Source organism: Pseudomonas sp. FG43, assembly GCF_057809175.1.
In genome coordinates, this window is sequence record NZ_JBMDJL010000002.1 from 114,143 (window position 1) to 171,813 (window position 57,671).

At 56.4% G+C, this 57,671-nt stretch carries 50 protein-coding genes (2 of these 50 running past the window's edge); 33 read left to right on the plus strand and 17 right to left on the minus strand.

Annotated elements, in window-relative coordinates:
- On the minus strand, positions 1-210 hold the 5' portion of the coding sequence (locus ACODS3_RS03340; protein ID WP_489033276.1) for a DUF6124 family protein. Its footprint begins 3 nt before the window's first position; 210 of the gene's 213 nt are visible here — the first part of the coding sequence; it begins with the start codon at positions 208-210; its stop codon lies off the left edge, out of view.
- Positions 211-676: 466 nt separating this feature from the next.
- On the opposite strand from ACODS3_RS03340, the gene ACODS3_RS03345 reads away from it, so the two are divergent.
- The 8 genes from ACODS3_RS03345 to ACODS3_RS03380 all read left to right on the plus strand — a co-directional run bounded on the left by ACODS3_RS03345 (position 677) and on the right by ACODS3_RS03380 (position 11,590).
- Positions 677-2,794 (plus strand): TonB-dependent siderophore receptor, encoded by a 2,118-nt coding sequence (locus ACODS3_RS03345; protein ID WP_201017782.1) that lies wholly within the window; start codon positions 677-679, stop codon positions 2,792-2,794.
- Between the two features lie 533 nt (positions 2,795-3,327).
- Positions 3,328-4,074: a tRNA-dependent cyclodipeptide synthase gene (locus tag ACODS3_RS03350; RefSeq protein WP_304573833.1), complete on the plus strand. Its 747-nt coding sequence runs from the start codon at positions 3,328-3,330 to the stop codon at positions 4,072-4,074.
- Positions 4,075-4,078: 4 nt separating this feature from the next.
- Complete coding sequence (locus ACODS3_RS03355; protein WP_489033277.1) at positions 4,079-5,044, plus strand: 2OG-Fe(II) oxygenase family protein; 966 nt, start codon at positions 4,079-4,081, stop codon at positions 5,042-5,044.
- Positions 5,041-7,434: a cytochrome P450 gene (locus ACODS3_RS03360; RefSeq protein WP_304573835.1), complete on the plus strand. Its 2,394-nt coding sequence runs from the start codon at positions 5,041-5,043 to the stop codon at positions 7,432-7,434. The genes ACODS3_RS03355 and ACODS3_RS03360 overlap by 4 nt, the downstream gene beginning before the upstream one ends.
- Positions 7,431-8,318, plus strand: coding sequence for a 2OG-Fe(II) oxygenase family protein (locus tag ACODS3_RS03365; protein WP_489033278.1), 888 nt, complete (start codon positions 7,431-7,433; stop codon positions 8,316-8,318). Before ACODS3_RS03360 ends, ACODS3_RS03365 begins: the two co-directional genes overlap by 4 nt.
- Positions 8,319-8,346: 28 nt before the next feature.
- The gene (locus ACODS3_RS03370; RefSeq protein WP_304573837.1) at positions 8,347-9,294 is read left to right on the plus strand and encodes a 2OG-Fe(II) oxygenase family protein; all 948 of its coding nucleotides are present in this window, start codon (positions 8,347-8,349) and stop codon (positions 9,292-9,294) included.
- Positions 9,295-9,344: 50 nt separating this feature from the next.
- Positions 9,345-10,235, plus strand: coding sequence for a 2OG-Fe(II) oxygenase family protein (locus tag ACODS3_RS03375; protein WP_489033279.1), 891 nt, complete (start codon positions 9,345-9,347; stop codon positions 10,233-10,235).
- 134 nt (positions 10,236-10,369) lie between these two features.
- On the plus strand, positions 10,370-11,590 hold the full coding sequence (locus tag ACODS3_RS03380) for an MFS transporter (protein WP_304573839.1): 1,221 nt from the start codon (positions 10,370-10,372) through the stop codon (positions 11,588-11,590).
- Positions 11,591-11,879: 289 nt separating this feature from the next.
- On the opposite strand, the gene ACODS3_RS03385 is transcribed toward ACODS3_RS03380, so the two are convergent.
- Entirely contained in the window at positions 11,880-12,506 is a 627-nt protein-coding gene (locus tag ACODS3_RS03385) for a TetR/AcrR family transcriptional regulator (RefSeq protein WP_489033280.1), read from the minus strand.
- Between the two features lie 111 nt (positions 12,507-12,617).
- Here ACODS3_RS03385 and ACODS3_RS03390 point away from each other — a divergent pair, with 111 nt between their 5' ends.
- On the plus strand, positions 12,618-13,823 hold the full coding sequence (locus tag ACODS3_RS03390) for an MFS transporter (protein WP_489033281.1): 1,206 nt from the start codon (positions 12,618-12,620) through the stop codon (positions 13,821-13,823).
- 252 nt (positions 13,824-14,075) lie between these two features.
- Positions 14,076-15,698: a methyl-accepting chemotaxis protein gene (locus ACODS3_RS03395; RefSeq protein ID WP_489033538.1), complete on the plus strand. Its 1,623-nt coding sequence runs from the start codon at positions 14,076-14,078 to the stop codon at positions 15,696-15,698.
- A gap of 279 nt (positions 15,699-15,977) precedes the next feature.
- Here the strand turns inward: ACODS3_RS03395 and solA are convergent, their stop codons facing one another.
- The 4 genes from solA to ACODS3_RS03415 form a co-directional block, all read right to left on the minus strand.
- The gene (gene solA / locus ACODS3_RS03400) at positions 15,978-17,153 is read right to left on the minus strand and encodes an N-methyl-L-tryptophan oxidase (RefSeq protein WP_489033282.1); all 1,176 of its coding nucleotides are present in this window, start codon (positions 17,151-17,153) and stop codon (positions 15,978-15,980) included.
- Positions 17,154-17,532: 379 nt separating this feature from the next.
- Positions 17,533-18,219: an amino acid ABC transporter permease gene (locus tag ACODS3_RS03405; protein ID WP_201017777.1), complete on the minus strand. Its 687-nt coding sequence runs from the start codon at positions 18,217-18,219 to the stop codon at positions 17,533-17,535.
- Positions 18,220-18,221: 2 nt separating this feature from the next.
- On the minus strand, positions 18,222-18,950 hold the full coding sequence (locus ACODS3_RS03410) for an amino acid ABC transporter permease (protein WP_201017776.1): 729 nt from the start codon (positions 18,948-18,950) through the stop codon (positions 18,222-18,224).
- Positions 18,951-19,030: 80 nt separating this feature from the next.
- A complete protein-coding gene (locus ACODS3_RS03415; RefSeq protein WP_201017775.1) occupies positions 19,031-19,837 on the minus strand; it encodes an ABC transporter substrate-binding protein in 807 nt (268 codons plus the stop codon).
- Positions 19,838-20,392: 555 nt separating this feature from the next.
- Between ACODS3_RS03415 and ACODS3_RS03420 the strand changes: the two genes are divergently transcribed.
- From ACODS3_RS03420 to ACODS3_RS03485, 14 genes are all read left to right on the plus strand, one after another.
- Positions 20,393-21,316 (plus strand): sigma 54-interacting transcriptional regulator, encoded by a 924-nt coding sequence (locus tag ACODS3_RS03420; RefSeq protein WP_201003248.1) that lies wholly within the window; start codon positions 20,393-20,395, stop codon positions 21,314-21,316.
- Between the two features lie 117 nt (positions 21,317-21,433).
- Positions 21,434-21,640, plus strand: coding sequence for a type III secretion system major pilin HrpA (locus ACODS3_RS03425; RefSeq protein ID WP_025259526.1), 207 nt, complete (start codon positions 21,434-21,436; stop codon positions 21,638-21,640).
- Between the two features lie 69 nt (positions 21,641-21,709).
- The gene (locus ACODS3_RS03430; protein WP_236250166.1) at positions 21,710-22,687 is read left to right on the plus strand and encodes a harpin HrpZ family protein; all 978 of its coding nucleotides are present in this window, start codon (positions 21,710-21,712) and stop codon (positions 22,685-22,687) included.
- A gap of 35 nt (positions 22,688-22,722) precedes the next feature.
- Positions 22,723-23,091: an EscI/YscI/HrpB family type III secretion system inner rod protein gene (locus ACODS3_RS03435; protein ID WP_201003242.1), complete on the plus strand. Its 369-nt coding sequence runs from the start codon at positions 22,723-22,725 to the stop codon at positions 23,089-23,091.
- A gap of 10 nt (positions 23,092-23,101) precedes the next feature.
- The gene (gene sctJ / locus ACODS3_RS03440) at positions 23,102-23,887 is read left to right on the plus strand and encodes a type III secretion system inner membrane ring lipoprotein SctJ (protein ID WP_489033283.1); all 786 of its coding nucleotides are present in this window, start codon (positions 23,102-23,104) and stop codon (positions 23,885-23,887) included.
- Positions 23,884-24,507: a hypothetical protein gene (locus ACODS3_RS03445; RefSeq protein WP_201003238.1), complete on the plus strand. Its 624-nt coding sequence runs from the start codon at positions 23,884-23,886 to the stop codon at positions 24,505-24,507. The genes sctJ and ACODS3_RS03445 overlap by 4 nt, the downstream gene beginning before the upstream one ends.
- Positions 24,473-25,051 carry a type III secretion system stator protein SctL gene (sctL, locus tag ACODS3_RS03450; protein WP_201003236.1) on the plus strand — a complete coding sequence of 193 codons (579 nt, stop codon included), beginning with the start codon at positions 24,473-24,475 and terminating at the stop codon, positions 25,049-25,051. Before ACODS3_RS03445 ends, sctL begins: the two co-directional genes overlap by 35 nt.
- 70 nt (positions 25,052-25,121) lie before the next feature.
- Complete coding sequence (locus tag ACODS3_RS03455; protein WP_201003234.1) at positions 25,122-25,343, plus strand: serine kinase; 222 nt, start codon at positions 25,122-25,124, stop codon at positions 25,341-25,343.
- On the plus strand, positions 25,330-25,743 hold the full coding sequence (locus ACODS3_RS03460) for a type III secretion system chaperone (RefSeq protein ID WP_201017773.1): 414 nt from the start codon (positions 25,330-25,332) through the stop codon (positions 25,741-25,743). The genes ACODS3_RS03455 and ACODS3_RS03460 overlap by 14 nt, the downstream gene beginning before the upstream one ends.
- Before the next feature lie 58 nt (positions 25,744-25,801).
- A complete protein-coding gene (gene sctC / locus ACODS3_RS03465) occupies positions 25,802-27,754 on the plus strand; it encodes a type III secretion system outer membrane ring subunit SctC (RefSeq protein WP_236250165.1) in 1,953 nt (650 codons plus the stop codon).
- A 311-nt stretch (positions 27,755-28,065) separates the two neighbouring features.
- The gene (locus ACODS3_RS03470) at positions 28,066-28,419 is read left to right on the plus strand and encodes a negative regulator of hrp expression HrpV (RefSeq protein ID WP_201003230.1); all 354 of its coding nucleotides are present in this window, start codon (positions 28,066-28,068) and stop codon (positions 28,417-28,419) included.
- A gap of 101 nt (positions 28,420-28,520) precedes the next feature.
- Positions 28,521-28,919 (plus strand): type III secretion system chaperone, encoded by a 399-nt coding sequence (locus ACODS3_RS03475; RefSeq protein ID WP_201017816.1) that lies wholly within the window; start codon positions 28,521-28,523, stop codon positions 28,917-28,919.
- 146 nt (positions 28,920-29,065) lie between these two features.
- Complete coding sequence (locus ACODS3_RS03480; RefSeq protein WP_489033284.1) at positions 29,066-30,751, plus strand: pectate lyase; 1,686 nt, start codon at positions 29,066-29,068, stop codon at positions 30,749-30,751.
- 1 nt (position 30,752) lies between these two features.
- Positions 30,753-31,082: an HrpW-specific chaperone gene (locus ACODS3_RS03485; protein ID WP_200985992.1), complete on the plus strand. Its 330-nt coding sequence runs from the start codon at positions 30,753-30,755 to the stop codon at positions 31,080-31,082.
- A gap of 331 nt (positions 31,083-31,413) precedes the next feature.
- On the opposite strand, the gene ACODS3_RS03490 is transcribed toward ACODS3_RS03485, so the two are convergent.
- Both ACODS3_RS03490 and ACODS3_RS03495 read right to left on the minus strand, forming a co-directional pair.
- Positions 31,414-32,022, minus strand: coding sequence for an aspartyl/asparaginyl beta-hydroxylase domain-containing protein (locus tag ACODS3_RS03490; protein WP_025259539.1), 609 nt, complete (start codon positions 32,020-32,022; stop codon positions 31,414-31,416).
- Between the two features lie 110 nt (positions 32,023-32,132).
- Positions 32,133-37,589 carry an AvrE-family type 3 secretion system effector gene (locus ACODS3_RS03495; RefSeq protein WP_025259540.1) on the minus strand — a complete coding sequence of 1,819 codons (5,457 nt, stop codon included), beginning with the start codon at positions 37,587-37,589 and terminating at the stop codon, positions 32,133-32,135.
- Between the two features lie 407 nt (positions 37,590-37,996).
- On the opposite strand from ACODS3_RS03495, the gene ACODS3_RS03500 reads away from it, so the two are divergent.
- The 9 genes from ACODS3_RS03500 (at position 37,997) to ACODS3_RS03540 (ending at position 49,161) form a co-directional block, all read left to right on the plus strand.
- The gene (locus tag ACODS3_RS03500) at positions 37,997-38,743 is read left to right on the plus strand and encodes a YkgJ family cysteine cluster protein (protein ID WP_201017770.1); all 747 of its coding nucleotides are present in this window, start codon (positions 37,997-37,999) and stop codon (positions 38,741-38,743) included.
- A gap of 128 nt (positions 38,744-38,871) precedes the next feature.
- Positions 38,872-39,774, plus strand: a complete 903-nt coding sequence (locus ACODS3_RS03505) for a pirin family protein (protein WP_201017769.1) — start codon at positions 38,872-38,874, stop codon at positions 39,772-39,774.
- Positions 39,775-39,829: 55 nt separating this feature from the next.
- On the plus strand, positions 39,830-40,441 hold the full coding sequence (locus ACODS3_RS03510; protein WP_489033285.1) for an FMN-dependent NADH-azoreductase: 612 nt from the start codon (positions 39,830-39,832) through the stop codon (positions 40,439-40,441).
- A gap of 269 nt (positions 40,442-40,710) precedes the next feature.
- Entirely contained in the window at positions 40,711-41,916 is a 1,206-nt protein-coding gene (locus tag ACODS3_RS03515; RefSeq protein WP_201017768.1) for an efflux RND transporter periplasmic adaptor subunit, read from the plus strand.
- Entirely contained in the window at positions 41,913-44,996 is a 3,084-nt protein-coding gene (locus ACODS3_RS03520; protein WP_489033286.1) for an efflux RND transporter permease subunit, read from the plus strand. Before ACODS3_RS03515 ends, ACODS3_RS03520 begins: the two co-directional genes overlap by 4 nt.
- 200 nt (positions 44,997-45,196) lie before the next feature.
- The gene (locus ACODS3_RS03525; RefSeq protein WP_489033287.1) at positions 45,197-45,982 is read left to right on the plus strand and encodes a MipA/OmpV family protein; all 786 of its coding nucleotides are present in this window, start codon (positions 45,197-45,199) and stop codon (positions 45,980-45,982) included.
- A 55-nt stretch (positions 45,983-46,037) separates the two neighbouring features.
- The gene (locus ACODS3_RS03530) at positions 46,038-46,997 is read left to right on the plus strand and encodes an aspartyl/asparaginyl beta-hydroxylase domain-containing protein (RefSeq protein WP_489033288.1); all 960 of its coding nucleotides are present in this window, start codon (positions 46,038-46,040) and stop codon (positions 46,995-46,997) included.
- Between the two features lie 68 nt (positions 46,998-47,065).
- Entirely contained in the window at positions 47,066-47,779 is a 714-nt protein-coding gene (locus tag ACODS3_RS03535) for a response regulator transcription factor (RefSeq protein ID WP_489033289.1), read from the plus strand.
- A complete protein-coding gene (locus ACODS3_RS03540; protein ID WP_489033290.1) occupies positions 47,776-49,161 on the plus strand; it encodes a sensor histidine kinase in 1,386 nt (461 codons plus the stop codon). Before ACODS3_RS03535 ends, ACODS3_RS03540 begins: the two co-directional genes overlap by 4 nt.
- Positions 49,162-49,172: 11 nt before the next feature.
- Here ACODS3_RS03540 and ACODS3_RS03545 read toward each other — a convergent pair whose 3' ends face one another.
- The 9 genes in view from ACODS3_RS03545 to ACODS3_RS03585 are tightly spaced (at most 8 nt apart) and all read right to left on the minus strand, a layout consistent with a single transcriptional unit that may run on beyond the window.
- The gene (locus ACODS3_RS03545) at positions 49,173-49,829 is read right to left on the minus strand and encodes an HAD family hydrolase (RefSeq protein ID WP_201017763.1); all 657 of its coding nucleotides are present in this window, start codon (positions 49,827-49,829) and stop codon (positions 49,173-49,175) included.
- A gap of 6 nt (positions 49,830-49,835) precedes the next feature.
- A complete protein-coding gene (locus ACODS3_RS03550; protein WP_489033291.1) occupies positions 49,836-51,023 on the minus strand; it encodes an MFS transporter in 1,188 nt (395 codons plus the stop codon).
- Positions 51,020-51,934: an ABC transporter substrate-binding protein gene (locus ACODS3_RS03555; protein ID WP_489033292.1), complete on the minus strand. Its 915-nt coding sequence runs from the start codon at positions 51,932-51,934 to the stop codon at positions 51,020-51,022. Before ACODS3_RS03555 ends, ACODS3_RS03550 begins: the two co-directional genes overlap by 4 nt.
- 8 nt (positions 51,935-51,942) lie before the next feature.
- On the minus strand, positions 51,943-52,539 hold the full coding sequence (gene nudK / locus ACODS3_RS03560; RefSeq protein ID WP_304573858.1) for a GDP-mannose pyrophosphatase NudK: 597 nt from the start codon (positions 52,537-52,539) through the stop codon (positions 51,943-51,945).
- The gene (gene mtnP, locus ACODS3_RS03565) at positions 52,536-53,444 is read right to left on the minus strand and encodes an S-methyl-5'-thioadenosine phosphorylase (protein ID WP_489033293.1); all 909 of its coding nucleotides are present in this window, start codon (positions 53,442-53,444) and stop codon (positions 52,536-52,538) included. The genes nudK and mtnP overlap by 4 nt, the downstream gene beginning before the upstream one ends.
- Complete coding sequence (locus ACODS3_RS03570) at positions 53,441-54,553, minus strand: fatty acid desaturase family protein (protein WP_201017759.1); 1,113 nt, start codon at positions 54,551-54,553, stop codon at positions 53,441-53,443. Before ACODS3_RS03570 ends, mtnP begins: the two co-directional genes overlap by 4 nt.
- Before the next feature lie 2 nt (positions 54,554-54,555).
- The gene (locus ACODS3_RS03575) at positions 54,556-55,254 is read right to left on the minus strand and encodes an HAD family hydrolase (RefSeq protein WP_201017758.1); all 699 of its coding nucleotides are present in this window, start codon (positions 55,252-55,254) and stop codon (positions 54,556-54,558) included.
- Positions 55,251-56,621, minus strand: coding sequence for an FAD-dependent oxidoreductase (locus tag ACODS3_RS03580; RefSeq protein ID WP_489033294.1), 1,371 nt, complete (start codon positions 56,619-56,621; stop codon positions 55,251-55,253). The genes ACODS3_RS03575 and ACODS3_RS03580 overlap by 4 nt, the downstream gene beginning before the upstream one ends.
- Positions 56,602-57,671, minus strand: partial view of a DegT/DnrJ/EryC1/StrS family aminotransferase gene (locus ACODS3_RS03585; RefSeq protein WP_489033295.1) — the 3' portion only. Its footprint extends 19 nt past the window's final position; only the last 1,070 of its 1,089 coding nucleotides appear in the window; its start codon lies beyond the right edge, outside the window; the stop codon is at positions 56,602-56,604. The genes ACODS3_RS03580 and ACODS3_RS03585 overlap by 20 nt, the downstream gene beginning before the upstream one ends.

Here is a 57,671-nt window from a genome sequence, read left to right on the forward strand (position 1 = left end):
ACGCACTTCCACCTGAGCCAGCGACCGCTCCAGCTCAGCCTTGGCCATGCCAATCAAATGCACCACCGAAAACGCCAGGTCGCGTTTCGGGCCGTTGAGGCTGTCTCCGGTTTCGTAGGCTGTGGCTGCTGCGCAACGCAGCAGGGCGCTGACGTGCAGAAGGGATTCTTCGAGGTTTTTATGCGGTGGATCGGGGGTTACTTTGGTCATCGGGACGATCTCCATCGGGCCTCCCAATGCTCGCTGCTAAACGGACAAAGGTGGCAGCTTTGATACGGGTTAGCAGACCGGTGACCATCCCAAAACCGGCGCACTCGAAAGTGCCCCGCACAAAGCCGCCATAGACGGAGCTTGCGCTGGGATTGGACAAACAGGCTGCTAAACCCGATCACTGATATTCAGCGACGACCGCAGCCTAGAGCCCGAAATCACCCCGCGCAAGGGCTCGGGATTTTCTCGGAAACTTCATGCAGATGAAAGGGAAAAGGGTGTCGGAATGGGTTGTAGGAGGCGGTTTTTTGGTTAGCGGACGTAAAATTCGCGAGGGAAAAAGTCCAGCCCGTCACTCATGCAGCACGGCCCTGAAAAATATTTTCAAAAAAATGTGAGGTAACCACGCCTGCCATCCGTGTAAGTAAATGGGAATTATTCCTTTTACTATGCCGGAGTCATTTACGTGGCCAATACGCTTTCTCGCCTGAACGCTTCTGTTCTTCTCTGTTGTGCGCTGCCTTGTCTTGCGGTGGCTGCCGAGCCTGCCACTGAGCTGCCTGCCAGTGTCATTCAGTCTACCTCCGACGCTGACAGTTACACCCGTACTGAAACATCCACGGCGAGCAAGGGGTCCACGCAGATTCGGGACGAGGCGCAAACAGTCAATACGGTTGCTGCGCAGACCCTCGATGACTATCAGGTCAAGGACCTGAACGATGCGATGCGTTTTGTCAGCGGCGTCACCCAGACCAACACCTTGGGTGGCACCAAGGATGCGTTGATCAAGCGCGGGTTTGGTAGCAACGATGACAACTCGATTTTGCGAGACGGGATTCGCTCGGCAATTGGCCGTAACCTGGGCGCAACTACCGATCATGTGGAAGTGCTCAAAGGGCCGGCGTCGTTGATGTACGGCGCACTGGAGCCCGGTGGGCTTATCAATGTCATCAGCAAGCAGCCGCAGTTCAGCCGCAGCACTACTCTGACTGGCTCCGGTTTCAGCGAGGGCGGTGGTTCGTTCGGCATCGACACCACCGGCCCGCTGGGAGATACCGGTCTGGCTTACCGCTTGATCGCTGAGCGCAGCCACGAGGATTACTGGCGTAACTATGGCGTTGACGAGCACACGCTCATCGCGCCGTCGATTGCCTGGGTCGGCGAGCGGGCGAGTTTCTCGCTGGCGTATACCTACAATGATTATTCCAGCCCGTTCGATCGCGGCACGGTATTCGTCAATGGTCGTCCCGCCGACATCAGTTATCGCGATCGTCTGGATGAGCGCTGGGCGAAGACAGTTGGCATCAGCGAGAGCACTACCGCGAAATTCGAGTACCAGCTCAATGACGCATGGCGTAGCCGCCTGACTTATGGCTGGACCGAGGATCGCTACAGTCTGGCGATAGCCCAGCCAAATGCTCTGACCGGCAATAACCTGCGCCGGATCGCCAACGGCGGGCACTATGATTACGAGAGCCGTTACACCGCTCTGGATCTGATGGGTGACCAGCAGTTGTTCGGTCAGCGACACGAGATCACGGTCGGCGTGGACAACGAATCGCTGGATAAATACCGTGGCAAAACCTACCGCAATGCCAACACCGCTGCGGGCAATCTCAACATCCAGAACCCGGTATACGGCAATCTGGCGGAGCCTGCGACCATCAGTCAGACGCAGAGCAACGCAGAAAACAACCTCGTCACCACTTCGGTGTATTTCAAGGATAACTGGCACCTCAATGACCGCTGGATTCTGGTCTTCGGTGGTCGTCAGGAACACTGGGATCAATACAGCGACCAGGGCCTGGGCAGTTCCTATGCGCCTGGAGCCGATTCAAATGGCGGTAAATTCATTCCTTTTGGCGGGATCGTCTATCAGCCGACCGAGACGGTCGCACTCTACGCCAACTACAGCCGCTCGTTTGTGCCCAACGATGCTGACGATGCCGGGAACAGCTTCAAGCCCACTGAAGGTCGCAGCTACGAAGTGGGGATCAAATACACCCCTGTCCAGGCACTCAACGTGAATCTGGCGGTGTACGACATCGTCAAGAAGAACCTGGTCAACAGCGTCTTGCAGAGCAACGGTGACAGCCTCGACGAGGCCGTGGGCAAAGCGCGCTCGCGCGGCGTCGAGCTGGATATTACCGGTGAGTTGTCCGAGAACTGGAGCATGATCGGTACTTATGCCTACAACCGTACCGAGGTACTGAAGAACGAGGAGTCGCCAGAGCAAGAGGGTAATCGCCTGCCGAATGCGCCTATGCACACCGCCAGCCTGTACCTCACCCATCATCTCGCGCTACCGGCTGAAACCGGCAAATGGCATGTCGGTGCAGGTGCCCGATATGTAGGGGAGCGTCCGGGTGATGATGCCAATAGCTTCTGGATGGACAGCTACACCGTGGCCGATGCATTTGTGCGTTGGGATCTGCCGACCCATGACTATAAAACCAGCTTGCAGTTGAACATCGACAACCTGTTCAACAAGGAATACTACCCGTCCACAACCGGCAGCAGCGCGCTGCAGGTGGAGGAGGGGGCGCTACGTACAGCGCGGGTGACTGCCAGCGTCACGTTCTGATGGCGCAGGTCGGCGCCTGATATCCATCAGGCGCCTTCACAGTTTTTTTACATCGGTGCAGGTAATGTCATAACTGCTCCTGAAAGAACCTTTAAGCCCGCTCCCCCCCATCGCGGGCTTTTCTTTGCCTGAAATCTGGCGTGCTACACCGTCTGTATGCAGCAGGGCAGCGGTTTTTCGTTCATTCGGTCGGTGCGACAGTCTGTTGCAGGGACACGAAAGACTCCTGAAGGGGGAAGTTTATGAATGCTATATAATTAGTATTAATTCCCCTTCGCGTAAATGGCTGAATCTATTGGTGTGTAATATAAGAGTCCGAGTTGGAATGACGATTTCTTTTATTAAAAATTTGACACGTAAAGGAGCGGCGCTAAGCTCGTAAGTCCCAGCTATTAATGAAGGAAAGAATGATTTCATTGTGATATCTAAGTCTCTTACGGTTCGGGTGATGCCTTGGTCGGACTCGGCGGTCATTACGAATTTATCGAAGAAAATAATTTTCATGTGAAAATTTCAATTTCCGGGATTGGCGTATGAACTTGCAAGTGGATTTATTATCGGAAGATATCGGCTCACTAAAATTTCTATCGGGCGAACGTTACAAAGCCAAGATTGCTTTTGTTTCACCACACGCCAGGCGCAATAGTTTCGAGCAAGAATCGCAGTGTTTTATCGGGGTAAGTCTGGAAAATAGAAACTTCACGCCGACCCGTTTTCAATCCATGGTGGAGTGGGCGGCACGACGATTTGAAAAATGCGGAATCTTAATAGGAGATCATATCCACCGTCTCACTCTTCAGTCCACCCGAAACATGTCCGCAGAGACGGCTCGCTCCGAGGCCTTGAAGTTAGGTAGTGAGTTTATGGAGGAAAGCCAGATCATTCTCGATGCTTATCGTCACTGTACAGACTTCCACTATTTGACCTGTTCCGACATTCAAGGCAGCACTGAGTATGAAAATTTTTATTCGCTTTTGAAGGCGTTTTTTCTGGAGCATCCCGGCTTTCGGGAGTCGGTCGAAACATTTGGAAGAAATTATCATCGACACCAGTGGAGTCAGTTAAGCGAGGAACAACAACGAGAGTGTCTGGAGTTTTCCTCGCAGTATTTTCTGGAAGAGTTTTCGGTATTTGCGTGCTTGGTCAGGAAGGGCTTTAGAGTCATGGCTTATCCTGGAGCATTTAGTACGCTGGCGGAAATAGCTGCCGGTGACTTTCCAGGAGTGCTTGATGAGCTAAAAGAGTTAACGGTGGTTTCTCTTCAATTGAAAAGGAGATAACGGAATGTCTTCCTCTTCCCTTCCGTCTCCCTGGCAGTTGGACCGCGGTTCGATATACCAGGACGTCTATGATAAAAGGATCGACGCACGGCCCGTTGATACTGAGGCTCAATTGCAGAAAGCGGTTTTGGTGGGCGATCAACTCGTCTTTACCTCCGTGCAAGCACGTGTATCAGCTTTGCGAGATGGGGTTTTCCTGCTCCGTATACCGGATGACTTCGCTGTTGAGACGTGCGACCTTTTCGCCAGCAATTTCTTCAAGGGAGCTGAGACTGAGCCTTACGGGGCCTTTCGTGATCTTAAAGCCGAAACATTCAATGATCCATTGTTAGGGTTTCACGAACGAATCAATCAGATCGAGCAGTTCCTCTTGGAGAGACGCTTCTGGCATAGCCACTATCCAGTTGAAATCTTCCAGGCGGGCGAGGTACTTACCCGTTACAGTCGACAGATCCTTCGTAGTGTTTTGGCACTGACCGACATAGACCCGCAACTCTGGAGTTTAGCTAGTGGCGGTGCTTCTGATGCACAGGGCTCTTACCACTTGACCTTCAATCATTACAGGCCCCTGCTTGAAGGTATCGGATTGGCCTCGCACAAGGATGATGGATTCCTTACGCTTTTGCGAACTACGGAGCCAGGCCTGGAAGTAAACCGAAACGACCGCTGGGAAGCTCTTGAGCCTGCCCCTGAACACTTCGTGGTTAACTTTGGGCTTTCTATGGAAGTGTTGACTCGCGAATCGTCGACTCCTGTCAGAGCGATCATGCATCGTGTCAGGCATCAGACTCATAATCGCTGCAGTTTTGCTCATTTCACTTCCAGTCATTGCGCGCCTGGCGCCGAGTCCGGGATTTACAGCTATTCATCGGAAGGGGGCCTCAGGAGAGTCTGCAGTTCGCGAGACATCATCGATGCGAACGACGAGGAGATCTACCAGGGCACTACAGTAAAGGAGCCGAGAGCATGAGCGTGCTTCCTTTGTTTCACCCTTGTAGGGCTTATCTCGATGGCACGAATGGTCTTGTGTTTCTCCAGCAAGATGGATTGGAACGCGCATTGCGCGATGGCTTCTTCGCCTTGCAGATTCCCCCTGATTTCGACCTTGCTCCCGGAATAAAGCTTGCTCAAGAGTTCTACCGGGAGCCTATTGAAGACCAGGCGCAGGTGGACTCGAGATACCGTGGTTTCAGGAAACATCCGGATATTTACTTTGATCGGGAAAGCTTCCAGACAGAACATATTCTGGCCGATGCTCGTCAGCGGCAGGCAGCATTTCCAGCCGACGTTGTACACATGTGTGAGCAAATGCATGAGATCGCAGGAAGCATTCTGCGCAGCATACTCGGGAGTATCGGTGTTTCTCCGCAGTTGTGGCCTGAAGTCACCGGGAATACAAGTGAAGGAGGTGGCATCCAGTGGTTCGCATTAAGCCACTATCGATCTGAGCGCAGGATGCTGGGGGCGCCTGCGCACAAAGACACTGGTTTCGTGACAGTTCTCTACTGCGACCAACCAGGCTTACAGGCGAAATTGCAAGACGGCTGGGTCGAGGTCGAGCCTGTCAAAGGGTGTTTTCTCATCAATTTCGGTGGCTCTCTTGAGCTTCTTACTTCAAGGCTGCCCAGTCCCACCGCTGCTGTTCTCCATCAAGTGCGGGAGTGTTCGGCCAATGCCGACAAAGGTGATCGTTACTCCTTCGCTGCCTTTCTGAATCCTCCTGCATCAGGATCACTCTACAGCATAAGCGCAGATGGTCAGCGTGCGGAGCCGGTCATCCCGGTGGAAACCTTCCTGCGCGAGTTCAATGAGCAGACATGGAAGGATGATTACAATGACTTCGGTATTCCTGAGGAAAAAAATAATCACGGGAAGTGCGCCATCTTACAGGTCGACGGTAAAAGCCTGTCGTCAACTCCAGTGAGCAAGACTCCTTTCCCTGGAGTCATTGCTCACCATCCGGGTACACACTCCGCTGCCGACCATTTTGAAGCATTTCACCATGCTACGATTTGCAAGGGGCTGGATGCTTCAGCCTATTTTGCCCAATCCGGCATCGCCGACCTGGCCGAGAAGAACGGAGGACTCTGCTCTTTCTGGCTCGGCGATGATCTGGCGCTTTACCAGACGACTAACGTGCCATTGGTTGAAGACTCGGATCTCACTCCTTCGATCAATTCAAATGCTGGCCTATTCGGCTCTTTCCTCGGCGCACTGCCTTTGAGTGATGAACGACGCCAAGCTAAACGCGCAGTAGTTGAGCGCGTACTCGGCAGCAACAGGTTCGTTACCGGGCTTGATCAGCATGTGCGCGAAATGGCTCGGGAGTATTTGGCCAAGGTGAGTAGCGAGCGCCTCTCTCTACAGGATTTTTGTTTACATATCGTCGCTCATATCGATAGTGGTTTGCCGGGTGTGCTGGACTTCCATCAGAAGCCTCTGACCGACTATCTGCAAAGTTCTAAATACGGCTCCATTGCCAAAGACTTTTTCGAGATCGCGTCGGACGTCATAAGCAAGATGAACCCCGAGTCGATTAAAAACGCAGACATGATCGTCGACATGACGCGCGACATGCTTGAGTCAAACTACGAATCGATCGTTAACGCGCCACCAACAAACATGGTGCTTGCTCAATTTGCCGTGTTCTCCCGACCTTTCACTCTCGAATCAATACGTTCTCTAGATGCCGATTCGTTAAAGGAGTTGGGCACGGTGATTGTGGCTACCTATGATACGACCGCCTTGAGCTTGCTTTGGACGCTCACTTACCTGGAGGACACTCCAACCGAGAAAGAACGCCTGCTACATGCCATTGACAGTGGCGAAAACGCTCTGGATGTAGCTTATCTGCAGGTGTTGGAGGCGATACGGCTCGGAGGCAGCAACCCTACGGCGCTTTGGCGTAGGACAAACCGTCCGGTAAGCATTCTGCATCGCGAAGTCGAGGTTACGATTCCCGGCAATACGATGCTATGGCTTGATCGTCGGCGCGCCAATCGCGATGCCAGGTTATTTCCCTCTCCTGAGCGATTCGACTCCAACAACATCTGCCAAGCCATGCGCGGCGAAAAAGGCCACGCTGTGTCTTTGCTGGCCCGCAACCGATACGAAATAAATTCGTTCAACATGGTCAACACCCATCGAAGTCCTCGTAAATGCCCAGGACGGCTGTTTTCTGTCAGGCAACAGGCACTGATCTTGACTGAGCTGTATTGCCTGTATCAGGTCAGCGTAACCGAGTCCGACGCTACGCTAGCACCTCACAGAGCCATGCCGCGTCCCAGCCGCTCGGGCACCATCATCATCACAGCCAGGGACACCGCCCATAAATCCGTATCTCATGGAGAAAGCTTGTGAGCAATATTCTTCCCTCTGCCCGGATGCTCGACGGCACGCTGCATTTCAATGAAAAAAATGGTTTCGACCTCGCGCGAAAACTGGGCGCTTTCCATTTGGAACATCCCAGAGGCCTGGATTTTTCCGCCGGCATCGCTTTGGCCCAAAACTATTACTTCGACCTTGATAGTGATAGTAGAGGTGACAACGAATATAGAGGTTTTCGCCAAAGAGATCTTGGAAAGTCTTTATTGGGTTATTCTCATACTGGAAATGATCAGGACGAATTGTTGCAAATAGAGTGCGGTTTATGGCGGGAGTACTTTCCAGACGCGGTCGCTGATTTGTTGTGGGCAATGAACGACCTGAATCGAATGGCTTTGGCACAGCTTTTTAAACAGGTGGGCATTGAGGAGAAATACTTCGATCAAATAACGGGTGGCATGTCGTCCAACGACGCACTCCAGTACTGCATCTTTAACCATTTTCGCTCCAATGCCGTTCACCCTCTCGGTCTCACCGCCCATAAAGACAGTGGCTTCACGACTTTGCTCTACACCACGGAGCCTGGATTGGAGTCGCTGGAGAACGGCTCCTGGATTCCTTTTGATCCATTAGCAGGCCATTTCACCATGGTACTGGGGCATTCCTTTGAATTGCTGATGGAGAAATCTTCTACACCTGTCCAGGCCAGTTATCACCGTGTTCGTAAGATAGAAACGCATGCACTGAAAGCAGACAGGTTCACGTTCGGCTCTTATATTGGGCCGCGCTGGGATCAAGATCTATATCAGTTCAGTGAAGGGAGAGTGAGGCCCGTACAGTCTTTCATCGAGTTTCAGAAGCAGAAAGCTGCGGAGATGGGTTATGAGTTCCACCCTAAAGTGGACTCGGTCCATCGCTGAATTCGGGAACTACAGTCAGGAGGCACCAGTGAATATTAAATCTCAACGCTGTTTATCACCGACATTACGCACACCTGTCGATTTGCCTAACATGCCACTGGAAAGTCAGGTACAGAACTACTCTGCGATAACAATGGCTCGTTCGCAGCTAGTGAATGGTCGGCTTGTCTTCGACAATCCCGCTGGACTTGAACAAGCACTTAGGCAAGGCTTTTTTCTGGTGAAGACTCCAACAGAAATGGACCTTGCTCCAGGTGATTTATTCGTCCGTCATTGCTTTATGCCGCAAAAAGAAGGTGACCTTTCCGACTATTCAGGCTTCAAGAACCGCGAGGTACCGGGAGCTTATCAAGGCTATTTTGATAGAGAGCACGATCAATGGGAGAACTTTTACATCGAGAGGGGCAACTGGAACCTGTTGCCTGAAAGTGTAATCGCGCTCGGCGCGCAGATGGCGAAACTGGGAATTGAAGTCTTGCACTCTATTCTTGCTGAACTGGACATTCCACGTGACGAATGGGCGCGTGTCACCAGTGGCCTTTCAGAGGGTGGGGGGCACCAAATGCTGGGGTTCAATCATTTTCGTACAAACAAACCTGTCAGAGGTTCCAAGTTCCATCGCGACTCTGGCTGGATCACCGTGCTGCGCTCGACCGAACCAGGCCTGATCGCTTATATCGATGGTCGTCTTTGCTCGATTAATCCAGAGCCCGGCCACTTTATCATCAATTTCGGTAGTTCTATGGAGGTGCTCGCGGAGCACCTGCCACAGAAGGTTCATGCCAATGTCCATGGCGTAGCTCGCACAGAACGCAAAAACCAGAATGAACGCTATTCCTATGTTGTGTTCCTCGACAGTGATCTTGCAGGGGATATTTATCGTTATGGGCCCGCCGGTGCCCAGAAGGTGCAGACAGTACTTGAGTTCGCAGAGCAGGAAGTCAGTCGGACCTATAACGATGAAATCCTGCTCTAGTTCGAGCCCGCAGAGTAATCAGCACTTAACTCCTGGGGAAGCCAAGAAAAATGAACGAAAACGATATCTACACTTTAGCATCGGCCGAATTAATCAACAAAAAACTGATCTTCGATACCGCCGATGGTTTTTCACGGGCGATTTCCGATGGTTTCTTCTTCGTCAAGTCGCCGGGGATTGAATTAATGGCTGGCGATTTGTTCGCCCGCAATTTTTACCTGCCCGTAGGCGCCGGGACTTCTGCACCTTACCAGGGGTTTTCGCATTGGACAGAAGATCGCCTGGCATGCAGGGAAGGTTACTTCTCCCGCGATGTTGACCAAGTTGAACAGTTTTTCCTGGAGAGCCGGTTCTGGAAAACGGTTTTTCCCAAACCTCTGCTACAGCAAGCCGGAGAGATGCAGGATTTCGCTTTGGCGTTGCTGAAAGCCGTTCTCGCGGAGCTGGACCTGCCTGTCGAACTGTGGGATGAGTCCACAGGACGCTGTCTTTCTATGCAAGGCACTTATCACCTGACGTTCAATCATTTTCGCAACCATGTGCGGGCCAGGGGGCTGAATATTCATAAGGACTCGGGTTGGGTAACCATTCTGCGATCTCTGGAGCCTGGTCTCGAGGTATTTCGAGATGGAGAATGGTTGCCCGTTTCCCCTCGCCCTGGCGAGTTCATTGTCAATTTCGGATGTGCGATGGAAATACTGACTCGTCATTCGGCGACTCCGGTTGCAGCTGTAGCTCATCGGGTCAAGGAGCAACTGCCAAACCAACCTGATCGTTTCTCTTACGCACTGTTTGTGGATAGTAGTCTGGATCCCCGGCTCTGCCCCGGATTGTTTCGGTATGTTCCCGGACATGGCCTGGTATTGGAGGCGAACTTCGAGGTGTTTCTCAACGAAATTCTGCAAAACACTTATCAAGAGAAAACTCAGGGGCTTTATTAACCGCTTGTACGCTTTGGATCAGCCGTCGGACTGGCGGCTTTCCACACTGGTAAAGTCATCTGCTTCGATGTCGGTCCGACGAACGTGTATCGGCCTGGAGTTCGTTCACTATTTTCCCTCACATGGGGCAATTCATGCGCCAAAAAACGCCCTCACCGCCGCAGTCCATCAAAATCGATAGGCTGTTCCTGCTGGCTCTGTCGATGGCCGTCTTCTTTGTCGGTGTGACAGAGTTCATGCTGTCTTCCATGCTGGGGCCGCTTGCTCAAGCCTTTCATACCTCGACCAGTGGTGCCGCGTGGCTGATTTCCAGCTATGCGCTGTCCTTTGCAATTGCAGCGCCTTTGTTGGGGTATTTCTCTGACCGAATGCAACGCAGGAAACTGCTGTTGTTCGCCCTTATCCTATTCGCTGTCGACACCATGGCAATCGTTGTTGCCCCCACTCTGGAGATTGCGATTGTATTGCGGGTGATCGGTGGCATTGCGTCGGCCATCATCATTCCTACGACCTTTGCCATAGTTGCTGACGCGATCTCTCCAGAGAAACAGTCCGGTGCCATGGGCAAGGTCATGCTCGGCATGACCCTGGGTATAGCCGTAGGACCAGCGCTCGCGGGTGTTCTCGCGGACTTTCTCGGTTGGGCTGCGCCGTTCGTCATGGTGTCATGCGGTTGTATCTTGGTTTTCCTGATAGCACGACAGCGCTTACCTATGCAGCCAGTAATACCCCGTGTCGAAGGGCACGCTCTGGGCTGGTGCAAGCGATGGTACATTCTCCGACCACTGATCGCCAAAGGTGCCTGGAACGGGACCGGTGTCGCCGGGTTGCTTCTCTCGGGTGAAGTACTGCGCCAGCGCTATGGCTTCAGTTCTGCCCAGATCGGCATCAGTATTGCGGCATTTGGGGTGGGGCTGGCCGTTGGTAATATTGCGGCAGGGCTTCTGCGTAGCTATATGAGACGCGACGAAGACATGCTTCTGCTGGTTTTGGTGATTCTGGTTCTATCCATGTCTACCTTCATGCTCCTACCCTTACCGTTGCCTGTGGCCTTGTTTTGTTTAGGTGCCTGGGGCGCCGCTTTAGGGCTGGGAGCGCCTGCGGGTACAGTGGTGCTTGCTTCGCGCTCTGGACCGGACAAGGGGGTGGTTCTGTCCTTCGCTGAAACGTTTAACAACATTGCCATTCTTGCGAGTGTTCCCTTGGCTGCGCGGTTACTAGAGGTCAATGGCCCGGCTGCGACGATGTGGGTCTTGGGAGTAGGCTTGAGTATAGGCGCATGGCTGATCGTCCTGGATTGGTTCGCGACTCGCAAGGCTGGGCTCGGAGATCAATGGAGCAGCGAATCCACTTAAGTTTTCAGGGACGCCCGCATCAAGACAATTCTTCAATGAGTATTTCTTGTCTTATGAGCATTGTCTTGATGCTTCTTGGTATTAGACACAAGGGTGCGGTTACGGGAGCGGTTCGTGCTCGAGGCTCTACTGGTGGCGGGACCGCACGTAACTGGTAGTGGGCACATTCACACCTGTTGTGTCAGTGGTCATGAATTGAAGCTGGCCACCAGACGCTGAATGTTCAGTTGAATGCGACGCTGTCCGTCATCATTACCTTGTGAAAAATCTTGCAGTTTGGACTTCAGGCTCATTGGTCATCGGCACCAGGACGCAGGCTATCCCACACCCCCATCACCTGAGTCACCGCAGCATCCAGCGTCTCATGCGGCACACCATCCCGAGCCAGTGTCGACAAGCCCAGAAGAAAGCTATCAAACACAGCAGCAAGTGTCTCCGGCACCACGGTCTCAGGCAGTTCGCCTGCGGCAATGGCGCGTTCGATGCAAGCAGCCATCCCCGCACGGTTCAGGCTCCTCGCCCGAGCAAGAGGCTCGGAGATGGCCTTACTCTCGTCCGAGCAAGCACTCATCAGGCCTAAAGACACCAGGCACCCTTTGGGATGATCGGGCTCACATTGCATTTTCGCTGAGCGGCGAAGGGCGAGTTCAATCGCTTCTCTGGGCGGCAGGGTCGTATCAAAAAGGCTGTCGGTGACCCGACCGTGGGTGGTGAGGTAACGCTCCATCACCTCATTGAACAGCGCCTGCTTCGAGCCAAAAGCGGCGTAAAAGCTGGGCGCGGTGATGCCTCCACCAATGCTGGCTTTAAGCTGGCTGAGGGAGGTCGCATCGTATCCATGCTCCCAAAACAGATGCAGTGCCTGAGTGATTGCCACGTCGCGGTCAAACGTGCGCGGACGTCCCATCTGTGCCATGTCGGTTCTCCTCCAGAATCACTTAGATACTAATCGATACATAAGTCATTGACCAGTCGGCTGCTCGCGCCCTATATTTATACCGATCAGTATATTAGTGAGAAAAATCGAATGACTACAGATGAGAAACAGCGCGACAAGCTTCCGTTCGGGGCATTACTGGCACTGGCGATGACGGGCTTCATTTGCATTGTGACCGAGACGCTACCTGCGGGTTTGCTGCCTGAAATCGGCACTGGCCTGGGCGTTTCGGCATCATTTGCCGGGCAGATGGTGACTGTTTACGCGCTGGGGTCGCTGCTGGCAGCCATTCCGCTGACCATCGCCACGCAAAGCTGGCGTCGCAGAACCGTCCTGCTGCTGACGATTGTCGGCTTTCTGATTTTCAACTCCGTCACGGCGTTGTCTTCCAATTACTGGCTGACCTTGATAGCGAGGTTTTTCGCGGGCGTCTCTGCGGGCTTGGCCTGGAGCCTTATCGCGGGCTATGCACGACGCATGGTTGTCCCGCAATTGCAGGGGCGCGCACTGGCAGTTGCGATGGTCGGAACGCCCATCGCATTGTCGCTGGGGGTGCCTTTGGGAACCTGGCTGGGTGGGCTCATGGGCTGGCGCATGGCGTTTGGATTGATGTCCGGGATGACCTTGCTGTTGATCGTCTGGGTACTGATCAAGGTGCCGGACTACCCTGGCCAATCCTCCTCACAGCGCATGGCGTTGCGTCAGGTCTTTTTCACACCTGGCGTACGTTCGGTACTGGGCGTCGTCTTCACCTGGATGCTGGCTCACAACATTCTATATACCTACGTCGCTCCTTTTGTTTCCACGGCAGGGTTGGCGAGTGACGTTGATCTGGTATTGCTGGCATTTGGTGTCGCCGCGCTGGCGGGCATCTGGGTCACGGGACGGCTGGTTGATCGTCACCTGCGCAAGACCGTGTTGGTCAGCCTCGCCACCTTCGCAGCGGTTTCGGTGTTCCTGGGCTTGTTTTCAGATTCTGCCCTGGCCATTTACGCCGGAGTCTTTATCTGGGGTCTGACCTTTGGTGGTGCTGCCACGCTTCTGCAAACCGCGCTCGCCGACTCGGCAGGTGAGGGCGCTGACGTTGCCCTTTCCATGAACGTCGTTGTCTGGAACAGCGCCATCGCAGGCGGTGGGTTGCTGGGCGGCGTTTTGCTCGGCCAATGGGGAGTGAGTGCTTTTCCCTGGGTCTTGCTGATTTTGTTACTGCTCAGTCTGGCCATTGCATCGAGCGCGCGAGTGCATGGTTTTGCAAGCGGTGAGAGGCAGTCCAGCCAAATGGTTGCCGGTCATTGATGTTCAGGCAGCCTTGCGCTGCCTGTCATGGCTTTCAATACACTACAACGACATGCGCTCATTGGTTTTACCTGTCTTCGCTCAAGCGGGAGAGTTTCCCGCTCAATTGAACCCTCTGCTGGTGGACCCTGTCGCCGGCAAGCCGCCTCCCACGGATTGTGACCCCATCATCAAACCGCCCAACGGCATCAAGAAAAAATACCCCACGCCGATCCGGTAAAAACAACCCCTCTGTGGAGTATCCACGCAATGATGCGACGTCTGAGTCTTGCTCCCCGATCTGCCCTGTGCTTTGGCTTCTTCTGCCTGATGCTGTTGCTTCAGGGCGTGTTGTTCATGCGCCAGGCCGACAAGCTCAACGAAGCAGAAAAGCACGTCGAAACCAATGTGTTGCCCAGTGTAAAGCTGCTCGGTTCGATGGACCGTGAGTTCGTCAGTATCCGTGGCAACAATGCACGCTTGCGCAACCCTATGGAGCCGCAGGATCGCAGGACCAAGGCGTCGAGTGATATTCAGCAGTCCCGTCTGTTGATCAGTGAGTATTCCGATGCTCTGGCCAAGCTGCTTGTCACGCCCGAAGGCCGTCAGGCTTTTAATGAACTCAAGCAGGCCATGACGAACTACCACAGTGTTCAGGACCGCTATCTGTCGGAAGTGGCGGCGAGCAATCTGGACGCGGCGGTCACGACGTCCAACACGGACATGAAAGTTGCTGCCGATCTCACGGATGCCGGTCTGAAGAAGCTGATTGGTGTAAACGATATGAAAGCCCAGCGGGCAGGCGACAAAGCTGAGTCTGCCTACAAGAGTACGGTCTTGCTGGTGATTGTGTTTGGTGTATTGGGGGCTGCCAGTACGATATTGCTCGCCTGGTTGTACACCCGCAGCCTTACCTCGCCGATCGGTGAAGCACTGGAGATCGCCCGGCGTATCGCGGCCAATGACCTTACCCAGACCATCAAGCAGGAAGGCACTGACGAGGCCGCCCGGTTGGTGGGTTCGCTGGCCGACATGCAGTCGAACCTGCGCGGGGCACTGGCTACTATCCTGGACTCGGCGTCTCAACTGGCATCGACTTCGGAAGAGATGCATGTGGTGACCGAAGATGCTTCCCGCACGACCCAGCGCCAGAGTAACGAGATTGAAATGGCGGCAACTGCCGTCAACGAAATGAGCGCTGCAGTCGATGAGGTGGCCAGTAACGCTGCGGCGGCTTCGACGTCGGCGGCTCAGTCCAGTAAGGCCGCGCTGGATGGGCGCGCCCAGGTGGATGAAACCGTGGCGGCGATCAACCTGATGGTGGCCAAGGTGGGAAGCACGTCGGCCGAGGTGCGTGGCCTGGCGACCATGGCCACGGATATCAGCAAGGTGCTGGATGTCATTCGTGCCATTGCCGAGCAGACCAACCTGTTGGCACTCAATGCTGCCATCGAAGCGGCGCGAGCAGGTGAAGCCGGTCGTGGTTTTGCCGTGGTGGCCGACGAGGTGCGGGCGCTGGCACATCGTACCCAGCAGTCGACTCGGGAAATCGAGCAGATGGTCAGCTCGATCCAGACCGGTACCCATCAAGCGGTTACGGCCATGGAGCAGACCAGTGTGCAGGCCCATAACACACTGGAGCTGGCTAACGGCGCCGGGCAGGCATTGCTGGCCATTACCGACTCCATCAGCCAGATCAACGAGCGTAACCTGATGATCGCCACCGCAGCCGAAGAACAGGCTCAGGTTGCGCGAGAGGTCGACAGAAGCCTGGTCAGCATCCGTGACCTGTCGGCTCAGACTTCCGAAGGCGCGAACCAGACGACCATCGCCACTGCTGAACTGTCTACGCTGGCGACAAACTTGAGCCGTATTACCAAGCAGTTTCAGGTTTAGTGCAGGTAAAGCCGTCCGGTGATTCGGCCGGACGGCTATCAACACTGTGCTTGCAGTAGCAGAATGGCCGGTAAACAACTTGCTCATTACTTCGTGAGAGCGGACCGGCGTACTTGTTAATTAATAATGAATGAGAAATTTTCCAGATTATTTTATGAAAGACGGCAGGTGAGAAGTTTCTGGTTATTTAAAATCAAGACTGTCTATCTGTTCAGGATGGCGATAAGGATTTTTTGCCTACCGCCATGGTTTTTATAACCGTGATGTCTGTAGGGCTTTTCAAATGTCCGAATTAAATCGCTTTAACGAAAACGCCGATAAATCCACGTCACTCTTCCCGTGAATACAACGCTGGGCCAGTGCCTGCCCAAGCCCGGCGGAATGTTTGAAGCCGTGTCCCGAGCAGGCAGAGACCACGGTGACGTTTTTCAGGCGTGGGTGTTCATCAATTATGAAGTGGTAATCCGGTGTCACTGTATAGGCACATACCGAGGACCTGACGACCCTGGAGGTCAACCCGGCTATCTTGCCGTTGACCTGGGTCTGGAACATTTCCTGTTCTTCCTGCGCAGTAATGGTCCGGTCCAGTGTGTCGGGTTGTGAAACGTGGATGTATTGTTCGGTGGCGATCTTCATGCTGCCTTCGCCTGCAAGTGGCGGGAAGCCGTAGTTGATATCCACTTCGCCCGGTCCGTGAGTCAGGATAAAACTGGGCGACACGGGCGCGAAGTCGGCGTGCTCTTCCAGTTCAAACCAGAACAGCTTTTGCCGACAGACTTTCAGCAATCGATCAAAGGGGGCTCCGAGCAGTTCGGCTGACCACATGCCGGCACTGACGATGACTTTATCGGCCAGGATCGAGCTTTTATCGGTCGTGATACGTACGCCTTCGCCATGATTCTGCAAGCGGGTGACGGTTTCGTCCGTCAAAATCTTTGCCCCATGCTCTCTGGCCAGCTTGAGTTGCACGGCGATGCAGCGCTCGGGCCGTACATAACCGCCGCCGGGCTCAAAGTAGCCGATGGCGCTATCTAGTACCGGAGAGAACTGCGGGAATCGCTGGCGAATGGAGTGAGCCGACAAGACTTCATGTTCTACGCCATAGGCTTGGGCCAGTTCGATGGTCTTGTGGGTGAAGTCTTCCGGGTCCTGAGGGTCGTAAGCTGGGTTGGAGGTCATCACCAGTACGCCGCATTGCTCGAACAGCGACTCGCCGGACAACGCTTCAAGTTCACGCCACAGGACGTGGGAGTTGCGTACCAATGGCAGATATTGCGGGCCTTCACCGACTGAAACGCGAGTGATGCGCGTATCGCCATGGCTGGAGCCCTGAGTATGCGGCGGGCTATGGCGATCTACGCCAATGACGTCGACACCGGCTTTGGCCAGTTGATAAAGGGTTGCCGCGCCCATGGCTCCCAGGCCGAGAACAGCCACTTCACAACGTTGTTCCATCTGCAGGCCGCCCCGAAAAAGCGCTTATTTCAGAGAACGGGTGCAGGTGAGGCAACAGTCAAAAAGGCATAAGCATATGCCTGGATCGTATAGCCTTGCCGGACGGGCTGGTGAAAGGAGGGCGTGCAAAAACTTCGTCCTGTCGATGAATTTTTGACTTGCACTCGCTGGTGTTTTTCAGTTCCGAAATGGTGGAAAAGTTGTCCACGGAAATCGTGGGTATGTCTGTGGGTAACTTTTTGTAAGCCACGTTCTACGTGGCTTGTGGCTGTGTGGTTATTTTATGAACAGCTCCTGATGTACGCCTGTCCGGTGCCCTTCAGAGGGCTGAAAATGGATCCTGAAACAGCGAATAAGCGCACAGAATCCGATTATTTTTTCAGCTTTTTTTCACGCTTCCGGTACCCGCGAGCCGGCTGGCGATCAGGTCCAGTGCCGAGCAGATAATGAAGTACACCAATGCAATGAACAGGAATATTTCGGTGGGGTACACCATGACCCGGTTGCTGACCTGGGTTGCCACGAACGACAGTTCCCCGACACCGATCACGTAGGCCAGCGAGGTATCCTTTATCAGGGAAATCCATTGATTCAGGAAGGAGGGCAGCATGATCGGCAGTGCCTGGGGCAGAATGATCAGGCGCAGCACCTGCCAGGAACTCATGCCCAAAGCCTTGGCTGCCGCCCATTGTCCTGAGGACAGGCTGATGATGCCCGAATGGACGGAGTGCGCCAGATAGGCGCCGCCAATCAGCGAGAGTGCGCAGACCACGGTGAACAAGGCCGGAACATCGATCTTGAACAGGATCGGCAGCAGGAAGTAGGTCCAGAAGATCAGCATCACCACGGGAATGGCGCGAAAGAACCCCAGCACGGCGAGCAACACCCAGCGTGTCCGGCCGCGCACCAGCACCAGAGCCACGCCCAGAATCAGGCCCAACGCAGCGGCCAGAACGCCCGACAGCAGGCTGAGAATCAGCGTCAGTGCTGCACCACCCAGCGGTCCATCCGGATACGCGCCCACCATCAGGTAGGCGAAGTTGTCGCTTATGACTGAAAAATCCATGGTCAGGCCGCTCCCTGGCGATAACGCTTGCTGTGCTGGATCACCTGACCGATTGCTTCGATCAGCGCGATACTGGCGATGTACAGCAAGGTCGCGATGCCGAAGGCCTGGAAGGCTTTGAAGGTTTCGGTTTCAACCTGGCGCGAGGCATAGGACAACTCGGCCAGCCCGATGGCCATGGTCAGCGATGAGTTTTTCAGCACATTCATGCATTGGCCCAGCAGTGGACCCAGTGCAGTTCGTACGGCCTGAGGCAGTACGACATAACGCCAGACCTGCACGGGACGCAGCCCCAGAGCTTGCCCTGCAATGCGTTGTTGGGGGCGCACCGAAGCGACGCCTGCACGAAACTCCTCGGCGATGAACGCACTGCTATAGAGCGTCAGCCCCCAGAAGCCGGCGATGAACTCGAATGATGGCCATTCGATGAGCAACCCGGCCAGGTTCACCTCATGGGGCATGTTCAGCCAACTGACCAGGTCTTCGGGCAGCAGGGCGCTGACCCCGAAATACCAGAAGAACAATTGCACCAGCAGGGGCGTATTGCGAAACAGCGACAGGTAGCCGCGCGCAGGCCAGGACCAGAAGCGCGAAGAGGAAATACGCGCCAGACATATCAGAAAGCCGAGTGCCGTTGCGATCAGGCAGACCAGAATCGAAAGGCGCAGCGTGAGCAGAAATCCATCGAACAACAAATGCAGGTACTGCGGGCCCAGCAGTTCACCGAACATCAGACGCAACATCCATCCAGAATTGAAAGAGCCCGCCGGGTTGTCCGCGCGGGCTGGATAGTGAAGAGGTTCAGCCCGGATCAGCTCTTGTCGCCGATCTTGAACAAGCGAGCCAGTGGCGTCGGGGTGTCTGGACCGAACCAGGTGTCATAAATCTTCTGGGCCTGGCCTTTGGATTCCAGCTCCACCAGCGTCTGGTTGACGAACTCGGTCAGTGCGGTTTCGCCTTTCGGAATTCCGACTCCGATCAGGTCATTGGAAATGGTGAAAGGCGGTACTTCGTATTTGTCCTTGTCCGGTACGTTGGCCAGCAGACCGATCAGTTTCGGGCCGTCCTGAGTGATGGCTTGCACGTTACCGTTGCGCAATGCGGTAAAGGCAAAAGGCGTATCATCGTAGGCAATCACTTTGGCGCCGGGGAATTTCTCGCGCAGCACGCCTTCGTTGACAGTGCCCTTGTCGACACCCACGCGCCATTTGTTCAGGTCATCCTGATTCTTGAGCGTGCCTTTCTTGACGATGAACTGCTGACCCGAGGAGAAATAGGGGATGCTGAAGTTCACTTGCTCTGCCCGCTCAGGGGTGATGGTGAAGTTAGCCAGGACCAGATCGACCTTGTTGGCCACCAGCAGCGGCACACGGTTTGCCGGGTTGGTCGGTTGCAACTGCAGCTTCACGCCCAGCTTGTCAGCGATGGCCTTGGCATAATCGACATCCAGGCCTTCTATTTGCTTGCTTTTTGCATCTACGAAACCGAACGGTGGATTGCTGTCGAAAGCAGCGACCCTCAGGACACCCGATTTTTTGATGTCTTCCAGTCGGTCGGCGTGAGCCAGACCTGAGAGAACGGCAAGGGACAGGGCAGTAATGGCAGTCAATTTTTTCATGAGTTCTCAACACTTTATGGATGATTCTGATGATGAGTGTTGCAGCTCGTTGGTGATCTTAAAAAGAATATAAAGTAATCTTGTAATTCTTTTTTGGAATATGATGTGCCGTGTGCTCCTTTTCATGATGGGAGCGTCACAGGGCGCTTCTGCGTGCAGTTGTTAAAGAGGACAAGACATGTATATGAATCAAGGCGAGATATGTACCAGAAGTATACGACGGTTGTATTGCGCGTTCGGAAAACCGAATAAGAATGCACTTTGCACACCATAAAAGGCCGGGCTCTTAAACGACTTGAAAAGTTGCAAACCTGCATTGAGGCAATGATGCTTTCGTCCTGGTTTTCTTTACATGTTGCTTGTCATCTCGGTGCCTTACCGAAAAATCAATGGTTTTAATAGAAAATCAAAACGAGATAATTGCTGAACGTTAATTTAAAGTACCCGTTTCGCGGTGTCGGTCGTCGGCAGAGTGCTGAGACCCGTCGGCAAGGGTATTCCTGAGATTCAGCGCAAGTGTTTATCATCGCAAGGAGATGGACGGATGAGGGCTCTATGAATAATGACTCTTCGCAGATGGAGCATGAGGTCCTCGATATCTTTGGCACGCTGCAGTCTTTTATCCGCAAGGCGGCTCCACTCAACGTCGACATGGTATTGGAGGGGGAGACGGGCACCGGAAAGGACACCCTGGCACGGCGGATTCATCAATTGTCGGGGCGCGAAGGACCGCTGGTTGCACTCAACTGCGCGGCCGTACCGGAGCAGTTGGCCGAAAGTGAGCTTTTCGGGGTGATGGCGGGGGCGTACACCGGCGCATCCAAATCGCGGGCTGGCTATATCGAGGCTTCCCATAACGGGACGCTGTATCTGGATGAAATCGACAGCATGCCGCTCCTGCTGCAGGCCAAGCTGCTGCGCGTGCTGGAAATGCGCGGAATAGAGCGCTTGGGGTCGACGCGCTTTGTGGCGCTGAACCTGCGTGTCATCGTCGCGACACAAACGCCGCTGGAAAAACTGGTAGAGGAGGGCAAGTTTCGACGCGACCTGTTTTTTCGCCTGAATGTCATCAAGATCCAGTTGCCAACCCTGCGCTCACGTCTGGATCATCTCCCTTCACTGTTCGAGCGTTTCGTCATGGAGACGGCTCACAAGCACCATCAACCGCTTCCCCCGCGAGATCCGACAGTGCTCAACCGCCTGCTCAGCCACCGCTGGCCCGGCAATATTCGCGAGCTCAAGTGTGCTGCGGAGCGTTTCGTGCTGGGCATGTCGCCTTTGGGCACCGACGAAGATCCACATCTGGAACGCAATGTTCATCTCAAGGGTTATCTTCGCCAGTTTGAGAAGGCGCTCATCCAGGACTGTCTGTCACGTCACCCCAAGAGCATCGAGTCCGTGATCAGTGAATTGGGTATTCCGCGACGCACTCTTTATCACCGCATGAAAAGCCTCAGCATCAACTCGCCGGAGCCGTAGTTTTTTATTTACTTCCTCATTCGTGCGTTCGCATGGAACCGCTTCTGAAAATCGACCACTCAATGTTCGAACACCAATTCGGTGTCCAAACCATCTCGATGATCAGGAGTAATAACTATGGCTGGTACCGCTTCCCTCGGCGCTTCGATGTCCGCAATGACCCTGATGGACTCCACTGCTGCTGCAACCACAATGATGAACGCCGAAGCGCAATCGAACAAAATGCAAACAGATACCATCAACGGTATCGCCAGCGCCTACCAGGACTCTGCCACCAAGGCGCAGAACGCTGCTCAGCAAACCGGTAAGGCGATCAACTACTAAGTGGTTGTCGCGCCCTCTTGGTTCACGCCAGGAGGGCTTCAACCTGTTCGGTTTTCAAGGAGTAAGTATATGATTCCTTCTTCTTCAATAGGCGTTCCACAAAGCAGCACTTTCCAGAGTACTTTCGCGAACACGCAAATGACTGCCATGCAGTCCGATTCCAATGGAAGTGCTGGCAAGATCGCTTCATTGCTTGGCGATTCGATGTTTGAAAAGTCCGGCAGCGGAGCCAACATTCGCAACACTGATAATCCATTGCTCGGCATGGTTGCCGATTACATGGACCGCAATCCTGAAGAGTTCGGAAAACCGCACGACGCCAATGGCAAGGTCAATGGCTGGCGCGATGAGCTGTCGGAAGACAAGTACCTGAACAGCAAGGAGAAGGACGCCTTCACCAAAGGGCTGGAAGGTCTGATCAACGAGTTCCTCAGCGGTGGCTCCAAAGGTCAGAACGTCTCGGGCGGTTCGGGTTTCGGCACGGGCAACTCGGGTTTCAATACCGGTAACAACACCGGCAGCACCCATTCTTCGTCGAACTGCGGCGGTTCGCCTGCTGCCAGTGGTGGCGCGGCTTCCGGTGGTGGTCTTCAGGAACTGCTGGCTGCATTGCTGGGCAGCCTGGGCGAGGAAAAGCTCGACAACCTGCTGACGCCCAATACTGCACCGAATGCCAAAAGCGGTCAGATGAGCTTCAACTTTGAGGACAAAGACGTTCTCAAAGAGGTCTCGCGCTTCATGGATATGCATCCGGAAGAGTTCGGAAAACCGGACGGCAAGTCGAAGGACTGGATGGGTGAGCTCTCCGAGGGCGACAACGTCATGTCCAAGGCTGAAGGCGAGCAGTTCCAGAAAGCCATCAACATGATCAAGGGCGAAATCAAGGACAGTGCTCAGGGCAACTCGCTGGGTGGTCTGTTTCCCAATGCGGAGCAGAACTTCCAGAACGGTGGCGCCGGCAACACCTTGAAGACCGATGCCAGCATCGCGGCAGGCAACGTTCTGTCGGTTCTGGTTCAGCAAAGCGTCACCGACTATCGCGGTTGATCTGTAAACCTTCGTCTTGGCAGGAGAAAGCAAACATGGCCGTTACTCGCGTATCAACACATCACACTGGGCTATTCGAGACAGAGGTGACATCGCCACCGCCAGGTCCTACTCCTGCCGAGGCGGACATTGCCTGGTTCAATGCCGCCATGCGTTCTGGAGAACCAAAGACTGCCAGCGATTCACAAATGCTGGTGTCGCCTATCTCCAAGGCATCGACTGCTTACCAGAAAGAGTCCGAGAGGGTTGATCGAGACCTGCAACGAGCAGCCAGATCGAGCGACCCGAAAATGGCTATTGATGCCAACCGTTCTCTGTCTTCTTTTTATCTGGAAAGCCTGCTCAGCGCCAAGCTGGTGAGCAAGGCCGCCCAGAGCGTGGAAAAACTGACCAGTCTGCAATAAGGCCCAACTTATGCACCCCAAGGCAATCAGGCTGGCCATCCTTATGCTTTTGGCGTTATTGATGGCTGGTTGCGGCGACCGTATGGAGCTGCATCGCGATCTGACCGAGCAGGATGCCAACGAAGTGTTGGCAGAGCTTGCGGGTAAAAACATTGACGCGCAAAAGCGCCTGGACAAGGGTGGAGTCGCCGTCCTGGTTTCCACGCAGGATATTTCCCGTGCGGTGAAGGTGCTGGAGGCGGTAGGTCTGCCTCGCCGGTCACGCTCGACGCTTGGGGAAGTCTTCCGCAAGGAAGGCGTCATTTCCTCTCCGATGGAGGAGCGGGCGCGATACATCTATGCCTTGTCTCAGGAGCTGGAGCAGACCCTGTCGCAGATCGATGGTGTAGTGGTTGCCAGGGTGCATGTTGTGTTGCCTGAGCGCATCGCGCCGGGGGAGCCGGTTCAGCCGGCCTCGGCCGCGGTGTTTATCAAATACCGCCCTGACCTTGAACCCGACAGCGTATTGCCACGCATAAGGCGCATGGTTGCCAGCAGTATTCCCGGCATGGCCAATGCGGACGAGAAAAAGCTGGCCGTGGTCTTCGTGCCTTCACAGGGTTATCAGGAGTCTGTGCCGATGGTCAGTGTCGGGCCCTTCACCATGACCCGTGAGCGCATGGAGTTCTGGCAGTGGATGGCAGTGCTCTGCACATTCGGGATCGCTCTGATGCTGGCTGGCCTGTGGGCACTCAACCCACAATGGCGGCAACGCTTCAGGCCGCGGCCTGCTGTAGCAGCGGAACCGCCGAAATGAAAGTGAGTGAGCCGCAGGCGCTGGTCTGGGTATGTTGGTGGACCCGGGGCTGGCGCCAGGCCCATGAAAGTTGGCAATTGCACGATTCGGCAGGCATGAGCGCCTCAACCTTGAGGCTTCTGGGGCAGGTCGATGACGCAATGGTCGACCGCTACCTGGGCATGACTTCGACCCTGCCGCCTGAACCCGATGTCCTGTTGTTGCCCTTGCTGGATCTGACCGATGAGCAATGGGCGCTGGCTCTCGAACTGTGTGTGGGGATCTGTGCCGGCAGTCGCATGCCGCGCCCCGATAGTCTGGACGAACCGGCCTGGCTCTGGTGTCGACGGTTGGGCAGGGCCCTGCAACCCGGGCACTGGCTGCCTGAACACTGGGACGCTCGACAGCCCCGGATTGCGGGCCTTGGCCTCTTGAAAGCGTGGGTCGGTGACCGGCTCTGGCAGCGACTGCGGGTCAAGTTCGCTCGCGATGCCGTGGGGCAGGCCGAATGCCTGTCCTTTGATGACATACCCAAAGCCAGATTGTGTGCCTTGTGGCAGGCCGTGGGTGGGTACGTTTTGAGCAACAGCATTGAGGGAAGTCCGCATGTTGACCAGTCGCAGTCTGACGCTTACCAGTAACCGCTCCACGGTTAACGAGCCGCTTCTGCGCCGGGAAGTTCTTGAGCAGAGCCTGCTGGCAGAGGAACTGCTGGAAGATGCCCGTGCCCGGGCACGGGAAATTCTTGAAACTGCCGAGGCTGAAGCCGAGGCGTTGCGTCGGCGTTGCGAAGAAGAAACCCGTGCCGAGGTCTGGCAGCAGGCCCAGTCACTGCTCGATGATCTGCGCGAGCAACGGGAGCAGACACTGGCAACGATTGTCGAGGCGGCAGAAGACCTGGTGCAGCAGGCATTGCAGCTTGTGCTGGGTGAGTTGCCGGACGGCCAGAAAGTCAGTGCAGTCCTGCGGCAACTGACCTCGGCCAGTCCCAACGAGGAGTCGGCCCTGATCTATTGTCACCCCGACCAGATACCGCTGCTTGCCCAGAGCCTGGAAGAGCAGGGTCAACTGGGCTGGACGTTGCGAGGTGATCCGAATCTTGACCTCGATGCCATCAGCCTGCGCACCGAACATGGGGATTTCAGCCTGAGCTGGAGTGCCCTGCAACGTCATCTTTGGCCTTGACCGGAATATTCTGGAACCAAACTCCTGCGCGTGCCACTCAGTCATGAGTCCCCGAACCTGGAGTATCACCATGCTTTCTTCCGATGCACTCAGACGCCGTCTCGACAGCAACTTCGAAAACACCCAAAAGGATCTGGACTCGGCTGCACTGAGTCTGGACGCCTTCTCCCCGGATGATTGGCACGCCTTCAACTCGGCTATCCGGCAGTCTTCGACTGCCAGCTGGGCTGTGAACCAGGAAATTGTGGTCAAGCACAACCTGGCCAAGGCAATCATCAATGAAATCCGCTGATCTGATCGTTGCTGTCGAGCGTTGGCTCGACAGCAACACCCCTGTGTTGCTGTTGCAAGTCGATCAACTGCCGTTAAGCATAAAACGCAGCAATGAAGGGCTGGTTTATCTCGCCCCCTTGAGCGAGGCATGGCGCGGTGGTGATGCGGGGCTTGAGGCCGCATTGCGTCTTTCCGGGCCAAGTATCAGGCGTTTTCGCGGAGCACTGGCACTCGATCCCGAGACGAGTCACCTGTGCCTTGTGCAATACCAGAAGTTTCAGAGCACGGCATCGGTCATCCATGACATCGAAGACCTGGTTAACCAGCGCGATGTCTGGGAATCGATGCTTGAACCCAGGAAGGTGACCCCGCCAAGGCAATTCATGCGTCCTTTGGCACTGAGAGGCTCTTATGTTTAAGCAATGCTTGAAACGATTGCTCTGTCTTGCGCTGCTTGGCATGCAGGCAGAGGTTGCCATGGCTGCGGTACCGGAAGAGTGGCGCCAGTCTGCTTATGCCTATGAGGCATCTCAGGCACCTCTGACCACTGTGCTGAAAGATTTTGCCAGCTCCTATGGCGTGGGCCTGGAGATGAATGGCGTCAGCGGTGTGGTCGATGCAAAGATTCGCGCGGGCAATGCCCAGGAGTTTCTGGACCGTATGGCCCTGGAGCATCAATTTCAGTGGTTCCTGTACAACGGCAAGTTGTACGTGAGCCCTCAGTCGGGGCAAGTCTCGCAACGGCTGGAAGTGTCATCCGATGCCGCTCCCGACCTTAAGCAGGCGCTGACCGATATCGGTCTGCTGGACAAGCGTTTCGGTTGGGGTGAGCTGCCGGACGAAGGCGTGGTGCTGGTCAGTGGCCCGTCGCGCTATGTTGAGTTGATTCGCGGTTTCAGCAAGGAAAAGGTCAAGCCTGAAGAGAAGCAGCAGGTCATGATGTTCTCGTTGCGTTATGCCGCTGTGGCGGATCGCGATATTCACTATCGGGAGCAGAGCATCACCATTCCCGGTGTTGCGACACTGCTCGATGGCTTGCTCCAGAGCAAGCAGGTCGTACCGCCTTCGCCCCAGGATCCGATGGCCAATATCCAGGCCTTGCAGGGCATGGCGGATATCGGCCGCAACAAGATCATCAATCTGGCCACGGATCGCACCGCCTCGCGTGACAAGCCAAAGCCCGGTAAAACTTCGAGCAACCATAAGGTGGTCGCCGATGTACGCAACAATGCGGTGCTGATCTATGACAATCCGGACAAGCGCGATATGTATCAGCAGTTGATCCAGCAACTGGACCAACCGAGCAATCTGGTGGAGATCGACGCCATCATCCTGGATATCGATCGTACCCAGTTGAGCGCCCTGGAGTCCCGCTGGTCGGCGCGTGCCGGTTCGGTAAACTTTGGCAGCTCGCTACTGACCGGTGGTTCGGCCACGCTTTCCATCAGTGATTTCGATCGCTTCTTTGCCGACATCCAGGCGCTTGAAGGGCAGGGGGTGGCATCGGTGATCGCCAGGCCTTCGGTATTGACCCTGGAAAACCAGCCCGCCGTGATCGATTTCAGCCGCACCGCTTATATCACTGCCACCGGTGAGCGGGTCGCCAACGTGCAATCGGTTACGGCCGGGACCAGCCTGCAAGTGATCCCTCGTACCATTGCCGGTGCGCAGGCCAATCGTTTTCAGTTGATCATCGACATTGAAGATGGCCAGCTCGACCGCTCTCGCGACGGCGAAACTCCGGATGTGAAGCGAGGAACGGTCAGCACACAGGCGGTCATCAGCGAAAACCGTTCACTGGTCATTGGCGGGTTTCATGTCGATGAGACAGGCCAGCATCATGACAAGGTCCCGCTGCTGGGTGACCTGCCTGTTCTGGGGCCGCTGTTCACTTCCAAGCGCCAGGAGGTTTCACGACGCGAGCGCCTGTTCATCCTCACGCCAAGGCTGATTGGTGACCAGATCGATCCTGCGCGTTACATCGCCAGCGAAAACCGCCCGCAACTGGACAAGGCACTGGCTCTCAGTGGTTCTCCCAATAGCCGCGAGCGCAAGAAAATAGCCATCTCCAAGGCGTTTGCCGACCTGGTCAAGGGGCGCATTCCGGCTGATCTCAAAGAGACATCGTCTGGTGTGCGTCTAGGGGATCTGTGTAGAGTGGGGAGTGAGTTTTCGATCGATCCTGCGCGAGGCCAATGGTTTGGCGGGGATGGTTTCGATATTGCTGTCGGGGTCGTGCGTAATACCAGTGCAAAGGCTCAGGATTTCTCACTGGCGTCCTGCTCGGGAACTCGTACACTTGCTGTAACAATGTTGCCTGTTGCACGTCTTCAGCCAGGTCAATCAACTGAAGTCTTTGTGGCAACAAGGCCGGTTGCGACGATTGCGACACCGACCAGCCCAGCCAGAGTATCAATACTGCCGCCTTGAAACAGATGTGATGGAGAAAGGTTTTCAGGCACAGTGACATCTATTGTTTTAATAGCGCCATCGCTCATTAACACAGTACTTTTTCAGGGCCGAATTCAGTACAGTCCGTTTGTAGGGAGAATCCGAAATGAAGTTGGTACATGCCGGTGCCTTGTTTATTGTCACTCTATTGTTGAGTGCTTGTGCGACAATGGAAACATCTTGTTTTGCCAGTGAATGCCAGCAAGTTGGCGCCAATAGTTCTAGCCTTAAAGTTTGGTGGTCACCTGAACTGCGTAACGACGCGACTGAATACACTACGGTACATTTGAATGACTGAAACGATTCTGCGTAGTACCGACCAGCGAGATTTCTTCGTCAGCATCGGCGAGCAGCAGCCGAGTACGTGGGAGTGGGCGCCCGGCATCGATTTCGTGTATCGCAGAGACAGCGTGGGCTGGGGGCTGGCGCTGATGATAGAGCGCCAGGCCCAGCGGCCCAATCTGTTCTCCGATACGCTGAAGCGCCGCTTCGAGAACGTTGAGTCCTATGACGGTTACTATATCTGTCTGGACAATCAGCAGCGGTTCGTCGTCTGGCACGAACTGGATCTTGATTATCGTCGCTCAGAGAGCTTGCAAAGCCTGCTCAGTGAGTTCCTCACATTGACCGGTTTTAAACACTAGATTCAGAATATTTATTCCAGCCGGAACCGCTCGCCATTAATTTTCCACTCAGTTGTCGCTATGGATCCATTTTGAGCAACGACAAACTTGAGGAAAATTCAATGGCGAACTCTCAACGCGACGCGCAACGTTTTATTGCTCGTCTTAGTGAAACACTCGGTACATCTTTAACCCTCCAAAATGGTGTCTGTGCGTTGTATGACAGCCAGAACCGTCAAGCCGCCGTTATCGAAGTGCCCAGGCTCAGTGACAATGTGGTTATTCATTGCAGTCTGGGCCAAGTGCGCAAAAGCCAGGAAAACATGCAGCGTCTGCTCAACATCAATTTTGATGTTGCAAGTCTGCGTGGCTGCTGGCTGGCCCTTGATCAGCAAGAGCTGCGTCTGTGTACCCAGCGTGAATTGGCTCGCCTTGACGAAGTTCAGTTCTGCGACTTGGTCAATGGGTTCATCACGCAAGTCCAGCACACCCGAACCACCGTGCAGCCATTGCTGAATTAAGCATTTGCCAGGGAACCGCCTGTCGGCTGTTGCCACACAACGGTGAGTGCCACTACGAAGCCGGACTTCTCGATGGCACCACTCCCGGTCAAGGCGGCATTGATTGCCGTACTCCGGACACTCTCAACGATGGAGCGAGGTAGAAAATGTCTGATATCGCGGGTATTTCGGGTTTTTCCCAAAACGGTCTTTCCGGTCTTTCGGGCTTATCCGGTGGTCTGGGGGGCGCAGCAGCGGGCGCTGCCACGGGGCAGGGCGGACAATCCCCTCTGGAGCAACTGGCCGGCATGCTGGCTGAAATGTTGCTCGGTTCCGGTTCTGGCTCCGGTGGTGCTGGTGCCGGCGCAGGTTCGGGTTCCGGTGCGGGCCAGGCTGGCAAGTCGGGCCAGAGCGACATCGACTCCTTGCTGCAGTCCCTGCAGGGCGGCGAGCAGAAGGATGGCAGTTCCAAGGGTGCTAACGGCACTGGTGACGAATCGTCCAAAGAGCTGCTGACTCAGGTTCTGATGGCCCTGTTCGAAAAAATTCTTGGCGGCTCCGACTCTTCGTCGGGCACTGGTGAAGGCGGCGGTAATGGGTCGGGTTCCGGCTCCGGTTCGCCAGTAAGCGGTGCAGGCGGCACTGGCGGTGGTGGCACCAAAGGCCTTGAAGGTCTTGGTTCAAACCAGGGTCTGGGCGGTGCTCAAGGCGCAGCGGGTGGTTCCAGCAGTGTTGAAGACCTGGTCAACACCTTGATGAAAAGCCTGGGTGGCGGTTCTCTGGATAACTCCATCCAGCCGACATCCGATGGCGGTGGCCAGGTATCCCAGGACGGCAAGCTCAAAGAGCTGCTGGAAATGATCGCCCAGTTCATGGACAGCCACCCGGAAACCTTCAACCAGCCGTCTGACTCCTCCAGCAAGGGGACCGGTGGTGGCGGCGGTGGCGGCGGTGGTTCTCCTGCTCCGTCTGTTGGCGGTGGCGGTGGCGGTGGTGCTCCGGCTGTTGCTGGCGGCGGTGGCGGTGGTTCTCCAGCTCCGTCTGTTGGTGGCGGTGGCGGTGGTGCTCCAGCTCCATCTGTTGGTGGCGGTGGTGGCGGCGGTACTCCGTCTGTTGGTGGCGGCGGTGGTGGTAGCACTCCATCCATCGGTGGCACGACTCCGACCCCGACTCCTGGCACAGGTAGCCCTGCAGGCACTGGCGCTGCTGGTTCATCGACTCCAGTGTCCTTCCCGACTGCTTCGGGCAGCCCGACCGTAGTCAATGAAACGATCAAGGTAGGTCCGGGCGAAGTGTTCGATGGCCAGGGCAAGACCTTCACTGCCGGCCCTAGCCTGGGTGATGGCGGACAGGGCGAAGGACAGAAGCCAATGTTTGAACTGGCTGAAGGCGCCACCTTGAAAAACGTGACCTTCGGTGACAACGCCGCTGATGGCGTGCATGTTCGTGCCGGCAACGAGAAGGCTGTAAACGTCGATAACGTTCACTGGACCAACGTCGGTGAAGACGCGCTGACCGTGAAGGGTGAGGGCGGTGCCAAAGTCACCAACCTGAACATCACCAACAGCAGTGCCCAAGGCGCCAATGACAAGATCTTCCAGCTCAATGCCGACGCTAACGTGACCGTGGATAACTTCAAGGCCAAGGACTTCGGTACTTTCATGCGCACCAACGGTGGGCAGCAAGGCAACTGGAACCTGGACCTGAAGAACGTCGACGCTGAAAACGGCAAGTTCTCCTTCGTGAAGAGCGACAGTGAAGGCCTGAACCTGACCACCAGCGGCATCAACCTGAAGAACGTAGAGCACCCTTACGACAAGCTGCCGGGCTCTACCAACCACAAGGAGGTCTGATATGACAGCCACGCAACAAAAGCCTGAAGAAGTCTCCTGGTCGTCATTGGTACGCAAGGGCGGTTACCTGACTCCAGATCAGCGTCAGGCGTTTGAAAATGCAATCGCTCTGGTCAACGAGCGTTTGCAGGCGACTCTCGACAAGCCGGGTAACCGGGTCAATGGTCAGTTCAGCCTGAACAATTACATTGACAGCCTGGAGTCGGACTTCAAGCGTGATGCAGGTGCTGACGAGCTACGTGGCGATGCTTCGCTGACAGCCTTCTGGATCGTGCGGTTGTTGGCTGATCGCTTGCTGGAAGCTGCGGGTGCCAAGCCGGTCGTGCACTGACAGTACGTAAGGCGGGAAACAAAACGGGCTCTTGAAGAGCCCGTTTTTTTATGGGCGCTGTTTGCATTTGCTGACTGGCACTACCCTGGTAGGAGCGAATTTATTCGCGAGAGGCCCGTGAAGCTGAAGAAATCTATCGTCCTCAATGACGTCTCGCGAATGAATTCGCTCCTACGGGAGGGGGGAATTCATTCGCGAAGGGCCATCAAATCCAATAAATATACGTCGTTTGAAACCCCACCTTGCGAATTCATTCTGCTCAAAACACAGACACAAAAAATCCCACAGGCGTTACTCACGCTCTGTGGGACGGGTACAGCGTTTACTTCAATCAATGCTTCATGAACTTCTCTTTCTCGAACTCCATGTAGATGATGGTCCGTGGAACCGGAGTGGCGTTGACGGCGAAATGATCCAGCGAGCCATCGAAAATCGCGCCTGTGCCCGGTTTCTGGTGATAGAACTCGCCCGCCACGTTCAGGTAGGAGTAGTTGGCTTCATTGGCGGCGCTGAGGGTGATGTGCATCTGCAACAGGCCTTCATCCGTCAGTTCCGGGTGACGGTGCAAGCTCAGAAAACTGTGAGGCGCCATACGGGCCAGGGCCACGACTTTTATGCCCTTGAGCGGCTTGAACAACTCCAGAGTGCGGGGCATGGTCGCCTGGGCCGGGCCGATAGGCGTGTCTCTGAACAGCAGCGCATATTGCGTCCAGTCACGGTTGCCTCCTTCGGCACCCCAGCCCTTGAGCCAGCCGTAATCGCCACCCTGTTGCAGGTGTTCGCTCAGTTCTTCGTGTACTTGCTGATGCTGCTTGTTGGTACGGTCGATATCGAGCAGAGGTGCATCCAGAGTCGCGAGCTCTTCCTGGATCACCGCGCAGTTGGCGACCAGGTTGGCCAGTTCCGGAAAATCGTCGAGAGCATAAAAAGCGGTAGTCATCTTGAGGTTCCTTTGAGCAGTCAAAACACAGAACAGGTGAGGCTCGCGGCGCAATTCTGTTTGCGCCGCGAGCCTGTTTTTTACGTCAGTGAACAAAGAACGGGAGCGGCTTAGCTCTTGAGTTCCAGTCCGCTTTTCTGCAGGTCTTGCATTACGGTTTTCTGTGTGTCCGATGCTCGGGAAATCTCACCGTTCACGAAGTACGCCTTGGGTTTGTCCTGATCCTCGCCGTAGGTGAAGTTCACCTTGGCCAGGGTCTTGTTCACGGCCATTGAGGCTGAGCTATTGGCACTGACCAATGGCGTGGGAGTGGTGAAACCTTCGGTCTGTGCTGCGCTCTTGAAGATCGAAATAGCCAGGACCCGCATGTTGTCGCGGTTGCTGAGCAGTTCGAACATTTCTTTTTGCGTGAGAGTGCCATCCCGGCTGCCGGCATCGACCCTGTCGAAGACATGGTCCTTGGGCTCCAGGCGAACCCGTGCCAGGGTGCCAGGCTGGCTTTGAAACTCTTTGAGTATCGACTTGAGTGCCGGGTCCTGATCGATCAGCTTGGCGATGTTCTCCGCGTTGCTGGTCTGATGATTGCCGTAAATCACACTCATGATCTTGGAAGTAAGGTTCTGCGAGTCCAGGCGCGCCAGGTTGGTGTAGTTACTTTCAAAGCGACCATTGTCCAGCACGCTGTGCTTGTTGACCGAGGCTTCCTGCTGGGCCGTGGAACGTTTCAGAGAACGCAATGCTGCGTATTGATCATCGTTTTCCGGCGTCTTGCTGGCAAAGAAGTCATTGAGCCCCTTCAGATGAATCTGGATTTTCTCCTTGGCACTGGCGTCCTTGTATTCCGGTTGTTTATGGTCGGCCAGTCGAGTCAGTTCGGCCTTCGAAGCCTTGTCCTTGAACGCATCGCCCAACGACGTTGCGAGTTTGGTCACATTGGCGGTGGTCAGCGGTGCCGCCTCCTTGAACTGGAACTTGATCCGCTTGGTTGTCTTGTCGTCAATGGAGGCGGTTCCAGTGATGCCGTTGGTGCTCGTGATTGCCTGAGAGCCGGGGGCCGAGCTCGGGGTTGGATTGGTATGGCCGCCGACAACCTGAGCGCGGGCGAAAAATCCGGCATTGAAGTTGTTGAGCAGACGAGGCCTGTTCTGGGATTTTTCATCCATGCGACTGGTATCGTTTTCCTGACTCAGTTTTTGCCAGGTGAAGTTGGCAAGATTGACGTTGGCGGTGAAACCGACACCGAAGCGTGCAGAGGCTGTCAATGGCTTGCTGTCATGATCCGAGATGCCCAGTTGTACGCGGAACTCGGTGTTGGCCCCCGCAGTCAAGTCGACATTGACCCGCTTCATTTCGTGGGCCTTGTGGTTTGCGCCTTCCTTGAGAACATCCAGTGCTGTCAGCTTGCCTGTGAAGAGGTTGTCGACGAACTGATCGATCTTTTCATCCGGCACTGTAAATGCCACACCGGTACGTTGGGTGTGGGTACCCGCAAGCGTTATATCGCCTCCTACGCGAAAGGCCAGTGCGCCACGTTTTTCATTGCCCAGATCCAGGGTGGTCAGTTTTGCGTATTCACCGGCGCTCGTAATGTCCGGCAGGACATCCTTGCCGGCTCCCACGGTACCGCTGAGCAGGTTGGCACGTTCACGAAGCAGATAGACTTCCACGCCCTTTTCGCCGCGCTCGGCCGCAAAGGCGTAATTGCGGGTGTTGGTGTACTGCCCGCTGGGGAAGGGGCCTGTCACGTGTTTGGCTATACCAATGAAGGGCGTGCTCAAGGTCATGCCGTAGCTGCGTGAAAGGCTGATTTCGTCGTCCGGAAATTCCAGCTGCTTAAGCGAGTTCTTGAATTTTTCAGCCAGCTCGGCCTGATCCTTGCTGCCGGTGGCGACGCGCATGTTGAGGCTGGTGGCGTGATCCGGCTTGTGGAAACCGTTCAGGAAAGCCTTGATTCCGTCGTAGGACTTTTCCAACTGATAGTGCTCGGTAAAACCCATGTCCGAAACGTGCTTGATCGGATTTTCGCCATAGGTCTTGTCGCGCAGATGGGTCAATTCGTGCTTGATGGCCTTTATCTGGGCATTCTTGTCGGGGCCATCAGGGAGTTTTTCAGCTTTGTCCAGCAGCTGTCCGACCTCATTGAGGGTCTTGATATCCAGAGCCAGGCGTGCCTTGGTCAGGGCATGTTCATCGTGGCCATGGCGACGCTTGCCCGCGGGGGTATCGGCATCCAGATGCTTCATTTTCAGGCCCATGCCCTGCAGGGACTTGAGCAATGCGCCGGTCGGGTTATCCGAGGACGGAGAGACTTTGTCCAGAGCACCCTGAGTCAGTGCCATCAGGTCATTCTTGGGTTCATTACGTTTTGGAGGCGCAGACTCCAGTTTACTCGCGGCTTTTTTCCCTTTTTCCGTGGGCTCTCCATGAAGGTTGAGCAGGCCTGCTTTTTCGCCCAGGGTCATGACCGCCTTGCGGCTGTGGTTTTCCAGCTCTTCGCGGAAAGACTCCAGGCTTTTGGTCAACTCCTTGCCTTCTTCACCGATATCCAGTTTGGCGATGCGAGTTTTCAGGTCGTGGCCGGCTTCCGGGGCCTTGCCTGGTGCCTGGCGGATTTCCTTCAAGTCATGAAACAAGGGGGACTGGGCATTGTAGACGTCTGCCAGACCGACCCGGCCATTGATCTTGTGGTCGAAATAGTTCACTACGTTCTTGGCCGGTCGTATTTCCAGATCGGGCTTGAAAACGTAAGCCTTGGTGAACTCTACCGTGCTGGATTTATTGCTTTGCTCTATACCGCTGCGGCCCAGCAGGTTGGAGGTATAGTTTAATGTGCCGACTCCGGGAATGCTCACCCTTGCCATGCTTTTGTCGAGTCGATTGAATATCGTGTTCAGTTCGTTCTGATCGGCAGGACGATGGTCAATGGTTTGCCATTTCTTGTCCTTGAGCTGATAGGCGCCGTTACCATTGGGGTCGTTTTTCAGCGAAACGCTGAGCGTGTTATCCACTTCTGTACGAATACTGGCTATCTCACTCCCGAAGCTGAGAGGGATTTTTTGCCATTTGGGCTCGCTGTCTGTTTTGGACTCCGATGCCTTGGGGCTTGAAGGTTTGTCCGCTGTTGCAGTGGAGGTTGAAGGTTTGTCCGCTGCTGCGGCGGATGTTGAAGGTTTGTCCTCAGCCGCTGTGGAGGTCGAAGGCTGGGACTGCAATGGCGTATCCGTCGGTTTTTTCTGCCAGTCCTCGTTGAGCATGAAGAACAGATCGCCATTGCTGGTTGCAGCATGCACGCCATTGGCGTCCAGGGTCAGGTAGGCAACAGTGCCTTCCAGGCCATGGCGGGTCATTTCAGTTGGATCGCCTTCCTTGTGGTGGGCGGTCATGCGGCCTTTGTCATCAAGGGCCACGAACTGTTTGTCGTTGTACATGGCAAAGTCTTTGATCACGCGGTCCTCCAGGCCCGCGATGGCATCGCCCAGTTCGACCTTGGTAGAGCGTGGCGTATCTTTCAGGTTGTGGGTGTCGTTGAAGGTGCTCTTGCCGTAGTCGGGAGTCACTTTCAGCTCGTGAACCTTGCCGTCCTTGAGCACATAGGCATTGCCGTCGATGCCGCGTTTCAGCGCATCGATATCTTTGACGCCGGTGTCTTTCCAGGCCTGAGTGGTCGTATCCCATGCCTGGATACTGCCATCCACCAGGCCTACGCGACCGTTCCTGTGCAGGTCGTAGATGTTTTCCGAAGTCGGCTCGCTCTTTACAGGCAGGCCCTGGGTATTTTCCAGAACCTTCACGTCCGAGAGGTTCCAGCCGCTCTGGAGGCTGGAGGTCTTTTCATCCAGGGTATGGGAGTGGACCTGGCCGGCACCGTCCTTGACCAAGGCATGCATCTGCCCGTCATCACCACTCATGAAACCGGTGACCTGATGACGCGCTCCCAGCTTGCCATCTTCTGGCTGGTAGTTTTTCTCCGGCATGAGTTTCAGGACGCCATCATCGCTTTTAAGCTCGTTGCGCGAGGCGCTGTACAGCTTGCCTTCGGTATCGGCGACGAACAGGCGATCCTTGGTCAGGCCGATGCTGCTGGCTTCGGACTTGCCATCGTTGAGGTTGAGGGTGATATGCAGCTCTGGCACTTCCCCCATCTTGCCCAACTGCAGGGTCTGGGTGTCCTTGCCCGCCAGCATGGCCACGGTTCCGTCGGAGGCAACCGAATGTGCCGCCAGATCCTTGAGTTGGATTTCGGGTTTTTTATCGCTGGACAGATTGATCAGCGAGTCGCCGCTACGGGCATAGAGCTTGCCGTCACCTTCCGTTGAAAGGCTGCTGAATTTTTTGTCGCCTGTATCGGGAAGGGGGGACCACTTGGAAGTGTCCGACTTGAACTGATAAAGCTTTTCATCATGAAGGCGCAGCGTCTGGCCGCTGCTGTCCTGATGGGCTCCGCTCAAGTGGGCAATGTGCGCTTTGTCCGGCAGGGCTTGTGTGACCGTCGATTTCAGGCCTTCGAGGTTCATCGAGTTGCCCTGGCGTTGGAGCGTGACGCTGCCAGGTTTGCTACCTGACGGTACATCCAGCGATTTACTGCTGCGCAACAGGGTGAAGCCTGTTTCACTCTGCTGCATCTTGAGCAGGTGGCCCTTGGGTTCCAGCAGGACCTGATCGTTGCCTTTCCCCGTGTAATGATGGGCCAGGTAGGTTTTATCCTTTTTGCCAACGGTATCTTGAAGCAAGGTGTTCAGCGCCGGTGGGCTGAAGTTCTCGAAACTGGCCTTGCCTTTCTTGTCCAGAGTGACCGCGTTGCTATCGGGTCTGGGGAGGGACTCGCGGCCTTCGTTGAGGGCCCGGCCCAGGCCATCGCTGCCACTGAGTCTGGTATTCGATCTGCTTCTGGCCTGAGCTGCGTTCTGAAGCGCCTGCTCATCACGGGAAAGCTTCGGTGATCCGGTTTCGGTAATCTCCTGCTTAGATGATGTACCGGCCTCTTTCTGGATTGGCGTTTCTTTGGCTGACTCGCCTGCGCTGCTCTTGCCTTCGGCTTTATTCGATTTCGAGGATTCGGCTTTAGGTTTGCCCATCAAGGAGTTTTTCAGTGCGCTGTTGCGCAGTGGCCAACCCATCTCCTCTGTTTTCAGCACAACCGGGTCATTTTGTGCCAGAGGCATGGCTTCTGACTTGACGCTGCTTTCTGCGTTGCTTTCGGATTTCTTCGATTTCGAGGATTCTGCCCGGCTTTCTCCGCCCCCAGAGCGCCCCAATTTATCCGAACCGCGCAGGCTTGAGCCCGCCCCGCGCATACGCTGTGCTGTGGCTTGAGCGGCCTGATCGCTGGCGTCCTGATTCTGTATCTCGGACTGTCCGCTGCTCTGCACGCCGATCTTTGGCGTGGCCTGCAGGTCCTGAGTCACCGGGCCGGTTTTTGTGGTTGAGTGCTGACCCAGTTTGTCCAGTGAAGTGGCTGTGCGCTGTGTCGGTGGCTGGTTTTGCTGGTTGAGGCCTTGCGGGTTGTGGCCCGAGGACGTCGCGCCATGTATCTGGCTCGTGCCGGGTGTGTTGTTAAGCGGAATCATGAGCATTCTCCGTGTCATGGACTGACCGGAACAACCTCGCGATGGCTGTCCGGCCGTAAAGGAAGGTTTCCTTTGCCCTGAGTGGAAATGCCCTGTGACTTGGTTCCAGCATGGCGATGCCGTTTGCGGCTTTGCCTGGCTTATGGGACGAGAATGCTTCTCTTTGAAATACCCGGCTACAACTGTGTCGATATTGATACGTTCGGAAACTGTTATTTTCCCGCCATGACTGCACCAGCGCCATCCTATTGATGCTTGTGTATCGCAACTCAATACATTTGTTTACCCCTCACCCTGGCTGATCAGCAGCAGGTGAATGTCCGTGACCCTGTTTTTCAATCATTCGACCAGATTATGGGCGCCGAACCCGTTCGCCCCTGAAAAGACCTGTAGCTCCAGGATGGAATATGCAAAACACTGTAATTCGCTATAACTGCGTGGGCTGCGGGATCTGCTGCAAAGGCCGGCTCATACCCCTGACGCTGATCGAAGCCGAGCAATGGCTGGCCCGAGGTCATGATGTAGCGGTGGTGCTGGAAGCTTTCAACGAGCTGACCTGGCCAGCCGACTCAAGACAATATGCCCACGGCGCAGGCCGGTCGGTCGCGGTCAATAGTGATGACAGCAGCATCCGCGTTATCGCGGTGTTCGTTGCCAATGCACTCGACCAGTGCCCGAATCTGCGTGCGGATAACCTGTGCGGCATCTATGAAGAGCGCCCGCTGGTCTGTCGGATCTACCCTATGGAAATCAATCCGTTCATTGAGATGAGCAGTGACAACAAGATCTGTCCGCCTGAATCATGGGGCAGTGGTGACATCCTGTGTACAGACGGTGTCGCCAACCCCGAGCTTCAGGCGCTGGTCAATCAGTCCAGACAAGCCGATATCGTTGACGCGGCAACCAAGATAGCCGTGTGCGCGCAACTGGGCATCAAGGTCGCGAGCTGGAAGGAGAATGCCTTCGCTGTCTATTTCCCGGAGCGCTTGACGTTGATCGAGGCGATACGCCGCAGCAAGGAGGTTGTCGTGGATGACTGGGCTGAAGGATGGACAGTTCGGGTCGATGATCCGCAACTGCGTGGACACTTGATCGCACACAATGTCCCACTGGCCAGCAGTGACGCTGCCGATTATATCTTTCACAGGCTTTAACATTAATTACGTCAATAAATGGATTAATTCAATCCGACAACCCCATCTTATCAAGTAAATGAGTCAACCCTATCCTAGTGACAACAGGGCACATGCCCTCTGCTTTACACACAAGGCATCGCTGACTCATGACCACTTCATCCTTGCTTAACGGCACTCGCCACACCCTTCACGATCACCAGCAAAGTCATGCAAGGGTGGGCACTAACGAGCAGGCGCGTGCCATCGTCCATCGCACCCATGGCCGAGTGCATGGGCCTGTCACTCGCCTCGTGAGCCCGAGCGACCTTGGCCAGATCCTGAAGCCTTTCGTGTTTCTCGACATCTTCAGCACTCTGCCAAACGCCAGACCGCAAGGCTTCGGCATGCATCCTCATTCCGGCATTGCAACGCTGACCTTCATGGAGGCCGGTGAAGTGATCTACGAAGACACGACTGGCAAGAAGGGCGTTCTGCCCGCTGGCGGTGTCGAGTGGATGAGTGCCGGCAATGGCATCTGGCATTCGGGTACGCCGTTCAGTGAAAAGGCGATGCGTGGCTTCCAGTTGTGGGTCGCGTTGCCCGCCGCAGAAGAAAATGCGCCCCCTGAAAGTCATTACCTTGCCCCCGCGCAGATTCCCCGGGAAGGCCCGGCGCGAGTTCTGCTCGGTCGCTATGGCAATGCAGAAAGTACCATCCCGGCTCCTTCGGACATGACTTATCTCGCCGTGACGCTTAAAGACGGTGAGCGGTGGCGCTTCACTCCGCCATCGGGTCATACCGTGACGTGGCTGGCGGTCAGTGAAGGGCTGCTTGAGGCCGGTAGCGCTGTGGATACCGGCGAGCTGGCGGTGTTTGAGGAGTCAAACCAGGCCATCGATCTGGTCGCGCAGGGCACAACCTCTTTTGTACTGGGCTCAGCCGTGAAACATCCCCACGAGCTAGTGATGGGTTACTACTCGGTTCACACCAGCAGGGAAGCCCTTGCACGAGGTGAAGCCGAGATACAGCGCATCGGTGCTGCTCTGCGGCGCGACGGGCGACTGGGCTAACACCCTTCTGCATCATTTCAGAACGAATATTTCAGCCAAAGTAAGGAAGTTACCCATGAACATTCTTCACCTCGATTCGAGCATCCTGGGCGCCCACTCGGTCAGCCGCACCTTGTCTGCACAGATTGTCGCGAAACTGCAGGGTGAAACGCCGAATGCCGTCGTGACCTATCGCGACCTGGCAGCAACGCCGGTACCACAACTGTCCGCCGCTTATCTCACGGCTCTACAGACCACAGGTGTTGATCACTCGCCGGAGATACAACGCGACCTTGAAATTGGTGCGGCCACCTTGCAGGAGTTTCTGGCTGCCGACACCCTTGTGATCGGTGTCGCGCTCTACAACTTCACTGTGCCTACACAACTCAAGGCCTGGATCGACCGGGTTCTTGTGGCAGGCCAGACCTTCCGCTACACGGAGCAAGGGCCTGAAGGATTGGCGGGTGGAAAACGTGTCATCCTGGCGGTCGCACGTGGCGGCATCTATGGGCCAGACTCGCCGATTGCCAACATGGAACATGGCGAAACCTACCTGCGCACCGCGCTCAACTTCATCGGCATCACCAACCCCGAGGTCATCCTGGCCGAGGGTGTTGCCTTCGGTCCCGATCAACGCGCTGCTGCGATTAGCGCCGCCGAGCAGCGGATTGCCGAGCTTTCGGTCTGATTCCGTAATACCGCCCTGTCGCGGTCGTTGGAGGGCCGCCCAGACCAGTTTCCTCTCGCTTTACTTCCCTTCCAGAGACAATCCAGGCTGGCTGCAATAGCCGCCTGGACACGGCGCATCCGTCCAGCTTGACAACATTGCTACGACACGCCAGCGATACGATCTGACTCCTCAAAAAACCGCAGGTAGCCCAGGGATGATTTCAGCCTTGAGCACCACTGGCGGTACTTCTTCTTCCCGATACTCCCCCAACTTAGAACACACCCTCTATGACAGTAAGAAACTGTGCGCCCAATACCGGTAAATCAATAGACGAACGCCAGCGTAACTGGGCAATTGCGGCGCTCAGCCTGTTTGCCTTACTGGTTGTCGGGGCTATTTCCTGGCAGGTGCTGTATCTGCGCGAACCTCCACCTTCAGAGCCGACCACTGATGCCTTGGTCGCAATGACGGTGACCGATGCATCCGTGCGGCTGGTTGAATGGCCGGTCCATTTGAATGCCTCCGGTGCGATTGAGCCGTGGCAGGAGGCGGTTATCGGAGGACAGGTCAGTGGGGTTCGACTCACTGAGTTGCTTGTTGGCCCGGGGGATGTGGTGCGTCGAGGCCAGGTGTTGGCTCGATTTGAAACCGAGGCCTTGCGCGCCGATGTTGCGCAATTGCATGCAGCACTCAGGCAGTCGAAAGCTCTGGCAGTACAAGCGGTTGCCAATCGTGAACGCGCACTCAAACTCAAGGAAGTGGGTGCCATGAGCGAGCAGGACATATCGAACTCGGTGACCGAGGCTGAAACAGCGTTGGCGCAGGTTGAGTCCAGTCAGGCTCAATTGACGTCTCGGGAGTTACAGCTCAGGTATGCAACGGTTGTATCGCCCGACGATGGTGTGATCAGTACCCGCACTGCAACGATTGGCACAGTAGGCGCGGTCGGCGATGAGCTGTTTCGGCTCATACGCCAGAGTCGACTCGAATGGCGAGGTGAGCTTACCGCTGCGCAGGCAGGGCAGGTGGCTGCTGGCCAGATTGTGACGTTGGCGCTGCCAGATGGCCAGGTCGCGCAAGCAACTGTCAGGCAAATGGCACCCGCGTTGAACGCTCAAACGCGCCTCGCAATGGTGTATGCAGACATCATTTCGGGCAGCACAGCGCGAGCGGGCATGTATGTACAAGGGCGTATTTCAGTGACGCAGCAGAGTGCGTTGGTGGTGCCCGCTGGTAGTGTCTTTATCCGCGATGGGCATAGCCATGTATTCAAACTCGATACGCAACAAGGTGCTGCGAAGGTATCTCTTCAGGTCGTGAAGACTGGCCGCCGCCAGGCTCAGGATGTAGAGATCGTGCAGGGTTTGAGTGAGGGAGACCGTGTTGTGGTACAGGGTGCCGGTTTTGTGAATGATGGCGACAGCGTAAGGATTGTTCAGGCACCTGCGGTTGCGATTTCTGCTACGACAGTTGCAAACGGAGCAGAGAAATGAACCTGGCTACCTGGTCCATACGCAATCCGATCCCCTCTATCCTGCTGTTTGCACTGCTTACCCTGGCGGGCATATGGGGGCTGTGGAAGTTACCGATTCAGGATATGCCCGATGTCGATATGCCGGTTGTTCGCATAGCGCTTTCGCAACCCGGTGCTGCACCTGCTCAGCTTGAAACCGAAGTGGCGCGTAAAATCGAAGACTCGCTGGCCACGCTGGACAGAATCAAGCACATAAGCACCGTGATCACTGAAAGCTCCGTGAATATTGCGGTTGAGTTCGAGCTGGGCAAGCCTCTTTCCGATGCATTGATGGAATCCAGGGATGCCGTTGATCGCGTTCGCTCCGACTTGCCTGACGATCTACTGGAGCCGCAGGTAAGCGCTGTGCGTGCGAGTAGTGAAGCTATTCAGACTTATGCCATCGCCATGCCTGCCATGAACGAAGAGGCTTTGTCATGGTTTGTGGATGACACGGTAGCCAAGACGATATTGGGGGTAAAAGGTGTTGGCCGTTTCGAGCGTATCGGTGGCGTGATGCGGGAAGTACGGGTGACTCTGGACCCCGCTTTACTCATCGCCCACGCTGCGACTGTCGGCGAAGTCTCGCTTGCATTGAGCAACGCTCAGCAGCAAAGCTCAGGAGGGCGCGCCAGACTTGGTGGTGGCGAACAGGCGGTGCGGACTATTTCACTGGCTGGCCAGGCTTCCGAGTTGTCGGCATTGCCGATAGCGTTGTCGGATGGACGATCACTGCGACTGGATCAGTTGGCAACGGTCACTGATACGGTTGCCGAACGCAGTCAGATAGCACTGTTGGACGGGAAGCCCGTTGTCGGTTTCCGGATCTACCCGTCCATGGGGCAGGACGTTACTCGAATCGCAGCCGGTGTAAAGGCGGCGCTGGCCGGGTTGCAGCAAAAGCGTCCGGGCTTGCAGGCCACTCTGGTCACTAACAGCGTTGATTACACGCAAGAGCAATTCGATGGTTCGCTGTTCATGCTCTACGAAGGGGCGTTATTGGCTGTGCTGGTGGTCTGGTTCTTCCTGCGGGACTGGCGAGCCATGTTGATAGCCGCTTCGGCGCTGCCTCTGTCGATTCTTCCGACATTCGCTGCCATGGCGTGGTTTGGTTTTTCGCTTAACACGGTAAGCCTGCTGGCGCTGGCAGTCATAGTCGGCATCCTGGTGGACGATGCAATTGTGGAAGTCGAGAACATTGAGCGCCATGCACGCATGGGCAAGCCTATGGAGCAAGCAACGGCTGATGCTGTTACGGAGATAGCGCTGGCGGTGATTGCTACCACAATGGCGCTTGTCGTCGTGTTTCTTCCCACCGCGATGATGGGCGGGGTGCCCGGCCTGTTCTTTCGAGAGTTTGGTTGGACCGCAGTAGTTGCGGTGCTGGCTTCGTTATTGGTAGCCCGGCTGATTACTCCGATGATGGCAGTCCGGTTTCTGAAACCGTATCCCCCTCGTGCGGATGAGTCCGAAGTGTTGGATGGCCGCGTGATGCGCACCTATCTGCGCTTGGCACATTGGTGCCTTATGCATCGCAAATCCACGCTGGCCCTGACATTTGCATTCATGGTCGGTTCGGTGGCTCTCGTACCTTACTTGCCAACGGGCTTAATGCCGGCCTCTGACCGTGGATACACCACAATCAGCATCGAATTACCTCCCGGCAGCGCACTACAGGATACCCTGACAACTGCCGAAGCTGCTCGTGCCCGACTGGCCACGCTGCCTGGCGTCCAGCGGGTGTTATCTACTGTGGGGGCGGCGCAGGCGGACAGTGATAATTTACAGGGTGGAGACGTTCGTCGCGGAGCTTTGGATGTGACGTTGATGCCTCGCGCCGAGCGCGGCGATCAAACGTCGATTGAAAACTCCATACGCGCAGCACTGCAGAGTGTGCCGGGGGCACGTTTTACCGTAGGCAGCGGCAATATCGGCGAACAAATGTCGATCATTCTGACCAGTGATGACGCTGTCGCACTGAAAGCCAGCGCTCAGGCTATCGAGTCTGAGCTTCGAGGAGTACGCGGCTTGTACAACGTCAGTTCTACGGCAAGCCTGGAGCGCCCGGAAATTACCGTCCGGCCCGATCTGGTACGGGCTTCCGAGTCAGGCGTCAGTACAGCCGCAATTGGCGAGACGGTACGTATCGCAACGGCCGGAGATACGGACTCACGACTTGCGCGGCTCAATCTCGACAATCGACAGGTGTATATACGCACACAACTGCCTGAGGCTGTTCAGCAGGATGTCGAGTCCTTGAGCAATCTTCGAGTGCGGGGCCGCGAGGGGCTTGTGCCGCTTGGGAATGTGGCACACATCAGCATCGGCAGTGGTCCGGCACAGATTGAGCGCTATGATCGGCGCCGCTACGTGACCATCAGTGCCGAACTGGGTGGGACTCCCCTTGGTCAGGCGCTTGCTGACACCCTGGCTTTACCTGCGGTGCAAGCCATGCCGTCGAGTGTGCAGATTGTTCAGGCAGATGATGCCGAACTCATGGAAGAGCTGGGGCTGGGCTTCGGTTTGGCCAGCCTTATTGGTGTGGTGTGCGTTTACTGTGTTCTGGTGCTGCTGTTCAAGGACTTCCTGCACCCGGTCACCATTCTTTCGGCTATCCCTCTGTCACTGGGCGGTGCTTTTGTCGGTCTGCTCGTTGCGGGCAGCGAGTTGAGTATCCCGTCAATGATCGGGTTGATCATGTTGATGGGTATTGTGACCAAGAACTCGATTCTGCTGGTCGAGTACACGATTGTAACGATGAGTGAGCAGGGCGTTGCGTTGAATACGGCGCTGCTTGACGCTTGCCACAAACGTGCGCGCCCCATCGTGATGACAACTATTGCAATGATCACCGGCATGTTGCCGATCGGGTTGGGATTTGGTGCCGATGCGAGTTTTCGCCAGCCGATGGCGGTGGCAGTGATCGGTGGACTGATCACATCCACTGCTCTCAGCCTGCTCGTCGTCCCGGTGGTCTTTTCCTGTATGGATAGTGCGCAGCGCCGGATTCGCCATTGGCTTTCTCCACGCTCTACGACAGGGCTCCTGCGTACTGCGTGACGGGCAGATCAAACCTCCGATTCCCGCACCTGCGCTATACCCGATCAGCCAGGTGCCAACTCCCTTTACGACATTGTTACGACACGCCAGACGTACGATTCGATTGCTTGAAAACCTTGGGGTGTAAACCCGGCCTGGCACGTTGTCTTGTCAGGTTGCGCGCGCCCCGATCCTGAAACCAATCGGAACTCCTGGCACTTATGAATAAATCCTGCTCAGTCCTGGCCTGCTTGCTCGCCTTGCCAACCCTCGCTACCGCGCAGACGGCCTCACAGGCCGATTCCCCACGCTGGGGCTTGGGGTTGGGCGTTGGGATATCGGAAAGTCCTTACGCGGGTGAGGGGACAAAAATCACCCCGTTGCCACTGATTCATTATGAAGGGGAGCGGTTCTTTGTACGCGGCCTTACTGGTGGCGCGCATCTGATTCGCAATGAAGGCTTCGAGCTGAATGCCATCGCCTCGTTACGCATGGACGGGATAGATGCCAAGGATTTCGGGCGTAAGGAACTGGCCCGTAACGGTATCGACAGGGACCTGCTCGAAGATCGTGACAATGGTCTGGACATGGGGCTCTCAGCCTCGTGGCGGGGGGCAGCAGGCAAGTTTGAATTGGTCGCCAAGACCGACGTAAGTGGTGCGAGCGAAGGGTTTGAGTTGTCGGCCAAGTACGGTTATGAGTTTGAAGTCGGTCGCGGTAGTCTCGAACCGACCATCAGTGTCAGCCACCTCTCCAAGGATACGGCGAACTACTATTTCGGCACCCTGAAAGACGAAGTGGCGCGAGGCGTCGTTGACTACAAGCCTGGCGCAGCCACTATCCCCGAGCTAGGCCTGGCTTACGCCCACCCGATCGGCCAGAACTGGCAGTTCATGAGCTCCGTGCAGTACAAGTTTCTGCCCAATGACATTAGCGACAGTCCGCTGCTTGAGGCTGACACCGATGGCGAGGCATCGGTCATGTTCGGCATTTCGAGGCGCTTCTGATGCCGGGTATCTCAAGACATCAGGCCAGTCGGGGAGAGGCGTCGTGACCGGTATCATGCTGACATCTCTTGTCGTGAGCTGGCTGGCCGCCATGGTCTATGTGTATCAATTCCGAGGGCAGGCCCGTTACACGGGCCTGCAACAGTATCTGCGCAAGAGTTGGCCAGTGTTCGCACTGCCCAATGCCTTGCTTTACATGTTTACCCGGCCTTGGGCACGTAGTCCGTTTGTTTCAATGGATCGTTATTCAACCCTTGAGAACCTGGCGCAGCACTGGGAGGTCATGCGTGATGAAGCGCTTGCGATTCAGGCTGAGGGCAGTTTTGACGAGGCCCGGCGAACAGGTTCTCCTGCATCGTTCGATGTGGGGTTTCGGACCTTTTACAAATATGGCTGGAGCCGTTATTACCTCAACTGGTATGGCTATACCTATGCATCAGCGAGCGCCAGTTGCCCTAAAACGCTGGAGATACTGTCCCGGTTTCCCGACATAAAGGCTGCCATGTTCGCAGTGCTCCCACCGCACTCATTACTCACGCCCCATGCAGATCCGCTAGGGTGTTCGCTCAGGTATCACCTGGGCCTGGCGACGCCAAACAGGCCGGAGTGTTTTATCAATGTCGATGGTAACGAGCATGCCTGGCAGGACGGAGAGGCCTTTATATTCGATGAGACTTACCTGCATTTTGTGAGAAACGACACCGACTTGCCGCGCCTGATTCTGATGTGTGACGTGCGCAGGCCCATGAGCCTGCCCGGACGTATTTTCAATGCGGTCTATTCGCTGGTGCCGCGCATTATCCAGACCCCTAACGATGAGCGCGACAGACGCGGTGTGGCCAGTGCAATGTTTGCCTGGTTTACCCCTTTTCTCGTACGTGGAAAGAAACTGCGAGCGCGCAATCGGCCTCTTTACAATGTTGTGAAGTGGAGTATCAATGTGGCTCTCATGGGCGTGATGCTCGGAATCATTGCTACTGTGCTAGTAGTCATTGGCTGGCTGTTACGCACATGACTTGCAACGACCCGTCAGGATGCGACTCACAATCGCCATTACATTTCCGTTGTGAAAAGGTCTGTCAAATGAACTCCGGCCTGGCTCATCCGATATCGTTACAAGTCCTTATCATCGAGGACAACCGCTTGCTGGCAGCCAACATGTTTGACTATCTGGAAGCCTGCGGACATATCCCGGATGCAGCACCCGATGGCCAGTCAGGGTTGAGCCTTGCGACCCAGAACCGCTACGACGCGATTATTCTGGACTGGATGTTGCCACGAATGGACGGCATGAGCGTCCTGCGCAAACTACGAGAGGAACATGGGTGTGTCACGCCCATTATCATGCTCACTGCCAAGGACCAGCTCGAAGGCAAATTGTTGAGCTTTGAACAGGGCGCAGACGACTATCTTGTCAAACCTGTGGCCTTGCCAGAGCTTGAAATCCGCTTGCGCGTCATGGTTGGTCGCGCCAAGGCCAGTGCGGCAGCAGGGCGCATATTGCGAATACGCGATTTGACATACAACCTGGACAGCCAGGTGGTTGCAAGAGGCTCGCGCACGATAACGCTCTCCGGGACGTTGCGTAATGTCTTGGAGTTGCTGATGCGCGAGTCGCCAAGAACGGTACGCCGTGATCGTCTTGAGGGTTTGATCTGGGGCGAAAGTGTTCCGGATGGCGATCTGCTGCGCTCACATATGCACCTGTTGCGTCGCGCCATCGATCAGCATGGCGAAGACAAGCTTCTCCATACGATTACCGGCACTGGCTATCGTCTGGGTGAGAGCGGCGAATGAAGTTTCCATGGCGTTTGCAAAGCGTACAGTGGCTGGTCAATGTGAGCTTTGCAATGTTTGGTGCGATGCTCACGCTAGGCCTCGTAGTCCAGGGTAAACTGAGCCAAGGCTTGGTTGAGCACCCGATCTGGCTGCAAGTCCTGGAGTCGAGTACGCAGAATGTTCTGCAGTCTTCCCGAGCAGACTTTCGTGACTCGTTGCCCACCGAGGGTGCGGTGAAGGGGTGGCTTTTAACCCATGATGGTATGGTACCCGCCGACATGCCAGCCTTTCTGGCTACGCTTGCACCCGGGTACTACAGGGAAGGCGAACTTGATAGCATCGCGGACTCTTCGCCGCTTTCCGGTGTGCTGTCTATTGTGACACCGAGGTGGGGGCCTTTTGCTGACTCACCCGGTGACACCTCTCGTGCCCGCGCTTACACCGCCCTGGTGACCTCTGTGCCGCAGGGGCGATTGATCATGGCAATCGACATGACCGGGCTGGAAGACGAACAGAACGCAAGCGTACAACTCAGCCTGGTGTTTCTGCTGTTCAATTTCATCCTGATCTGCCTGGTGATCCGATGGTTCCACCTGAGCCTGACCAGACCCATTGCGGACCTGGCATGGCGGATGCGCAAGCTCGATCCGTTGAAACCGTCGCAGCGGCTTCCGGCGACCTATCGTAAAAGTGAGCTTAATACCATCGCCCAGGAAACCAACGCGCACCTTGAGCGGGTCGAGCTCGCGGTTGAGCGTGAACGCAGCCTGCTGGATCAGGCCAGCCACGAATTTCGTACGCCTCTGGCAATTATTTCTGGCGCTGCGGATGTGCTTCATAAACAACAATTACCCGAACGGGCACAGCGGCCGCTACGCCGGATTGACGAAGCAGTGGATACACTCACGCAGATCATGGAAGCTCTGTTGTACCTGTCACGCGAGCCAAGCCCTCAAGAGCGAAAGCAAGTTACCGTGTTGCACGGGCTGCTTCCTGAACTGGTGAATGACCACACCTATCTGCTTTCTGGAAAACCAGTGCGTTATGTGTTGGGAGATATCGAACCTTTAACCTTGCAGGCCCCTGAATCCATGGTGCGAATCGCGGCAGGCAATTTGCTCAGGAACGCTGCGGAGCATACCCACGAAGGCGAAATCCATGTGTCACTTGTGGATGGAGTATTGTGTATCCGTGACTCCGGCTCGGGCTTCGATGCAACCCAGGCGGCCTATCGTTTCACTGAATCACTCAAGCAATCTGGGAAACGGGCAGGCGGTGCAGGGCTGGGTCTGTTTCTGACCCAGCGCATCTGCGAGCGGTTTGGCTGGCAACTGACCCTTGAGTCGTCCTTGTCTGTTGGAACTTCAGCGATTATTGATTTCATGCCGGATCGCGGGTGATTTACATCGCATCAGGACGACGATTTCAACAGATTCCACAGAACCTCATCATTGAAGTCACGGATCACGCTTTTGGCGCCTGCTTCTCGCAGCTGGTTTTCATCAAGCCCCGACAAGACGCCGAAGGTATGGATGCCAGCGGTATTTGCTGACTGTACGCCCGCCAGCGAGTCCTCGAAGGCAAGCGCGTTGTCGGCGCTCACACCGAGAAGTTCCAGGGCCGTCAGGTACGGCATGGGATGGGGCTTGCCGCGTTCCAGTTCTCCGCCGATGACGATGGTCTCGAAGCGGTCTACGATTCCCAGGCCGGTCAACATGGCCATGGCGTTCTCTCGTGGCGCGTTGGTCACCACGGCAGTGCGCAGGCCGGTGTCCTGTGCATGATCGAGAATGCGCAGCACGCCAGGCACGGGGATGGTTTCTCCCAGTTGAGCGCGAAACATGGCCTCTTTCTGAGCGGCCAGATCAGCGTATTGCGACGCAGGAATATCGGGAAACAGGCCGCCGAAAATCATGTCATCCGGGAAGCCCATGACATGGGCCTTGTAGTAGCCGAGGTCCATCGAGCGATCCCAGCGTGCCAGCAACTGGTTGTAGGCGTTCAGGTGCAGTTCATCGGTATCGATGAGGGTTCCGTCCAGATCGAACAACAGCGCAGAAAGGGCCATTGGTTCTTACTCCTTTAAATGTGCAGTAGTGTTGCCGATGGACCAGACACCCCGCAGGGCCGGCACCAGCGGCAACATGAGAAGGGGATAGACGATCAACAGGCTGAAGGCGGCCTCGACCCCTATTCGCTCAGACAGCAACCCGAGCAGAAACGGCGCCAGCAACAACGCGACGCCTACTGCCTGTGATGCCTGGGTGCTGAGTGCCGAACTTGCGTGGGGCGCGACGCGCATGGCAGAGCCCAGAATCAGCGGGAAGAAGTTGCCCAGGCAGGCTCCGAGCACAAAGGTAAATATTGCTGTACCGACCAGCCCCTCTATCAACGACAGCACCAGCAGTGTAGCAATGGCGCTGAGAATCACCGCCGTCAGCAAGGTCAGTGGTGCTACCCGGCGCAGCGCATAGCTGCTGGCCAGACGCCCGCAGACGGTGCCGGCAAAGTACAGGCTCATCAAGGTCGCGGCGACTGATGCGCTGGTCTGGACATGGGTCTTGATATATTCCGCGCCCCAGAACCCTACACCCCATTCTGCCGAGATCCCCAGAATTACCAGCGCCCACAGGCTGAACCGCGTCAGAGATTGCGCACGCAAGGTGTCCGAGGCCGGTGCCGATGACGCGCTCTGCTCAGAGTCCGGCCGATGGATCGTCAGTGGCGCGCAGAACATCATCAAGGCCCACGCACTGACGATCAGCGGAGCCGTGCGCCAGGAAAGCCCGATGGCCGTCGCGGCGCCCACCAGCAATGCACCGCCCAGCACGCAGAGCCCAGCGACAATGTGCGCTTCCACCAGTTTTGCGGCAGCCTGCTGACGATAGCGTTTGCCGAGCATGGCCTGCCCGACGGCCATGACCAGCCCCCCGGACAACCCCATGAGGACGCTGCCCGGCAGGGTCATGGGCAAGCCGCCCGCGATGGCAAACAGTCCGCTCGCCAGCACAATCGAGCCTATTGCGATACGCCCCGTGCCGATTGGCAATGCCCGGCGTTCCAGCCAGCGATACGGAATGCCGATCAGCACCAGCCCCAATGCATAGGCCGCAAAATGCAGGCCTGTCCAGCGCAGGTCCAGATCGAATTCGGCACGCAGAAACGGCATCAAAGGACCGAGCATGCCTTGCTGAGCGCCGAACAGGCCGAACATCAGGTAAATCGACCATGGCCGTCTTTGCGTGTGAGCCATGTCGGTCATAGGCCAGCCTTTGTGTCGAACAGTGAATGCCAGCGTGCGCAACGAGCGACCTTGGCGTTGCTGGCCTCTATTGCATCCAGCGCTTTCAGGTCAACCGCCGCTAGCGTATCGCTCGACACGCCGCCGACCACGACCTTGCCATAGCCTCTGCTGATTGCAGCGGCCTGCGGCGAAAGCATCCAGCCAAGTGCTTGCAGCGCCTGCGTTGCCCGTTGCGAGCCGGCACGGCAGCCGAACACTTCAAACTCGTAACGCCGTGCATCAGCGGGGACGCACCAGTGCAATGAAGGATGCTGCGCCACTGCGCGAGTGGCCGCCGTGGACACTGTCACCCCGACCAATGCCCGGCCTTCAAGCACGGCTTCTATCGGCGCAGTCGAAGACCCGCTGATCGAAGGTCGTAGCTGTGCAACTTCAGCCAGCATGTCCCAGGCCCCGCCGCTGTAATGTTCCAGCAGTGCGCTCAGGTGCAGATAGCCTGCGCCCGAACGCCCCGGGTCTGGCAGGGCAATGCGTTGCGACCACGCCGGTGCGCAAAGCTCTTCCCAGGAGCGTGGAGGCGTCAAACCGTGTGCGGCGAGCACCTGCGGGTCGTAGCAAAAGGCGGGCACGAAGCCTGACGGGCTGAACCAGCGCCGGTCGGCTGCAATCGCCTCGGGAGGCAATGTCGAGCCATCCAGGCCGTCAAGAACCCGCAACTGTGAAGCCAGGGCGGGATCGAGAAGGGCGGTGGCAGCGGTTCCCAGAAGCAGATCCCAGTCACCCGCCGTGCCGTCGATCACCCGCTCGATCAACTCTGACGTGGACCAGCGTGAAAGGCTCACGGGCACGCCGATATGCTCGCTGATACCTGCCACGAACTCGGCAAGCTCGGCGTTTTCCATCGAGCTGATAGCGATAAGTTCATTCATGCCCGGCCTCAATCCAGCAGTCGATGCAGTTTGGCGTATTGCAGGAGCATGATGGTCTTGCCGTCGCAGATCGCGCCGGTATCGATCATCGACAGCGCTTCATCCAGAGGCACTTCGAGGACTTCGATGTCTTCGCCTTCGTCCTCAAGACCACCCCCTGCGCTCAGTTTGTCTTCGTCGAAATATTCCCCGACAAAAAAGTACAAACGCTCGGTCACCGATCCGGGACTCATGAAGGCCTCAAACACCTTGCGCACTTCCTGAATGCGATAACCGGTTTCTTCCTCGGTTTCCTTGCGGATGCAGGTCTGTGGGTCGTCCCGGTCCAGCAGCCCGGCACAGGTCTCGATGAGCATGCCATCGTGTTCGTTGACGAAGGCAGGAAAACGGAATTGCCGGGTCAGGACCACGGTCTGTTTCAGCTTGCTGTAGAGCAGGATGGTAGCGCCGTTGCCCCGGTCATAGGTTTCACGGGTCAGGGTGCTCCAGGTGCCGTTATTGCTCTGAAAGTCGTACGTGGTCTTGCGCAGGACGTACCAGTTGTCCGACAGCACTTCGACCTGCTTGATACGCACCCGGTCCTTGGTGGCGATGGCTTTTTTCACTGTTCGGCTCCCAGATGAGTAGCGTTGGGCGCCACCGTCAGCAGTCGTGCGACCATTTCCGGATCACGATGCTCAGGTGCAGTCATCACGGCAGTATCCAGCGCATGGTCGCACCCGGATGAACAGGCGCCCTGATGCTCACCCAGCCGGGTGACGGCTTCAGTGACCAGACGGCGGGTCAGGGTAAAGGTGTCGGCCATGCGCTGGGCAACCAGGGTGGCGTTCACGTCCTCGTGGGACTCGTGCCAGCAATCGAAGTCGGTGGGGATGGCAATCATCGCGTAGCAAAGCTCCGCTTCACGTGCGAGCTTGGCTTCAGGCATGGCGGTCATGCCGATCACGGTGCCGCCCCACTCACGATAGAGGTGGGATTCGGCGCGGGTCGAAAACTGTGGCCCTTCCATGACCACATAGGTGCCGCCATTGCGAGCTTGTACATCAGCGGTTTCTGCGGCGCTTGCCAGCACCGAGCGCATGCGCCCGCATACGGGGTCGCCAAACGGTACATGGCCGACCAGGCCCGGCCCGAAGAAGGTCTTTTCACGCTGGATCGTACGATCGATGAATTGATCGATCAGCACGAAGCTGCCCGGCGGTGCATCGTGGGTCAGGCTGCCTACGGCACTGACCGATAACAGTTGGGTACAGCCGACACTGCGCAGCGCAGCGATATTGGCCCGCACATTGATGAACGAGGGCGGGATGGTGTGTCCAACGCCATGGCGCTGCACGAAGGCCACCGGCACATTGTTGAGGGTGCCCAGGGTGACAGGTGATGAAGGTTTGCCGAACGCAGTCTCGCATTCGACCAACTGGATATCCTTCAAGCCGGGCAGTTGCTGAAGACCACTGCCGCCAATGATGCCGATACGTTGAACCTGCTGGTGTGCCGATGAATTATTCACACGCTGCCTCTCGTCTTCAGGGTGGTTTCTGGTTGTCCGGTGGTCACCAGACGCTCATACAGTTCGGAAAGCGCAGTAGGTGCGCTGCCGCGCTTGAGCAACAGGCCTTCACTGGCGTTGTTGCTGTAGCGTGGTTCATGAATCTTCAGATGCCGGTCGATGGCTGGCAGGTAGTTCCAGCGAACGCCGGGGTACAGCGAGTGCGCCAGATGGTAGGCGTCGGATGTCGGGGCGATGAACACGCGAATCAGCCATCCGCTGATACCGAAGTAATCGGTGGGGCGGCCTGCCAGGTATTCGAGGTCGCGTCGATCTCTGGACGTCCCTTCGACAAACCAGCGGTGCTCGGTGAGCAGCGATACCCAGGCAAAGACCGGGTACGACGTCAGTAGCGGGACCAGCCAGCCAAACAGCACGCCTTTCCAGCCGCCGGCCCAATAGAGCAGGGCAGCGACGGCTATCAGGCACAGCACCCGGACCACCGTCGTCAGGCGCGAGTGGTTCAACAGGCTGCTGCGTGCCATGGTCGTCAGGTTGACCCAGGCGCCACGCGGCGTCAGCGGGTAGAGCAGCAGCGCGTAGAAGCTGGTGGAGGAAATACCTGCCACATAGCCACCGGCATGCACCCTCGCACGGTTCGGGTCCCGGCTGGGGTGATTGGGGTTGCGATGGTGTTCCAGCGTGTGGGTCTGGTGGCGGCTGCGCATGTCGCGTTTGAACGCCGGAAACTGATAGAAAACGTTACTCAGCCACCACTGCCATTCATGGTTGGGGCATAACGCGAAATGCACGGCGTTGTGTCCGAACTCCTGCAGGGCGCGCAGGCGTCCGCCACTCCAGAGCACCACCAGCAACCACATCAACGGTGTCGAGTAGATCGATGCCAGTACAACGGCGGCTACGATATCCAGCCAGGTCCAGATGAAGGGCAGCGGCGCGAACCATTCATCCAGTGGCCGGTAGTAGTGCTCCTTGCGGTCGGGAATCCGTGGCTCCAGCCTTAACAGCCTCAGAATGCGCTGATGGTCGCGGTAATAAAAGGTGACCATCGCGCGTAATGCCAATGCTGTGGCAATCAGGCCGATCAGAACCGTGTGCGAGGTGGTCATGGTCAGGCACTCCCGGTTTCGGCGCACCGTGCGTGAGCGGGTGCAAAGCGTTGCAGCAGTTCGTCCAGGTTGCTGAACAGCGGCGCACCGCTGGCACGCAGGCGTTCGCTGTTCTGATGGCCGGTCGAAACCAGTACTGGCGACCAGCCCACAGCATTCGCCACCTCGAAGTCGTGCAGCGTATCGCCGACGAACAGGGTTCGTGAGGCAGGTGTGCCCAGGGTTTTCTGCAACACCACGGCCTCGGCTGTCTTGCTGGTAGCCTGGTTATGGCTCAGCCCCACGACATGCTCGAAATAGTCATGCAGACCCTTGGCTTCAAGGGTCTGAACCAGCACATCGCAATGCGACGCCGAGAGAATCGAGACGCCGATACCGGCACGTTTTGCAGCGTCGAGAAACTCGATCACACCCGAGTGCAACGGGCAGTGCGCGACATTTGCGTCGAAGTGCTCCAGGTAACGCTGGACGATGGTGGAGAAAGGCACGCGGTCCAGATCGAAGCCGAGCGCGGCGTAGAAGCCGGCAATCGGAAAGTTGAACCTGGCCCGATACAGGTCAGCGGTAATGGGTGGGACATCGAAATGCTCGCCGCAGCGATTCACGGCGAAGACAGCCAGATCGATATCGTCGATCAGGGTACCGTTCCAGTCGAACACCACATGTTCGATGCCGGAAAAATGCAGGGGATCGTCGATCATTGTCGGGTGTTCCTGGGAAATAGGGCATTGAGTGCGATGCGCGACACAATTGCCGGCGAGTAGAGTCGGCTGGGATCTACCACTAGATTGGTCACACCGATTTGTGTCTCCAGCGCCCGGCGATTGCTCGCCGAGAGCTTGCCAAGCCCGGCGCCGTACCAATGGTCAAAGCGGGTGCGCCAGGTGCGTTCACCGGAGGTTTCCGGGAAGCGGAAATCCTCGGTCGTGGCCATGTTCCATGCACCATCGACCACGCCACACAGCAAACCCTGCAACTGATGGCAACTGAGCGAGCGATCCAGCAGCGCGTCAAGGCGGTTGTCGATGCAGTCGGCTTCCAGTGCGCCAATGGTCATGCCCTGACTGTACAGCGGGTTCATGCTGCTCAGGGCATCACCCACGACCAGCAAACCTTCCGGCCAGTGTTCAAGGCGGTCGTAGTGAGTGCGACGGCTGCCGGGCATCTTGAACGTGAAGACTTCCGACAGCGGTTCGGCTTCGCGGATGACTTCATGGATATCCGGCACCGGCAGGTCGGCCAGGGCTTGCAGAAAGTCGTCCGGATCCTTGCCGGGAAAATGGCCGAACCAGCCACCGGTGGTCACCATCCAGCGATCACCCTCGATGGGGCTGATCACGCCCATCGAGCGTTGTGCCGGGGCCGTTGGCAGCACCAGCAACACTTGCCATTGTTCGGCGAACGCGGGGAGCCGCTTGTAGATGCGCGATGCATAACCCAGCTCGGTCTTGACCAAGCTGTTTTGCACCGTGCCGAAACCGGCCTCTTTCAGCCAGGAGGGCATATGCGTGCCCCGGCCGCTGGCGTCCACCAGCAGATCGCAGGGCAAATGTTGCGCACCCGAACCGTTGTCGATGGTCACGCCGCTTACATGACGTCGGTCTTCGATACCTGCAAACTCGATGCCCGTCACTCGCGTGCCGGAAAGAATATCCACCTGCGGCACAGTCGTCAGGCAACGGCGAAGCTGGTTATCGATGAGCCTGCGGCTGCAATAGTGAGCATGAATGCCGCTGCGGTAACGGTTTTTCCAGCGACCGCCCTGATACCACTTTACATCGTGACCCAGGTCCGCCACCTGGGCACCGTCTTGCTCAAGGGCACTCAGCAGGCCCGGGAAAATGCGCTCGATGATCTGCTTGCCGCGCAACAGCAACAGATGCACGTGATGTTCCTGGGGAAGGCTCTGGCGCGGACCGGTTTCGTCGTAGAAATCACTTTTCTCGATCACGGTGACACGCTCGAAGCGTTTCGCCAGCACCGCAGCGGTCAGGCAGCCGGTCACGCTGCCGCCGATCACCACCGCATGGCCCGAGCGCCGGCCCGATTCAGTTGGGAGAGTAGTCATTGAGCACCTTGGCGATGTAGTGCAGGTCGTCGTCCAGCAGACCCGGATGCAAGGGCACCGTCGTCAGTGAGCGCAGCAACCTGGCGGCGTTGGGGCAATCGCGGTGATAGCGGGTCAGTAACGGCAGTTGATACAGCGGCTGGTTGTCGTACTTGCCTATATCCGACTCGATACCGTGCCGTTGCTGGTAATGCACCAACTGGCGACCGTCATGCCCCACCGATTGCAGTAACAGCGAATAACCGTTCACGACGCCACCGGGGACCACGGGCAGTTCGCGAAACGCCGGGTTGTCGAGCAGGCCCAGAAGCCGCTCGCGGTTGTCCAGACGTTGTTCCAGATGCACACCGAGCTGACGTGACCTGGCCAGGCCAACGGCAGCTTGCAGACCGCCCAGTTTCAGGTTGATGCCCAGAGACTCGCCGGTCAGATTGCCGAAGCGGGTGTAGGCGCGAATCCGCCGTGCCCGCTCATCGTCATCGGTCATCACGAAGCCACCTTCGCCGGTGGAGATGAACTTGCAGTCATGGGTGCTGAAGCAACTGATGTCGCCATGGCGCGCCAGCCATGTTCCGTCCAGACGGGTCATGTGGGCGTGGGCCAGGTCCTGAATCAGCGCGATCCCGGCTTCCTGCGCAAATGCCCAGGTCGCGTCAGAGTTGATCGGATAACCCCACATCGGCACTTCGATCACTGCACAGGTCCGAGGGCTGACACAGCGCCGCATGTCCTGCGGGTCAAGACCGAAACTGTCCGGCGCGACATCGCAGAACACCGGCACAAGCCCCATGGATAGAATCGGCAGTACCGTACAGATCGGTCCGGTCGGGGCGACGATGACTTCATCGCCTGGCTTGAAGTCGACGCCAGACAGCGCCGCCGTCACCGAAGCGGCACCTGACGACACGGCAATCACATGCTTGATGCCGTACAGCGCAGAAAGCGCTGCTTCGTACTCTTCGACAATCGGCGAGGTGCCGGTCAGGCCCGAGTGCAGGGCCCGCTCCAGTTCGTGCAGGTCGTCAGCCGAGTGCAGAGTGCCTTTCTGGG

Coding starts and splice junctions, on each gene's coding strand:
- ACODS3_RS03350 (WP_304573833.1), top strand. CDS start 3,328: ATGAACTTGCAAGTGGATTTATTATCGGAAGATATCGGCTCACTAAAA.
- ACODS3_RS03355 (WP_489033277.1), top strand. CDS start 4,079: ATGTCTTCCTCTTCCCTTCCGTCTCCCTGGCAGTTGGACCGCGGTTCG.
- ACODS3_RS03360 (WP_304573835.1), top strand. CDS start 5,041: ATGAGCGTGCTTCCTTTGTTTCACCCTTGTAGGGCTTATCTCGATGGC.
- ACODS3_RS03375 (WP_489033279.1), top strand. CDS start 9,345: ATGAACGAAAACGATATCTACACTTTAGCATCGGCCGAATTAATCAAC.
- ACODS3_RS03380 (WP_304573839.1), top strand. CDS start 10,370: ATGCGCCAAAAAACGCCCTCACCGCCGCAGTCCATCAAAATCGATAGG.
- ACODS3_RS03385 (WP_489033280.1), bottom strand. CDS start 12,506: ATGGCACAGATGGGACGTCCGCGCACGTTTGACCGCGACGTGGCAATC.
- ACODS3_RS03390 (WP_489033281.1), top strand. CDS start 12,618: ATGACTACAGATGAGAAACAGCGCGACAAGCTTCCGTTCGGGGCATTA.
- ACODS3_RS03395 (WP_489033538.1), top strand. CDS start 14,076: ATGCGACGTCTGAGTCTTGCTCCCCGATCTGCCCTGTGCTTTGGCTTC.
- solA (WP_489033282.1), bottom strand. CDS start 17,153: ATGGAACAACGTTGTGAAGTGGCTGTTCTCGGCCTGGGAGCCATGGGC.
- ACODS3_RS03405 (WP_201017777.1), bottom strand. CDS start 18,219: ATGGATTTTTCAGTCATAAGCGACAACTTCGCCTACCTGATGGTGGGC.
- ACODS3_RS03410 (WP_201017776.1), bottom strand. CDS start 18,950: ATGTTCGGTGAACTGCTGGGCCCGCAGTACCTGCATTTGTTGTTCGAT.
- ACODS3_RS03415 (WP_201017775.1), bottom strand. CDS start 19,837: ATGAAAAAATTGACTGCCATTACTGCCCTGTCCCTTGCCGTTCTCTCA.
- ACODS3_RS03420 (WP_201003248.1), top strand. CDS start 20,393: ATGAATAATGACTCTTCGCAGATGGAGCATGAGGTCCTCGATATCTTT.
- ACODS3_RS03425 (WP_025259526.1), top strand. CDS start 21,434: ATGGCTGGTACCGCTTCCCTCGGCGCTTCGATGTCCGCAATGACCCTG.
- ACODS3_RS03430 (WP_236250166.1), top strand. CDS start 21,710: ATGATTCCTTCTTCTTCAATAGGCGTTCCACAAAGCAGCACTTTCCAG.
- ACODS3_RS03435 (WP_201003242.1), top strand. CDS start 22,723: ATGGCCGTTACTCGCGTATCAACACATCACACTGGGCTATTCGAGACA.
- sctJ (WP_489033283.1), top strand. CDS start 23,102: ATGCACCCCAAGGCAATCAGGCTGGCCATCCTTATGCTTTTGGCGTTA.
- ACODS3_RS03445 (WP_201003238.1), top strand. CDS start 23,884: ATGAAAGTGAGTGAGCCGCAGGCGCTGGTCTGGGTATGTTGGTGGACC.
- sctL (WP_201003236.1), top strand. CDS start 24,473: ATGTTGACCAGTCGCAGTCTGACGCTTACCAGTAACCGCTCCACGGTT.
- ACODS3_RS03455 (WP_201003234.1), top strand. CDS start 25,122: ATGCTTTCTTCCGATGCACTCAGACGCCGTCTCGACAGCAACTTCGAA.
- ACODS3_RS03460 (WP_201017773.1), top strand. CDS start 25,330: ATGAAATCCGCTGATCTGATCGTTGCTGTCGAGCGTTGGCTCGACAGC.
- sctC (WP_236250165.1), top strand. CDS start 25,802: ATGGCTGCGGTACCGGAAGAGTGGCGCCAGTCTGCTTATGCCTATGAG.
- ACODS3_RS03470 (WP_201003230.1), top strand. CDS start 28,066: ATGACTGAAACGATTCTGCGTAGTACCGACCAGCGAGATTTCTTCGTC.
- ACODS3_RS03475 (WP_201017816.1), top strand. CDS start 28,521: ATGGCGAACTCTCAACGCGACGCGCAACGTTTTATTGCTCGTCTTAGT.
- ACODS3_RS03480 (WP_489033284.1), top strand. CDS start 29,066: ATGTCTGATATCGCGGGTATTTCGGGTTTTTCCCAAAACGGTCTTTCC.
- ACODS3_RS03485 (WP_200985992.1), top strand. CDS start 30,753: ATGACAGCCACGCAACAAAAGCCTGAAGAAGTCTCCTGGTCGTCATTG.
- ACODS3_RS03490 (WP_025259539.1), bottom strand. CDS start 32,022: ATGACTACCGCTTTTTATGCTCTCGACGATTTTCCGGAACTGGCCAAC.
- ACODS3_RS03495 (WP_025259540.1), bottom strand. CDS start 37,589: ATGATTCCGCTTAACAACACACCCGGCACGAGCCAGATACATGGCGCG.
- ACODS3_RS03500 (WP_201017770.1), top strand. CDS start 37,997: ATGCAAAACACTGTAATTCGCTATAACTGCGTGGGCTGCGGGATCTGC.
- ACODS3_RS03505 (WP_201017769.1), top strand. CDS start 38,872: ATGACCACTTCATCCTTGCTTAACGGCACTCGCCACACCCTTCACGAT.
- ACODS3_RS03510 (WP_489033285.1), top strand. CDS start 39,830: ATGAACATTCTTCACCTCGATTCGAGCATCCTGGGCGCCCACTCGGTC.
- ACODS3_RS03515 (WP_201017768.1), top strand. CDS start 40,711: ATGACAGTAAGAAACTGTGCGCCCAATACCGGTAAATCAATAGACGAA.
- ACODS3_RS03520 (WP_489033286.1), top strand. CDS start 41,913: ATGAACCTGGCTACCTGGTCCATACGCAATCCGATCCCCTCTATCCTG.
- ACODS3_RS03525 (WP_489033287.1), top strand. CDS start 45,197: ATGAATAAATCCTGCTCAGTCCTGGCCTGCTTGCTCGCCTTGCCAACC.
- ACODS3_RS03530 (WP_489033288.1), top strand. CDS start 46,038: ATGCTGACATCTCTTGTCGTGAGCTGGCTGGCCGCCATGGTCTATGTG.
- ACODS3_RS03535 (WP_489033289.1), top strand. CDS start 47,066: ATGAACTCCGGCCTGGCTCATCCGATATCGTTACAAGTCCTTATCATC.
- ACODS3_RS03540 (WP_489033290.1), top strand. CDS start 47,776: ATGAAGTTTCCATGGCGTTTGCAAAGCGTACAGTGGCTGGTCAATGTG.
- ACODS3_RS03545 (WP_201017763.1), bottom strand. CDS start 49,829: ATGGCCCTTTCTGCGCTGTTGTTCGATCTGGACGGAACCCTCATCGAT.
- ACODS3_RS03550 (WP_489033291.1), bottom strand. CDS start 51,023: ATGACCGACATGGCTCACACGCAAAGACGGCCATGGTCGATTTACCTG.
- ACODS3_RS03555 (WP_489033292.1), bottom strand. CDS start 51,934: ATGAATGAACTTATCGCTATCAGCTCGATGGAAAACGCCGAGCTTGCC.
- ACODS3_RS03570 (WP_201017759.1), bottom strand. CDS start 54,553: ATGACCACCTCGCACACGGTTCTGATCGGCCTGATTGCCACAGCATTG.
- ACODS3_RS03575 (WP_201017758.1), bottom strand. CDS start 55,254: ATGATCGACGATCCCCTGCATTTTTCCGGCATCGAACATGTGGTGTTC.
- ACODS3_RS03580 (WP_489033294.1), bottom strand. CDS start 56,621: ATGACTACTCTCCCAACTGAATCGGGCCGGCGCTCGGGCCATGCGGTG.